This is a genomic window from Campylobacter sp. RM9328 (assembly GCF_012978615.1).
This window is the reverse complement of record NZ_LIWF01000012.1, coordinates 1-53,767: the sequence shown is the minus strand read 5'-3', so window position 1 is coordinate 53,767 and position 53,767 is coordinate 1. Positions and strand designations below refer to the sequence as shown.

At 37.8% G+C, this 53,767-nt stretch carries 73 protein-coding genes, 1 tRNA gene and 1 pseudogene (1 of these 75 cut by a window edge); 56 read left to right on the top strand and 19 right to left on the bottom strand.

Annotated elements, in window-relative coordinates; translation table 11 throughout:
- On the bottom strand, positions 1–476 hold the start of the coding sequence (locus CCAL9328_RS08510) for a phosphoethanolamine transferase (protein ID WP_170000438.1). It extends 1,027 nt beyond the left edge of the window; the window shows 476 of its 1,503 coding nt (coding positions 1–476); the start codon lies at positions 474–476; its stop codon lies beyond the left edge, outside the window.
- A gap of 28 nt (positions 477–504) precedes the next feature.
- Positions 505–720, bottom strand: a complete 216-nt coding sequence (locus CCAL9328_RS08505) for a DUF4492 domain-containing protein (RefSeq protein ID WP_169972389.1) — start codon at positions 718–720, stop codon at positions 505–507.
- A 206-nt stretch (positions 721–926) separates the two neighbouring features.
- Here CCAL9328_RS08505 and pyrG point away from each other — a divergent pair, with 206 nt between their 5' ends.
- From pyrG to CCAL9328_RS08490, 3 genes are read left to right on the top strand one after another with little or no spacing between them, the layout of a single operon-like run.
- Positions 927–2,561: a CTP synthase gene (pyrG, locus tag CCAL9328_RS08500; RefSeq protein WP_169972388.1), complete on the top strand. Its 1,635-nt coding sequence runs from the start codon at positions 927–929 to the stop codon at positions 2,559–2,561.
- Positions 2,551–4,128, top strand: a complete 1,578-nt coding sequence (gene recJ, locus CCAL9328_RS08495; RefSeq protein WP_169972387.1) for a single-stranded-DNA-specific exonuclease RecJ — start codon at positions 2,551–2,553, stop codon at positions 4,126–4,128. Before pyrG ends, recJ begins: the two co-directional genes overlap by 11 nt.
- Positions 4,129–4,143: 15 nt before the next feature.
- Positions 4,144–5,310: a MalY/PatB family protein gene (locus CCAL9328_RS08490; protein WP_169972386.1), complete on the top strand. Its 1,167-nt coding sequence runs from the start codon at positions 4,144–4,146 to the stop codon at positions 5,308–5,310.
- Positions 5,311–5,363: 53 nt separating this feature from the next.
- On the opposite strand, the gene sodB is transcribed toward CCAL9328_RS08490, so the two are convergent.
- Positions 5,364–5,987, bottom strand: a complete 624-nt coding sequence (gene sodB, locus CCAL9328_RS08485) for a superoxide dismutase [Fe] (protein ID WP_169972385.1) — start codon at positions 5,985–5,987, stop codon at positions 5,364–5,366.
- Between the two features lie 231 nt (positions 5,988–6,218).
- Here sodB and CCAL9328_RS08480 point away from each other — a divergent pair, with 231 nt between their 5' ends.
- The 3 genes from CCAL9328_RS08480 to CCAL9328_RS08470 are packed head-to-tail and all read left to right on the top strand — an operon-like array spanning position 6,219 to position 9,053.
- On the top strand, positions 6,219–7,211 hold the full coding sequence (locus tag CCAL9328_RS08480) for a DctP family TRAP transporter solute-binding subunit (protein WP_169938325.1): 993 nt from the start codon (positions 6,219–6,221) through the stop codon (positions 7,209–7,211).
- 4 nt (positions 7,212–7,215) lie between these two features.
- Positions 7,216–7,773, top strand: coding sequence for a TRAP transporter small permease (locus CCAL9328_RS08475; protein WP_169972384.1), 558 nt, complete (start codon positions 7,216–7,218; stop codon positions 7,771–7,773).
- A complete protein-coding gene (locus CCAL9328_RS08470) occupies positions 7,770–9,053 on the top strand; it encodes a TRAP transporter large permease (RefSeq protein WP_170000437.1) in 1,284 nt (427 codons plus the stop codon). Before CCAL9328_RS08475 ends, CCAL9328_RS08470 begins: the two co-directional genes overlap by 4 nt.
- Positions 9,054–9,144: 91 nt before the next feature.
- On the opposite strand, the gene CCAL9328_RS11305 is transcribed toward CCAL9328_RS08470, so the two are convergent.
- From CCAL9328_RS11305 to CCAL9328_RS08445, 5 genes are read right to left on the bottom strand one after another with little or no spacing between them, the layout of a single operon-like run.
- A complete protein-coding gene (locus tag CCAL9328_RS11305; protein WP_170000436.1) occupies positions 9,145–10,242 on the bottom strand; it encodes a diguanylate cyclase in 1,098 nt (365 codons plus the stop codon).
- Positions 10,242–11,303, bottom strand: coding sequence for a GGDEF domain-containing protein (locus tag CCAL9328_RS08460; protein WP_169938317.1), 1,062 nt, complete (start codon positions 11,301–11,303; stop codon positions 10,242–10,244). The genes CCAL9328_RS11305 and CCAL9328_RS08460 overlap by 1 nt, the downstream gene beginning before the upstream one ends.
- Positions 11,304–11,340: 37 nt before the next feature.
- Entirely contained in the window at positions 11,341–11,493 is a 153-nt protein-coding gene (locus tag CCAL9328_RS08455; protein ID WP_169938315.1) for a hypothetical protein, read from the bottom strand.
- Positions 11,490–13,388 carry a mechanosensitive ion channel family protein gene (locus CCAL9328_RS08450; protein WP_169938313.1) on the bottom strand — a complete coding sequence of 633 codons (1,899 nt, stop codon included), beginning with the start codon at positions 13,386–13,388 and terminating at the stop codon, positions 11,490–11,492. Before CCAL9328_RS08450 ends, CCAL9328_RS08455 begins: the two co-directional genes overlap by 4 nt.
- Positions 13,381–14,022 carry a carbonic anhydrase gene (locus CCAL9328_RS08445; RefSeq protein WP_169938311.1) on the bottom strand — a complete coding sequence of 214 codons (642 nt, stop codon included), beginning with the start codon at positions 14,020–14,022 and terminating at the stop codon, positions 13,381–13,383. Before CCAL9328_RS08445 ends, CCAL9328_RS08450 begins: the two co-directional genes overlap by 8 nt.
- Before the next feature lie 147 nt (positions 14,023–14,169).
- On the opposite strand from CCAL9328_RS08445, the gene CCAL9328_RS08440 reads away from it, so the two are divergent.
- The 11 genes from CCAL9328_RS08440 to CCAL9328_RS08390 all read left to right on the top strand — a co-directional run bounded on the left by CCAL9328_RS08440 (position 14,170) and on the right by CCAL9328_RS08390 (position 21,355).
- Entirely contained in the window at positions 14,170–14,874 is a 705-nt protein-coding gene (locus tag CCAL9328_RS08440; RefSeq protein WP_169938309.1) for a Bax inhibitor-1/YccA family protein, read from the top strand.
- On the top strand, positions 14,867–15,250 hold the full coding sequence (locus CCAL9328_RS08435) for a thiamine-phosphate pyrophosphorylase (RefSeq protein WP_169938307.1): 384 nt from the start codon (positions 14,867–14,869) through the stop codon (positions 15,248–15,250). The genes CCAL9328_RS08440 and CCAL9328_RS08435 overlap by 8 nt, the downstream gene beginning before the upstream one ends.
- 63 nt (positions 15,251–15,313) lie before the next feature.
- Positions 15,314–15,652 carry a preprotein translocase subunit SecG gene (secG, locus tag CCAL9328_RS08430; RefSeq protein ID WP_169938306.1) on the top strand — a complete coding sequence of 113 codons (339 nt, stop codon included), beginning with the start codon at positions 15,314–15,316 and terminating at the stop codon, positions 15,650–15,652.
- Between the two features lie 150 nt (positions 15,653–15,802).
- Entirely contained in the window at positions 15,803–16,360 is a 558-nt protein-coding gene (gene frr, locus CCAL9328_RS08425) for a ribosome recycling factor (RefSeq protein ID WP_169938304.1), read from the top strand.
- Between the two features lie 2 nt (positions 16,361–16,362).
- Positions 16,363–16,971 carry an orotate phosphoribosyltransferase gene (pyrE, locus tag CCAL9328_RS08420; RefSeq protein WP_170000435.1) on the top strand — a complete coding sequence of 203 codons (609 nt, stop codon included), beginning with the start codon at positions 16,363–16,365 and terminating at the stop codon, positions 16,969–16,971.
- Entirely contained in the window at positions 16,971–17,393 is a 423-nt protein-coding gene (locus tag CCAL9328_RS08415; RefSeq protein ID WP_170000434.1) for an RDD family protein, read from the top strand. The genes pyrE and CCAL9328_RS08415 overlap by 1 nt, the downstream gene beginning before the upstream one ends.
- Before the next feature lie 66 nt (positions 17,394–17,459).
- Complete coding sequence (locus CCAL9328_RS08410) at positions 17,460–18,560, top strand: PepSY-associated TM helix domain-containing protein (protein WP_169938298.1); 1,101 nt, start codon at positions 17,460–17,462, stop codon at positions 18,558–18,560.
- A gap of 69 nt (positions 18,561–18,629) precedes the next feature.
- Positions 18,630–19,652: a ribonucleotide-diphosphate reductase subunit beta gene (locus tag CCAL9328_RS08405; protein WP_170000433.1), complete on the top strand. Its 1,023-nt coding sequence runs from the start codon at positions 18,630–18,632 to the stop codon at positions 19,650–19,652.
- Positions 19,642–20,415 (top strand): carbon-nitrogen hydrolase family protein, encoded by a 774-nt coding sequence (locus CCAL9328_RS08400; protein ID WP_170000446.1) that lies wholly within the window; start codon positions 19,642–19,644, stop codon positions 20,413–20,415. Before CCAL9328_RS08405 ends, CCAL9328_RS08400 begins: the two co-directional genes overlap by 11 nt.
- Positions 20,416–20,432: 17 nt before the next feature.
- Complete coding sequence (locus tag CCAL9328_RS08395) at positions 20,433–21,065, top strand: protein-L-isoaspartate(D-aspartate) O-methyltransferase (protein WP_169938292.1); 633 nt, start codon at positions 20,433–20,435, stop codon at positions 21,063–21,065.
- Positions 21,066–21,136: 71 nt separating this feature from the next.
- Positions 21,137–21,355: a hypothetical protein gene (locus CCAL9328_RS08390; RefSeq protein WP_169938290.1), complete on the top strand. Its 219-nt coding sequence runs from the start codon at positions 21,137–21,139 to the stop codon at positions 21,353–21,355.
- Between the two features lie 24 nt (positions 21,356–21,379).
- Here CCAL9328_RS08390 and CCAL9328_RS08385 read toward each other — a convergent pair whose 3' ends face one another.
- The 5 genes from CCAL9328_RS08385 to CCAL9328_RS08365 form a co-directional block, all read right to left on the bottom strand.
- Complete coding sequence (locus CCAL9328_RS08385; protein WP_169938288.1) at positions 21,380–22,294, bottom strand: bile acid:sodium symporter family protein; 915 nt, start codon at positions 22,292–22,294, stop codon at positions 21,380–21,382.
- Positions 22,294–25,065, bottom strand: coding sequence for an EAL domain-containing protein (locus CCAL9328_RS08380; RefSeq protein WP_170000432.1), 2,772 nt, complete (start codon positions 25,063–25,065; stop codon positions 22,294–22,296). Before CCAL9328_RS08380 ends, CCAL9328_RS08385 begins: the two co-directional genes overlap by 1 nt.
- An 86-nt stretch (positions 25,066–25,151) precedes the next feature.
- On the bottom strand, positions 25,152–25,718 hold the full coding sequence (gene rnhB / locus CCAL9328_RS08375) for a ribonuclease HII (RefSeq protein WP_169938284.1): 567 nt from the start codon (positions 25,716–25,718) through the stop codon (positions 25,152–25,154).
- Positions 25,711–26,532, bottom strand: a complete 822-nt coding sequence (locus tag CCAL9328_RS08370) for a hypothetical protein (protein WP_169938281.1) — start codon at positions 26,530–26,532, stop codon at positions 25,711–25,713. The genes rnhB and CCAL9328_RS08370 overlap by 8 nt, the downstream gene beginning before the upstream one ends.
- 9 nt (positions 26,533–26,541) lie before the next feature.
- Positions 26,542–27,633: an ATP-binding protein gene (locus tag CCAL9328_RS08365; protein ID WP_169938280.1), complete on the bottom strand. Its 1,092-nt coding sequence runs from the start codon at positions 27,631–27,633 to the stop codon at positions 26,542–26,544.
- A 277-nt stretch (positions 27,634–27,910) separates the two neighbouring features.
- On the opposite strand from CCAL9328_RS08365, the gene rpsJ reads away from it, so the two are divergent.
- The 38 genes from rpsJ to CCAL9328_RS08175 all read left to right on the top strand — a co-directional run bounded on the left by rpsJ (position 27,911) and on the right by CCAL9328_RS08175 (position 49,630).
- Positions 27,911–28,219 carry a 30S ribosomal protein S10 gene (gene rpsJ / locus CCAL9328_RS08360; RefSeq protein WP_169938278.1) on the top strand — a complete coding sequence of 103 codons (309 nt, stop codon included), beginning with the start codon at positions 27,911–27,913 and terminating at the stop codon, positions 28,217–28,219.
- A gap of 20 nt (positions 28,220–28,239) precedes the next feature.
- Positions 28,240–28,818 (top strand): 50S ribosomal protein L3, encoded by a 579-nt coding sequence (rplC, locus tag CCAL9328_RS08355; RefSeq protein WP_169938277.1) that lies wholly within the window; start codon positions 28,240–28,242, stop codon positions 28,816–28,818.
- A complete protein-coding gene (gene rplD, locus CCAL9328_RS08350; protein ID WP_169938275.1) occupies positions 28,815–29,429 on the top strand; it encodes a 50S ribosomal protein L4 in 615 nt (204 codons plus the stop codon). The genes rplC and rplD overlap by 4 nt, the downstream gene beginning before the upstream one ends.
- 1 nt (position 29,430) lies before the next feature.
- Positions 29,431–29,712, top strand: a complete 282-nt coding sequence (locus tag CCAL9328_RS08345; protein ID WP_169972375.1) for a 50S ribosomal protein L23 — start codon at positions 29,431–29,433, stop codon at positions 29,710–29,712.
- 1 nt (position 29,713) lies between these two features.
- Positions 29,714–30,547 carry a 50S ribosomal protein L2 gene (rplB, locus tag CCAL9328_RS08340; protein ID WP_170000431.1) on the top strand — a complete coding sequence of 278 codons (834 nt, stop codon included), beginning with the start codon at positions 29,714–29,716 and terminating at the stop codon, positions 30,545–30,547.
- Between the two features lie 2 nt (positions 30,548–30,549).
- Positions 30,550–30,831, top strand: coding sequence for a 30S ribosomal protein S19 (rpsS, locus tag CCAL9328_RS08335; RefSeq protein ID WP_169938268.1), 282 nt, complete (start codon positions 30,550–30,552; stop codon positions 30,829–30,831).
- Positions 30,832–30,841: 10 nt separating this feature from the next.
- A complete protein-coding gene (rplV, locus tag CCAL9328_RS08330; RefSeq protein WP_169938266.1) occupies positions 30,842–31,174 on the top strand; it encodes a 50S ribosomal protein L22 in 333 nt (110 codons plus the stop codon).
- A gap of 1 nt (position 31,175) precedes the next feature.
- Entirely contained in the window at positions 31,176–31,877 is a 702-nt protein-coding gene (gene rpsC / locus CCAL9328_RS08325) for a 30S ribosomal protein S3 (protein WP_169938264.1), read from the top strand.
- A gap of 2 nt (positions 31,878–31,879) precedes the next feature.
- A complete protein-coding gene (gene rplP / locus CCAL9328_RS08320; protein ID WP_169938262.1) occupies positions 31,880–32,305 on the top strand; it encodes a 50S ribosomal protein L16 in 426 nt (141 codons plus the stop codon).
- Positions 32,292–32,477 carry a 50S ribosomal protein L29 gene (gene rpmC, locus CCAL9328_RS08315; RefSeq protein ID WP_169938260.1) on the top strand — a complete coding sequence of 62 codons (186 nt, stop codon included), beginning with the start codon at positions 32,292–32,294 and terminating at the stop codon, positions 32,475–32,477. Before rplP ends, rpmC begins: the two co-directional genes overlap by 14 nt.
- Positions 32,478–32,487: 10 nt before the next feature.
- Complete coding sequence (gene rpsQ / locus CCAL9328_RS08310; protein WP_169938258.1) at positions 32,488–32,739, top strand: 30S ribosomal protein S17; 252 nt, start codon at positions 32,488–32,490, stop codon at positions 32,737–32,739.
- On the top strand, positions 32,739–33,107 hold the full coding sequence (rplN, locus tag CCAL9328_RS08305) for a 50S ribosomal protein L14 (RefSeq protein WP_169938256.1): 369 nt from the start codon (positions 32,739–32,741) through the stop codon (positions 33,105–33,107). The genes rpsQ and rplN overlap by 1 nt, the downstream gene beginning before the upstream one ends.
- Complete coding sequence (gene rplX / locus CCAL9328_RS08300) at positions 33,107–33,343, top strand: 50S ribosomal protein L24 (RefSeq protein ID WP_169938254.1); 237 nt, start codon at positions 33,107–33,109, stop codon at positions 33,341–33,343. The genes rplN and rplX overlap by 1 nt, the downstream gene beginning before the upstream one ends.
- Positions 33,344–33,347: 4 nt before the next feature.
- Entirely contained in the window at positions 33,348–33,893 is a 546-nt protein-coding gene (gene rplE, locus CCAL9328_RS08295) for a 50S ribosomal protein L5 (protein ID WP_169972374.1), read from the top strand.
- A 1-nt stretch (position 33,894) separates the two neighbouring features.
- Positions 33,895–34,080: a type Z 30S ribosomal protein S14 gene (locus tag CCAL9328_RS08290; RefSeq protein WP_034970020.1), complete on the top strand. Its 186-nt coding sequence runs from the start codon at positions 33,895–33,897 to the stop codon at positions 34,078–34,080.
- Between the two features lie 9 nt (positions 34,081–34,089).
- Positions 34,090–34,485 carry a 30S ribosomal protein S8 gene (rpsH, locus tag CCAL9328_RS08285; RefSeq protein ID WP_169972373.1) on the top strand — a complete coding sequence of 132 codons (396 nt, stop codon included), beginning with the start codon at positions 34,090–34,092 and terminating at the stop codon, positions 34,483–34,485.
- Positions 34,486–34,602: 117 nt separating this feature from the next.
- Entirely contained in the window at positions 34,603–35,139 is a 537-nt protein-coding gene (gene rplF, locus CCAL9328_RS08280; RefSeq protein WP_169972372.1) for a 50S ribosomal protein L6, read from the top strand.
- Between the two features lie 10 nt (positions 35,140–35,149).
- Positions 35,150–35,506 carry a 50S ribosomal protein L18 gene (gene rplR / locus CCAL9328_RS08275; protein WP_169938247.1) on the top strand — a complete coding sequence of 119 codons (357 nt, stop codon included), beginning with the start codon at positions 35,150–35,152 and terminating at the stop codon, positions 35,504–35,506.
- Positions 35,507–35,521: 15 nt separating this feature from the next.
- The gene (rpsE, locus tag CCAL9328_RS08270; RefSeq protein ID WP_169938245.1) at positions 35,522–35,965 is read left to right on the top strand and encodes a 30S ribosomal protein S5; all 444 of its coding nucleotides are present in this window, start codon (positions 35,522–35,524) and stop codon (positions 35,963–35,965) included.
- Positions 35,966–35,980: 15 nt separating this feature from the next.
- The gene (rplO, locus tag CCAL9328_RS08265) at positions 35,981–36,382 is read left to right on the top strand and encodes a 50S ribosomal protein L15 (protein ID WP_169938243.1); all 402 of its coding nucleotides are present in this window, start codon (positions 35,981–35,983) and stop codon (positions 36,380–36,382) included.
- The gene (gene secY / locus CCAL9328_RS08260; protein ID WP_169938241.1) at positions 36,382–37,644 is read left to right on the top strand and encodes a preprotein translocase subunit SecY; all 1,263 of its coding nucleotides are present in this window, start codon (positions 36,382–36,384) and stop codon (positions 37,642–37,644) included. The genes rplO and secY overlap by 1 nt, the downstream gene beginning before the upstream one ends.
- Positions 37,645–37,648: 4 nt before the next feature.
- A complete protein-coding gene (map, locus tag CCAL9328_RS08255) occupies positions 37,649–38,413 on the top strand; it encodes a type I methionyl aminopeptidase (protein ID WP_169938239.1) in 765 nt (254 codons plus the stop codon).
- A gap of 19 nt (positions 38,414–38,432) precedes the next feature.
- Positions 38,433–38,651 carry a translation initiation factor IF-1 gene (gene infA / locus CCAL9328_RS08250; RefSeq protein WP_009649712.1) on the top strand — a complete coding sequence of 73 codons (219 nt, stop codon included), beginning with the start codon at positions 38,433–38,435 and terminating at the stop codon, positions 38,649–38,651.
- Between the two features lie 185 nt (positions 38,652–38,836).
- Positions 38,837–38,950, top strand: coding sequence for a 50S ribosomal protein L36 (gene rpmJ, locus CCAL9328_RS08245; protein WP_169938237.1), 114 nt, complete (start codon positions 38,837–38,839; stop codon positions 38,948–38,950).
- A gap of 3 nt (positions 38,951–38,953) precedes the next feature.
- Positions 38,954–39,322 (top strand): 30S ribosomal protein S13, encoded by a 369-nt coding sequence (rpsM, locus tag CCAL9328_RS08240; RefSeq protein WP_169938235.1) that lies wholly within the window; start codon positions 38,954–38,956, stop codon positions 39,320–39,322.
- A gap of 9 nt (positions 39,323–39,331) precedes the next feature.
- On the top strand, positions 39,332–39,724 hold the full coding sequence (rpsK, locus tag CCAL9328_RS08235) for a 30S ribosomal protein S11 (protein WP_169938233.1): 393 nt from the start codon (positions 39,332–39,334) through the stop codon (positions 39,722–39,724).
- 27 nt (positions 39,725–39,751) lie between these two features.
- Positions 39,752–40,378, top strand: coding sequence for a 30S ribosomal protein S4 (gene rpsD, locus CCAL9328_RS08230; RefSeq protein WP_169938231.1), 627 nt, complete (start codon positions 39,752–39,754; stop codon positions 40,376–40,378).
- Positions 40,379–40,392: 14 nt separating this feature from the next.
- A complete protein-coding gene (locus CCAL9328_RS08225) occupies positions 40,393–41,403 on the top strand; it encodes a DNA-directed RNA polymerase subunit alpha (RefSeq protein WP_170000430.1) in 1,011 nt (336 codons plus the stop codon).
- Between the two features lie 18 nt (positions 41,404–41,421).
- Positions 41,422–41,778: a 50S ribosomal protein L17 gene (gene rplQ / locus CCAL9328_RS08220; protein WP_169938228.1), complete on the top strand. Its 357-nt coding sequence runs from the start codon at positions 41,422–41,424 to the stop codon at positions 41,776–41,778.
- Positions 41,779–42,039: 261 nt separating this feature from the next.
- On the top strand, positions 42,040–42,309 hold the full coding sequence (locus CCAL9328_RS08215; protein WP_169938226.1) for a NifU family protein: 270 nt from the start codon (positions 42,040–42,042) through the stop codon (positions 42,307–42,309).
- On the top strand, positions 42,302–42,856 hold the full coding sequence (locus tag CCAL9328_RS08210; protein ID WP_169938224.1) for a histidine kinase: 555 nt from the start codon (positions 42,302–42,304) through the stop codon (positions 42,854–42,856). The genes CCAL9328_RS08215 and CCAL9328_RS08210 overlap by 8 nt, the downstream gene beginning before the upstream one ends.
- Complete coding sequence (locus CCAL9328_RS08205; protein ID WP_169972368.1) at positions 42,834–44,120, top strand: UDP-N-acetylmuramoyl-L-alanyl-D-glutamate--2,6-diaminopimelate ligase; 1,287 nt, start codon at positions 42,834–42,836, stop codon at positions 44,118–44,120. The genes CCAL9328_RS08210 and CCAL9328_RS08205 overlap by 23 nt, the downstream gene beginning before the upstream one ends.
- Before the next feature lie 14 nt (positions 44,121–44,134).
- Positions 44,135–44,479, top strand: a complete 345-nt coding sequence (gene panD / locus CCAL9328_RS08200) for an aspartate 1-decarboxylase (protein WP_170000429.1) — start codon at positions 44,135–44,137, stop codon at positions 44,477–44,479.
- A 98-nt stretch (positions 44,480–44,577) separates the two neighbouring features.
- Positions 44,578–44,889 carry a YbaB/EbfC family nucleoid-associated protein gene (locus CCAL9328_RS08195; protein ID WP_170000428.1) on the top strand — a complete coding sequence of 104 codons (312 nt, stop codon included), beginning with the start codon at positions 44,578–44,580 and terminating at the stop codon, positions 44,887–44,889.
- A gap of 10 nt (positions 44,890–44,899) precedes the next feature.
- Positions 44,900–45,997: a DUF7488 domain-containing protein gene (locus tag CCAL9328_RS08190; protein WP_170000427.1), complete on the top strand. Its 1,098-nt coding sequence runs from the start codon at positions 44,900–44,902 to the stop codon at positions 45,995–45,997.
- Positions 45,994–46,896 (top strand): polyprenyl synthetase family protein, encoded by a 903-nt coding sequence (locus CCAL9328_RS08185; protein ID WP_169972365.1) that lies wholly within the window; start codon positions 45,994–45,996, stop codon positions 46,894–46,896. The genes CCAL9328_RS08190 and CCAL9328_RS08185 overlap by 4 nt, the downstream gene beginning before the upstream one ends.
- A gap of 3 nt (positions 46,897–46,899) precedes the next feature.
- Positions 46,900–48,813 carry a transketolase gene (gene tkt, locus CCAL9328_RS08180; protein ID WP_169938212.1) on the top strand — a complete coding sequence of 638 codons (1,914 nt, stop codon included), beginning with the start codon at positions 46,900–46,902 and terminating at the stop codon, positions 48,811–48,813.
- 22 nt (positions 48,814–48,835) lie between these two features.
- A complete protein-coding gene (locus CCAL9328_RS08175; RefSeq protein ID WP_169938210.1) occupies positions 48,836–49,630 on the top strand; it encodes an undecaprenyl-diphosphate phosphatase in 795 nt (264 codons plus the stop codon).
- A 37-nt stretch (positions 49,631–49,667) separates the two neighbouring features.
- Here the strand turns inward: CCAL9328_RS08175 and CCAL9328_RS08170 are convergent, their stop codons facing one another.
- The 6 genes and pseudogenes from CCAL9328_RS08170 to CCAL9328_RS11080 all read right to left on the bottom strand — a co-directional run bounded on the left by CCAL9328_RS08170 (position 49,668) and on the right by CCAL9328_RS11080 (position 53,318).
- Positions 49,668–50,588 carry a siderophore ABC transporter substrate-binding protein gene (locus CCAL9328_RS08170; protein ID WP_169938208.1) on the bottom strand — a complete coding sequence of 307 codons (921 nt, stop codon included), beginning with the start codon at positions 50,586–50,588 and terminating at the stop codon, positions 49,668–49,670.
- Between the two features lie 17 nt (positions 50,589–50,605).
- Entirely contained in the window at positions 50,606–51,358 is a 753-nt protein-coding gene (locus tag CCAL9328_RS08165) for an iron ABC transporter ATP-binding protein (RefSeq protein ID WP_169938206.1), read from the bottom strand.
- Positions 51,355–51,969: an iron chelate uptake ABC transporter family permease subunit gene (locus CCAL9328_RS10925; protein ID WP_211436841.1), complete on the bottom strand. Its 615-nt coding sequence runs from the start codon at positions 51,967–51,969 to the stop codon at positions 51,355–51,357. Before CCAL9328_RS10925 ends, CCAL9328_RS08165 begins: the two co-directional genes overlap by 4 nt.
- Positions 51,957–52,316 (bottom strand): iron chelate uptake ABC transporter family permease subunit, encoded by a 360-nt coding sequence (locus tag CCAL9328_RS11200; protein WP_211436840.1) that lies wholly within the window; start codon positions 52,314–52,316, stop codon positions 51,957–51,959. The genes CCAL9328_RS10925 and CCAL9328_RS11200 overlap by 13 nt, the downstream gene beginning before the upstream one ends.
- On the bottom strand, positions 52,313–52,630 hold the full coding sequence (locus CCAL9328_RS11195; RefSeq protein WP_211436839.1) for an iron chelate uptake ABC transporter family permease subunit: 318 nt from the start codon (positions 52,628–52,630) through the stop codon (positions 52,313–52,315). Before CCAL9328_RS11195 ends, CCAL9328_RS11200 begins: the two co-directional genes overlap by 4 nt.
- A pseudogene (locus tag CCAL9328_RS11080) lies at positions 52,548–53,318 on the bottom strand (iron chelate uptake ABC transporter family permease subunit). Before CCAL9328_RS11080 ends, CCAL9328_RS11195 begins: the two are co-directional and overlap by 83 nt.
- A 247-nt stretch (positions 53,319–53,565) precedes the next feature.
- Here CCAL9328_RS11080 and CCAL9328_RS08150 point away from each other — a divergent pair.
- Positions 53,566–53,653, top strand: a tRNA-Ser gene (locus tag CCAL9328_RS08150).
- Positions 53,654–53,767: the final 114 nt, after the last annotated feature.

Genomic DNA, 53,767 nt, shown 5'->3' with positions numbered 1-53,767 from the left:
AAAGAACTAGTAGTTGCTATACCCCAGAGTTTTCCAGTAGCTGTGGCTACGGCAAAAAGTGTAAAAAATATAAAAATTTGCCTTTTTGTTAAAACTGTTTTGTTTGTTTTTCTAAGATAAATTATCAAAGATAAAGAAAAAATCGAAAGCAAAACATACTCTGCAGGCAGAGTTCTTGAAAATTCGCTAGCCTCGCTTAAGTAGGTGCCAAATATCGACATTACAAATGCCTCATTTACCATACCGTTTGTAAGTCCCACCGGTGCATAAAAGCATAAAAATAGCACGAAAGGGAAAAATATCAGCCAAAAAATATAGCGAAATTTCACAAAAAGCCAAACGCTACCATAAAGATATAAGGTATTAAGAAGTAGCTTTAAAAGCTCGTTGTATCCTCCACTGTATGTTAATCTCCCGGTTCCTAGGCACATGTATACGCATACCAGCGCTAATGCCAAATTTATAAAAATTTTCATCTTTTGTATCCAACATAAATATAAATTTTTACTCTTTTGTTAAATTTTCAATGACAAAATTTGCTTTTTCGTCGTCTGATTGAAATTTGGTATTGAGTGTTTCACTGAAGAAAAATATCTTAAGTATACCAAACATAATGAGAAGCTTTATTAAAATAATCGCCCAGAGCCTCTTGCCGAGTTTCATGTTTTTAAAGCCGTCGCTGTATAGTTTAAAGAAATTTATTAGATAGTTTTTACTCATCCGCAAAGTCTATAACAATCAAACTTAAACTAGGTTTAGTTATCAAGTCATTTTGCGTGAAACAATGTCGTTTTTACTCGAATTTTCCTGTTTGCTCTTTATATATTTAAACCGCTTTTGTGGGTGTTTTGTGATTAAAACATGGTGTATTTTAAATTTAAAAAGATATAATTGAGCCATTAAAATATTAAAATAAAGGAAAATTTATGGTTAAAGAGACGAAGTATATTTTTATAACAGGTGGCGTTTTAAGCTCACTTGGTAAAGGTATCGCGGCTGCTAGTATCGCCACACTCTTAAAGAATGTCGGCTTAAAGGTAAGTATGCTAAAGGCAGATCCTTATATAAACGTTGACCCGGGAACTATGAGCCCTCTTGAACATGGTGAGGTTTTTGTTACGGATGACGGTGCGGAGACAGACCTTGACCTTGGACATTATGAGAGATTTTTAGATGAAAGCCTAAGTCAGGATAATAACTTTACGACAGGTCGCGTTTATAGCGCCGTTATAGAAAAAGAGCGAAGAGGGGACTACCTTGGTAAGACGATACAGGTTATACCTCATATCGTTGGTGAGATCGTAGACCGTATCAAAAAAGCAGGAGAGGGTAAAGACGTTTTGATAGTAGAGATCGGCGGAACAGTCGGCGATATCGAAGGTTTGCCGTTTTTAGAAGCTATCCGTGCACTTCGTGTTGAGGTTGGTAAAAAACGCGCTATGAATATCCACCTAACGCTCGTGCCTTATATAAAAGTTGCCGGCGAGTTAAAGACCAAACCTACACAACACAGTGTGGGCGAGCTTCGCCGTATCGGCATAAGCCCCGATATGATAATATGCCGAAGCGAAATGACTCTAAACCGTGAGTTAAAAGATAAGATCGCGTCAAGTTGCGGCGTGGAGAAAAATTGCGTTATAGAAAGCTCGGACAGCGCAAGTATCTATCAAATTCCGCTTGCGTTTTTAAAGCAAGACATACTAACTCCTATAGCTGAAAATTTAGGGCTTGGCGAGCTAAAACCTGATATGTCGCAATGGGATAGTTTGGTAAAACGTATCATCGCGCCAACTGACGAGACGACTATAGCTTTTGTAGGCAAATACGTTGATCTAAAAGAGAGTTATAAGAGTCTAACCGAAAGTATCATCCATGCAGGAGCAAATTTGGACGCAAGAGTAAATTTAAAGTGGATAGATAGCGAGAAGATAGAGCCAACGAATGTCGAAGAGTTGCTTAAAGATGTTGACGGTGTTTTGGTGGCAGGCGGCTTTGGCGAACGCGGTGTTAGCGGAAAGATCGAGGCGATAAAATTTGCCCGTGAAAACAAGATCCCGTATCTTGGAATTTGCCTTGGCATGCAGCTTGCACTTATAGAATTTGCAAGAAATGTCTTAAAACTCGAAGATGCAAATTCGATCGAATTTAATACCGAATGCAAAAATCCGATCATCTATCTAATAGACAGCTTTATAGACGCTAGCGGTCAAAAGCAAATTCGCACACATAAAAGCCCGTTAGGTGGCACTATGAGACTTGGCGCTTATGCATGTGACATAAAAGCAAATTCTTTGTTAAGTGAAATTTACGGCAAGGTAAAAACCGTAAAAGAGCGCCATCGCCATCGCTATGAGGCAAATCCAAAATACAGAGAGAGTTTTGAAAAAGCCGGGCTTATAGTAAGCGGTGAAAGCAACGGCTTGATAGAGGCTATCGAGATCAAAAACCACCCATGGTTTATAGGAGTGCAGTTTCACCCTGAATTTACTTCGCGTTTAACAAAGCCAAACCCAACAATACTGGGCTTTATACGCGCTAGTATAGCAAACCATGCTAAGTAAGGAGGAGATTAGGAATTTATTAGAGCTTAGATTTAGCAAAGACATACACAAGAAGCTTTCTGAAATTCCTACTCCAAGCGTCTTAAAGGATATCTTTAAAGGCGCGACGCGTATCAAAGAGGCGATAGAGCGTGAAGAACATATAGTCATTGTTGGGGATTATGATGTAGACGGCGTCGTCTCTAGTGTGATATTGGCAGAATTTTTTGATGATTTGGGAGTTAGCAACTATCAAGTTCGCATACCAAATCGCTTTAAGGATGGATACGGGTTAAGTCCTGATATGATCGATGAACTCGATGATAACGTATCGCTTATCATCACCGTTGATAACGGCATAAGTGCAAACGAGGCAGCCAAAATTTGTAAAGAAAAGGGCATTGATCTCATCATAACAGATCATCATATGCCCCCGCTTATCTTGCCTGAGGCCTATGCTATCATTAACCCAAAGCAGCCTGACTGCTCCTTTCCAAATATCGAAATTTGCGGTGCAGAAGTTGCGTGGTATTTAGTTGGCGCGATGAAAGAAATTTGCAAACTAAACTATGATATGGCGAAATTTTTAGAGCTCTTAGCTATAGCTATCATAGCTGATATGATGGAATTAAGAGATATGAATAGGATGCTTGTTAAACTGGGAGTTATAAGGTTAAACAGCTCAAAACGTGCCGCATTTACAGCGATAAAAGAATTTTACGGCAAGGATAAATTCGAGTGTGACGACATTAGTTTTCTTATCGCACCTCTTATAAATTCGGCCGGTCGCATGGATGATGCGATGAATTCGTTTTATTTTTTACGCTCTAAAAACATAAACGAAGCCTATGAATACCTTGACATGATCATAGAATTTAATAACTCTCGTAAAGAAGAGGAGAGGACGCTCTTTGAGTGCTCGTTAAAGGATGTTTCTGAAAATGACGAGATTATCGTAACTTGGGGTGAGCAGTGGCATGAGGGGGTTATCGGCATAGTTGCAAGCCGTTTAGCAAAGCATTTTGGTAAGCCGGCTATAGTTTTTAGCGTAGATAAAGGAAGAGCCAAAGGCAGTGCCAGAAGTGTTGGTAAGCTTGATATACTTTCGCTTATCGCACAACATGACGAACTTTTAAATAGTTACGGCGGACACAAGGGTGCGGCAGGGCTTGTTTGCGATCCGGAAAATTTAGAGAAATTTAAAAAGGCGATAAATCAAAGCTGCTTTTTAATGGATGACCTGCAAACATTTCTTCATTCAGATGAGTTGCTTGGTGATATAGATGCGAACGAAATCGACTTTGAGTTGCTTGAAATTTTAGAGTCTTTCGAGCCTTACGGGCAGAAAAATCCACGCCCTGTGTTTAAGATACGAGATATTTTAGTGAAAAATGAACGCCTCATAGGCAGGGACCAAAACCACTTAAAGCTTATATTGCAAAAAGATGATAAGACGCTTGAGGCGCTGTTTTTTAACTTTAATCATCATGCAAGAGCGGGTGATGTCATAGACATAGTATTTTCGGTTTCAAAAAATTCATTTCGCGGACTCATCACTCCGCAACTTTTGATCAGGGAAATAAGCTAAATTTAAAGGAAGAGCATGAAATACGACTTTGATACCTTGGTTGACAGAAGTGCCACCAATTCATCAAAATGGCGCACCAATGGCGATGAACTGCCTATGTGGGTGGCAGATATGGACTTTAAGGCTGCACCAGAAATCTTATCTGCTATACAAAAAAGACTTGATAATGGCGTATTTGGCTACTCGTATATCCCAAATGAGTGGAATGAGGCGATTTGCTCTTGGTGGCAACGCAGACATGGAGTAAAATTTGAGCCAAATTCCATGATGTTTTGCACGGGTATAGTTCCTGCTATGAGCTCTGCCGTGCGCAAATTTACAAGCGTTGGAGACAAGGTAGTAGTCCAAGCCCCGGTTTATCATCTGTTTTTTAACTGCATAACAAACAACGGCAGACAAGTCCTATCAAACGACCTTGTTTATGAAAATGGTGAGTATTGTATCGACTTTGATGATCTTGAAGAAAAGCTTTCAGATCCGCTCACGACTATGATGTTGCTTTGCAACCCTCAAAATCCAGCAGGTAAAATTTGGAGCAAAACCGATCTTGCTCGCATCGGTGAGCTTTGCTATAAATACGGCGTTTTAGTGCTTAGTGATGAGATACATTGCGACTTGACCGATCCCGGGAAAAGTTACGTGCCATTTGCTAGTATAAATGAAATTTGTGCGCAAAACTCTATCACTTGCGTTTCTGCCACAAAGGCATTTAACATCGCAGGACTTCAGACTTCAGCCGTTATCGTTCCAAACAAAACTCTAAGAGTCAGGATGAACAGAGCTTTAAATACAGACGAGGTTGCCGAAGCAAACGCCTTTGCTATAACGGCAACTATAGCCGCATTTAACGAGGGTGAGGCATGGCTTGATGAGCTAAATCGTTATGTATATGAAAATAAACTCTTGGTTAAGGAATTTATCGAGCGAGAAAATTTACCTATCCGTCTAGTTCCTTCGGACGCCACTTATTTGTTATGGCTAGACTGCTCTAAAATTTGTGAGAATTCAAGCGAATTTACTAAATTTTTAAGAGAAAAAGCAGGACTTTGGCTAAATGACGGCAATGCATATCGTGGTGGAAAGTGTTTTGTTAGAATGAATATTGCAACCCAAAAAGAGCGAGTTTTGGAAGGGCTTAGGCGATTAAAAGCCGGAGTTTTGGCTTATCAAAACGCAAAATGATAAATTTGTCTTAGGTGTAGTTCACCTAAGACTTATGTTACAAATGGTAACTGTTATTTATTTCCGTGAAGTTCGTCGATATAAAATTTAACGGAATTCAAACCCTCTTTCTTTGCCCACTCATAAGCAGATGAGACAAATTCCCAGTTTATGTTTTCATAAAATGTTTCGAGGTATTTTGGGCGAGCATTGAAGTTATCAATATAATACGCGTGTTCCCAAACATCTACAACAAGAAGTGGAATTTTACCTTCGGTTACCGGAGTTACGGCATTTGAAGTTTGAACGATCTCTAATTTTTGGCTTGACGGGTTATAAACAAGCCATGCCCAGCCTGAACCAAAAAGTGTTGTAGCGGCTTTAATGAACTCGTCTTTAAAGTTACCAAATTCATTTGATAGCGCCGCTTGTAGCTCTTGGCTCATCTGGCTTTTTTTAGCTATACAATCCCAGTAAAAGTCGTGGTTATAAACTTGAGCCGCATTGTTATATAGTCCGCCTTTAGCGCTTACTAGCAGCTCATAAAGTCCTGCATTTGCAAATTCGCTATCTTTTATTAGGTTATTTAAATTTGCGACATAAGTTGCGTGGTGTTTGCCGTGGTGGTAATTACAGGTTTGCTCGCTTACTACAGCATTTGTTTTAGCGTCAAACGGAAGTTGTCTTAGTGTAAACATTTTGGTTCCTTATATATTGAATTTTACAAGTCACATTATATTACAAATTTGTAACTAAATTATTAATTGAGTATTTTTATCGTTTATAGGATATTTTTACCACTTTTAAAATATTAAATGAGTAAAAAAGTAACATTTGTAATGAAATAAAAGTAACTAAATGTAACAAACTATACAAAATCAAAAATTTAAATATTATAATGGGCTTAAAACCAAACAAAGGAGAAGCTCATGAAAGTTTTAATTTCAACAATACTAAGCTGCGCAGTTGCAGTAAGTGCATTTGCAGCTGAAAAAACATATACAATAAAATTCGCGCACGTTGTTGCGGCAAGTACACCAAAAGGAAAAGCGGCTGATTTCTTCGCAAAACGCGTTGAGGAGATAAGCGGCGGTAAGATAAAAGTTCAAGTTTTCCCTTCGGCTCAACTTGTTGATGATGATCGTGTATTTGGTGCTTTAAAGCTAAACAACGTTCAAATGGCAGCGCCTAGTTTTTCAAAATTTACGCCTATCGTTCCACAGTTTCAGCTTTTTGATCTACCGTTTATATTTGCAGATGAAAATCACCTGCATAAAGTTCAAGACGGCGAAGTTGGTCAGGCTTTAAAAGACCTAGTTACTAAAAAAGGTTTTGTTGCGCTTGATTATTGGGATGCGGGCTTTAAACACTTTAGCTCAAGCACAAAACCTATCGTAAATCCCGAAGATGCTAAAGGACAAAAATTTAGAATTCAAAGCTCAAAAGTTTTAGAAGAACAAATGAAAGCAGTCGGAGGCAACCCTCAAGTTCTTCCGTTCTCGGAGGTTTACTCTGCGCTTCAACAACGCGTTGTAGATGCGACTGAAAACCCGCTTTCAAATTTCTATAACACAAAATTCCATGAAGTTCAAAGTTCGCTTACGCTTTCAAGCCACGGATATCTTGGCTATCTTGTAGTAGTTAGCGATAAATTCTGGAAGAGTTTGCCTGAAGATATGAAAAAGTATGTTACTCAAGCACTTAGTGAGGCTACTGATTATGAGCGTGAAGAGACCGCTAAAGAGGACGCACACGTTATAGCAGAGCTTGAAAAATACGCAGCAGAGACTAAGAAGCTTGAAATTTTCAAACTTGATGATACTCAAAGAGCTAAATGGTCTGAGGCTATGCAACCTATCTATCCTAAATTTTACGATATCATAGGTAAAGATCTAGTAGAAAAAACTATAAATGCAAAGTAATACTATGCAAAGATTTTTTCAGATTTTAGATGTCGGCATCGCTAGTGTAAACAAGACGATCGCCGTCGTAGGTATAGCAGCCGGGACGCTGCTAGCCTTTATCAATGTCGTTATGCGCTACTGTTTTAACAGTGGCTGGGCATGGGCAGGTGAAACGGTAAACTACCTTTTCATCTGGTCTGCATTTTTCGCTGCCGCTTATGGTTTTAAAAAGGGCATTCATATAAGCGTAACCATACTAATAGAAAAATTTCCTCCACAGATCGCTAAAATCTATATGATATTTTCAAGTATCCTAACAACGGTATTTTTGTTATTTATCGTAGTTTACGGTGTTCAATACCTCATGATACTTCACGAGATGGAATTTATGAGCGTTGACCTTGGAATTCCTCAATGGATACCAATGCTTGTTCTTCCGATAGCATTTTTGGGTGCAAGTTATAGGGCCGGAGAGAAAATTTTCGAGATAGCCAAAACACCTGCCGACAAAGTTATCGTAAATGCAGAAGCCGAAACCATCAGAGATGCTGTTTCTGTTGTTAAAAAGGAGCAAAAATGACCATAGCGTTTTTATTTATCGCTCTTTTTGGGCTTATGCTTATAGGTGTGCCTGTAGCCATTTCACTTGGCGCAAGCACTGTGCTTACTATGATACTTTTTACAGACTTGGAGCTAGCGGGAATTCCTCAACTTATATTTGACGGTATAAACAAATTTTCGCTTATGGCGATACCTATGTTTATCTTGGCGGGAAATTTACTAAGCAAAGGTGGTTCTGCTAAGCGTATTATAGAATTTGCAAAGTCTATGGTAGGACATTTGCCTGGTGGTCTTCCGATGAGTGCGATATTTGCTTGTATAATATTTGCGGCAGTTTCTGGAAGTTCTCCTGCAACGGTTGTTGCGATCGGCTCTATCATGTTTGTAGCTATAAAAGAGGCGGGCTATCCCGCAACTTACGCCGTAGGAGGAATTTCGACTGCGGGTTCACTTGGAATTTTGATACCGCCTTCTGTTGTTATGATCGTTTATGGTGTAACGGCTGAGGTTAGTATAGGTAAGCTATTTATGGCGGGCGTTATACCGGGTGTTATGCTTGGTGCTATGATGATAGCTCAAACTTATATCGGAGCAAGAAAACTAGGCTTTAAGGCAACTACTCCTGAGCCGATGAGTGAGCGTATTAAGAAATTCGGTAAGGCGTTTTGGGCGCTTTTGATCATTGTTGTCGTTATAGGCGGAATTTACGGCGGAATTTTTACTCCGACCGAGGCTGCTGCGGCTAGTGCCGTTTATGCGCTTGTTATATCGCTTTTTGTGTATAAGGATATAAAAGTTAAGGACATCTGGGCGATATGTCTTGACTCGGCGATGACTACCGCGATGATATTTTTCATCATTACAAACGCGGTTGTGTTTGCATATCTACTTACAAGTGAGCAGATACCTCAAGCTATCGCGGATGCTATGCTAAGTGCAAATATTGGCAAGATAACATTCTTGATCATCGTAAATATATTGCTATTTATCATGGGTCAGTTTATGGAGCCGTCATCTGTTGTTATGATCATGGTGCCGCTGCTTTTACCTATAGCTACTATGCTAGGTATCGATCCGATACATTTTGGTATAGTTCTTATCGTGAATATGGAGATAGGCATGATCACGCCACCTGTGGGGCTTAACCTGTTTGTTACTAGCGGACTAACGGGCATGAGCTTAAAAGATGTTATCATGTCGTGCTTACCATGGACATTAACGCTGTTTGTGGGGCTTATACTTGTAACTTATATACCTGAAATTTCACTTTGGTTGCCAAATTTAATGTATGGCAATTAAAACTTCTTTATGATTATGGCGGATAACCTCCGTCATAATCTTTAAATTTTATCTACTTTAAATTTGGATTTGATATAAAGAGGGCTTTGTGTTATTTAGGGGTGCTCCCCCCCCATAGCGCGTGGTTGTATTTTTCATTTACAATGATATCTTTACCTCGTTTTTTACCTTGATAAAGTAGTGTGTCGGCTTGTCTTATCATGTCTTTTATATTAAATGGCTCTTTTCCATCGTGCGATACCATACCAAATGTCATCGTTGCTTTTATGACGGTGTTTTGATATGTGGTTGTTGACTGACTTATCAGCTCTTTTACTTGTTGCATACTTTTTAGAGCTTCGCCAGATGTCGCGTTGTAAATTATGATAAGAAATTCTTCTCCGCCCCAGCGAGCAACATAGTCGTTTTCTTTAAATGTTTTGTGTAAAATTCCTGCAAAATCAACCAAAAGCGCGTCTCCTGCGCTATGTCCGTAAGTATCGTTGATGATTTTAAAGTTGTCTATATCGCACATTACGATGGAGAAATTTACATCTTCAAAAAGGCTCTTCTTGTCTATGACGCTATTCATAGAAGTTCGGTTTAAAAGCCCTGTTAATGGGTCGTGGTTAACTATCATGCGAATTTTCTCTTTTTGTTTTAAGACGCTTGCGTAGATTAGCTTGTTAGACACTTCAAGCAGATAGGCTATAGCTATAGCAAAAAAGGTCATTGCGCTAAGGTTTATCACCATGAAAATATCACGCCACGCGTCATATGGTCTATTTGGTTCTCCCGCAAGAAACAGCAAGCATATAATGGCGGCTATGGTTTGTATCGTTATGATAGTGTGGTTGACTTTTCTGTAAGCAAATGCGGGCAAGAGCATGGTAAACGTTGAGGTTAAAAACAATAAACCAAAGCCGTATCCCCAGCCAAGCACCATAGTGCAGATAAATACATATACAAATGTTTCTATTTGAAATATAAAAAACGATAGTTTTGCGTTTGTTTTGTTGTCTATTAAAATTTTAATCGAAAATATATAGCTTATTATCGAAAATATATTAACTACGGCTAGGCTCTCTTCTTTTGCGATGAGAAATAAAACAAAATACACAATGTGAGTTATCAATGACAGGGTTAAAACTATCTGTAAAAATAGCTCCGGATTTATGTTTCTTTTTATATTTTTAACAAAGATACTCACTAGTCAAATTTCCATTCTATGCGATTTTTACCGTTTCTTTTACCTTGGTAAAGCAGGGCGTCTGCCTTGCCTATAAGCTCGTCCATCGTGATGATCGTTTTATTTGTGCAAACAACCATACCAAATGTCATACTCACAGCTGATTTATCGGGTAGTTTGATAGAATTTATGCTTCGAGTAAGCCTTGCGGTGATCTTGTATAAGAAGTCGGTTTTTGTATTCGGAAGTATTATGAGAAATTCTTCCCCGCCCCATCGGCAGATATAGTCATCTTTTCTGAAGATACTTACAAGCATATCGGCGACATCTTTTAAAACCGCATCTCCTCGCTCGTGTCCGAATGTATCATTTATCGTTTTAAAGTTATCTATATCGCCAAGCATAACGACTAAATTTGAGTTTGGATTTTCATTCTCTTTTAACGCGCTTAGCTCGTATCTTAGGATATTTTTTATAGAGCGCCTATTTAAAAGACCGGTGAGAAAGTCTCTTTTTGAAAGTTTTTCAAACTCATCCGTTTCGTTTTTAAGTCGCTGATAGTCAGCTGCCGTTATAATGTCGGCGTATGTTGAAAGTTTTATCCTTGTATAAAATATCAAGATAATGTTCGCCGTGTTTGTTATAAGTAAAATTTCTTTCGAAAGCCCGATGTTGATATCTTTTGTAAAAAAGTAAAGTGCTATTAATATAAGCAGCTCCATGATAACGATCGCGTATGTGATACGTTTTGAGTCAAAAGCCAAAAAGTAATTTACAAGTATGGTGCATGCAAGCATGATCCACATACCTGAAGCCCAGCCCAATACCATAGAACCCAAGGTAGCGCCGATAATCGTATTTGCATGAAACAGCACGGATATTAGCATGCTGTGTTTGATGTTAAAATTTAACCTCATTAATACAAATACAATCACCGACATGGCGTAAAATATAGCGATATTTGCATTTATAAAGTAGAACAAAAGCACACAGGTTAAATTTATTATGATTAAAATGTATAAAAGCGTTTTGTAGATATTTTCTACGGCTTTATAACTAGCATGTCCTACTTCTTTGCTCATGAAAGTGCAACTTCCTTTATGTAAATTTTAATAGCATTTAATAAGATTCGTAGCTATCTTCTTCCTCGTCACCATCATCGTAGTCATAGTCGTTTTCGTCATAATTATAACTATACGTGTTAGATGAGTCGTAGTCATCATCTCCTATACTCTCTTCGTAGTCGAAGTCGTCTTCAAATTCCGTGCTCATAAATTCTCCTTTTGTAAAATTTCATCTTGTGGTAAATTTGTATTTTCTATATAAAGACTTTGGCTTGGGAATGCAAACGAAAGGTTGTTTTCGCTTACGATTTGCATGATCTTAAATATAATATCTTGCTTTACAAGGACGTATTCAGCGCCTACGGTTGTTTTGGCAAAGCAGTTTACAACAATATCCACCGAGCTGTCGTTTAGGTTATCAAGCGCTACGGTTAAGTTGCTCTTATAACCTGCTAGATCATCGATACTTACGATATTTTGTTTAAATCTAGACCTGCTATCTTTTGCCATAAACTGACCACCGTTATCAGGCTTTGATATACTTGGATGATCAAGAAGCATGTTTCTTATGTCGTCTATACATTTTTGAAGCTGCTTAATGGTTGAGTTATAAGTAAGTCCGATGGTAAGCTTGATATTGCGTCCGATTTTACGTCTTGTCCAGTTTCGTATAGGGTCGCTTACCAACTTTGAGTTAGGCACAAATATAAGTGCGTTATCAAAGCTTCTAACCGTTGTTTTTCTAAGTCCTATCTCGACAACCGTTCCCTCTATATCACCACAAACTATCCAGTCGCCTTGTGAAAAGGAGTTATCAAAAAGAAGCATAACCGAGGCAAAGAAATTTGCGATGATGTCTTTTGCCGCAAAAGCAACAGCCAAACCGCCGATGCCAAGGGAGGCGATAAGTGCCGATATATCAAATCCAAGGCGGCTTAAAACAAGCAAGATTGCTATCGTAAGAACGATAAAATATATAATTTTAAGGATTAAATTTACAACCTCTTTTCGTCCGCTTTTTTGAGCGATCTTGCCGATTAGTATAAGTCCGTATCCATCAAGCATGGTTAAAAGTAGCCAGGCAAATGCCAAGATATAAATTATCGAAAAGGTATTTGCGATATTTATAGGCATAGGCACAGGATAGTAGCCGATCCTTATGCAGATATTTAGTGCATAGATTATAAGTATCGAACTTATCGGTCGTTTGACGATGTCAAGAATTTGATCTTTTATGTCCTCGCTACCTTCAAATTTTGCAAATAGCGAGATAAACCAGTAGGTAAATTTTGCTAAAAGTCTTGTTAGTGATATAAAAAATAAAAATATAAAAATTATAATGGCCGTCTTGCCGAGATTAAATTTATTTGTATTGACGGGAACTTTTTCATTTATAAGATCGATCGCATTTTTTAAATTTAACTCAGAGAGTATGAAGCTTGAGCTTAAAAGTGCGGCGTTGTTTTTTATATATGTTAAAATTTCTTCAGATGTTTGTTTTTGCAGTTCAAGCAGGGCGATCTCGTTGCTATATGTCGCCACATCATCGCCTAAAAATTCCTTTAGATCTTTAATGTTTAGGTATAAATTTGTCTGTAAATTTAAAAGCTCGGCTACGATGAGATCTTTTATCTGACTGTCTTTTGCACCCTTTTTAAACAACTCTTCAAGCTTTATGAGTGCAGTATAGTAGGCTTCGCTTATCCTTAGCTGTTCAAGCTCGATGGCATTTTGTGCAAAGAGCTTTTTATTGCCTGACTTTTCATATCTTGCGACCTTGTTTTCTGCAGAATTTTTTCGTGCTTTAAATTTATCTATATCGCTTTGTTTGACGTCTATTTGCATGATAAGAAATGGAATTTTGTCTAAAAGCTTCTCTTTTCTCTTTTCAAGAGTAGATAAATTTGAAGCGCTTGTATTTGAGGCGTTTGAGTCTTGTTGCTGTAGTTTTAAAATTTGTATCTGCCCGTTTAGGGTTTGAATTTGAGCGGTGGCTTCTACTATATTTTTTGGCTCAAGCGAAGCGGTTTGGTTGTTTTCGCCTTTTTCACCCGCAAAAGCAAGGTTAAAGCATAGTAAAAACGCAAGTAAAATTTTACTCATGAGTATCCTGTCTGATAGCTAAAAGTTTAAAGGTTTTACTCTCTAAATCATAGCTAAAAATTTCTCCCGTTTCAATTATATAATGCCAGCCGTAAATAGCTAAATTCCCATCTAAATAATCACGCTCGACATTTGGATACGTAAGGATATTTTCGATCGAATTTATGACATTTAAGCGCTCTGTTAGCCAAGCCATTTTTGCAGGATCGTCGCTTGTAAATTTTAAGACCTCGTATTTTATAGGCTCTATCAGCTTTATCCAGTTCTTAACATTTGGCGTGTTTATAAATTTAGACTCGTCCTGATATAGCGCCCCGCATCCTCCGCAGTTTGAGTGACCGCAGATTATGATATTTTTGATATTTAATACCTCAAGCGCATACTCTATAGCCGATGTAGTAGCTAAAAATTCGCTACTTACACGGTAAGGAGGGACGATATTTGCGATATTTCTTACCATAAAAAGTTCGCCAGGAAGGCAGTTTGTGATGAGGTTTGGCACAACACGAGAATCAACACAAGAGACAAAAAGGGTGTGTGGATCTTGAGCGTGTTGTAAGCTTTCAAAAAGCTCTTTATGCTCCAAAAAGCCGTCTTCCATAAATTTAACGGCACCTTCAAGTAGTGATTGCATCAGATCTCCAAAAACGTTAATTGTGTTTAATTATATCAAATTTTATTTAATACGAACATGTTTGTGATTTTTTCGTAATTAAGTAAAATTTTAATTATTATTTACCTATTTTTGGCTAAATTTAGGGAAAAAATTTAAGGAGTTAATATGAGTTTGTATAACAGAAACTACGCTGATCAAAGCTCTCAAAGAGAAGAGGTTGCGTATTCTCAAAGTTCGTTAAGTTCGTTTATTAAGCAAACTTATCAGCTTTTTGCCGCATCTTTACTTTCAGCTACTGCGGGTGCTTATGTGGGCATTAGCATGGCGCATGTTTTTGCGGGCAACAAAATGCTATTTTGGGGACTTGTAATAGTCGAATTTGTTTTGCTTTTCGGTCTTATGGCGGCTAAGCGCAAAGAGGGGCTAAATATGGTCTTATTATTTGCCTTTACATTTGTTAGCGGTCTTACGCTTACCCCGCTTTTATCTGCCATCTTAAGTATGCCAAGTGGCGCTAGTATCGTAGCTCAAGCTTTTGCCCTTACGACTGTTGCATTTGGTGCTCTTAGCGTATTTGCTATGAATACAAAGCGCGATTTTACTACAATGGGCAAGATGCTTTTTATCGCCCTTGTTGTTATCGTCGTGGCAAGCTTGATAAATATTTTCTTTGCAAGTCCTTTGGTTCAACTAGCGATAGCTAGTATAGGCGCTATCTTGTTTAGTGCTTACATACTTTATGATACGCAAAATATTATCCGCGGTAACTATGAAACACCTATCGAGGGTGCTGTTGCCTTGTATCTTGATTTTGTGAATTTATTTACTTCGCTTCTTCAAATTTTAGGAATTTTTGGAAGAGATGAGTGAAAATGAACGCATTTATCGCGTGATAGATGCAAATTTAAATCGCTTAAGAGAGGGTTTGCGCGTAGTTGAGGATATAATGCGTTATGTCTTTGACGAGGCAAACCTCGCATATAAGATAAAAAACCTCCGCCACAAGGCAAAAATTTCTTCAAAAGAGTATATTAAATTTAGAGATGCCGCAAACGATGTGCTAAAACCAAGCACAAAGGCCGAGCAAGCTAGAACAAATTTAAGCGATTTAACTGTGGCAAATTTAAAAAGAGCTCAAGAGAGCGCACGTGTGCTTGAAGAGTGCTTTAAACTTATTGATTTGCAATACTCCGAATTATTCAAATCCATACGCTATGAGCTTTACGAGATAGAAAAGCAAATTTAATCAAAATTCAAAACTTTTTTTGTATAATGGCCATCAATATTTTTCAAATTTAAAGGAATTTCAGTGAGTGTATTGTTTTTAATTTTACAATTCGTCTTGGCTGTAGTTATCACTATCGCGGTTTTATTGCAGAAAAGTTCGTCTATAGGTCTTGGCGCATATAGCGGTAGCAACGAAAGCTTGTTTGGAGCAAAGGGACCGGCGGGATTTTTAGCTAAATTTACTTTTATCGTAGGTTTACTTTTTATACTAAACACACTGGTTCTTGGATATTTTTACAACAAAGACATGAAGCGCTCGTTGGTAGATAGTGTAGACGTAAAATCGCTTGTAATACCACAAAGTCCAGCTGCACCGGCAGTGCCGGAAGCTCCTAGCGCACCTGTTCCGGCAGCAAAATAATCATCGCATAATCGCTTTTGGCGGTTTGCGGTTTTATAAATTTTAGACTTAAGGTTTTGCAGCTACGGCTTCTTAATTAAACGATCTTTGAAGCCGCAAGACTTGCACCGGCTTAGGTTAAAAGCATAAAAATTTTAATAAAGGAAAAAAATGTTAAATGAAATTTATTCAGCCCAAAAAGAGAGTTGCGAAAAAGCTATAGCCGCCCTTAAGCGAGATTTTACAACACTAAGAACAGGTAAAGTAAATATCAACATCCTTGATAATGTCACGGTTGATTACTACGGTTCTATGACCGCTTTAAATCAAGTCGCTACCGTTCTTGCTAGTGATGCTTCAACTATCACGATAACTCCTTGGGAAAAAAGCATGATAAAGGCTATATCATCTGCTATACAAGCCGCAAATATCGGTGTTAATCCAAATTCCGATGGTGAATGCGTTAAGCTGTTTTTCCCACCTATGACTATCGAGCAACGCCAAGAAAACGTAAAACGCTCTAAAGCAATGGGCGAAAAGGCAAAAGTTGCCGTAAGAAACATCAGAAAAGACGCAAATGATGATGTTAAAAAGCTAGAAAAAGATAAAGCGGTTTCCGAGGATGAGAGCAAAAAAGGACAAGAGGAAGTTCAAAAGATAACTGACGCTTACAATGCAAAAATAGACACTCTTGTTAAAGACAAAGAGGCTGAACTTTTAAAGGTTTGATAATGAATTTAGAGCAAATTTATCGCGAAGCCGGAGCGTATTTGGAGGGTCATTTTTTATTAAGTAGTGGCAACCACTCGCAGTTTTATTTACAAAGTGCAAAGGTTCTTGAAAACCCTGAACTAGCCGGAAAATTATCTGACGAGCTAGCAAGCGTAATAGTTAAAAGCGGTGTTGAATTTGATAGCGTTTGTTCTCCTGCTTTAGGCGGAGTTTTGGCGGGTTACGAACTAGCGCGTGCTGCTAAAAAAAGATTTATATTTACCGAGCGCGTAAATAAGATTATGAGTCTAAGACGCGGTTTTGAGGTTAAAAAGGGCGAGAGATTTATAATCTGTGAAGATATCATTACTACTGGAGGCTCGGCTCTTGAAAGCGCTAGGATAATCGAAGAGCTTGGCGGTGTTGTAGTTGGTTTTGCCGCACTTGCCAATCGTGGTTTTTGCTCACTTGCAAACATTAACAGCGATAGAAAACCTGAGTGTAAGCTGCCATTTAATAAGCCGCTTTTTGCGCTTGGAAATTTCAAATTTGAAATTTATGAGCCAAGCGACTGTCCACTCTGCAAAAACGGAAGCGAAGCGATAAAGCCCGGAAGTAGGGGTAATTAATGCCAAAAACAAAGGCTACGATAGCGCCTGTGTATCTGCGCTTTAAAGCCTTTGTTATCGATATGTTTATAATCTTCATGCCGATCCTTTATATAACGACCTATCTTATAATGGATGGCAAAAACGACTTTCAAAATTCGCAAATTGCCATACTTATGTGCAACATCGCTTTTTGCCTGCTTTTATCGCTATTTTTTGCAATAAGTGCCCAAAGTCCAGGTTATAGGGCGCAAGGAATTTACCTTATAAATTTAGCTACTGGGCGCAAGGTTGGTTTTATTCACGCCATCTTGCGATATATTTGTTTTGCTATCGCCGGTTTTAGTGTGGTTGGGTTATTGCTTTGTTTTTTTAGGAAGGATAGATTAAATTTACATGATATCCTTACTAAAAGTGCTCCTGTTTGTAAAAAAAATATTTAAAATAATTTTTTATTATTGTATAATACTCCTTTTTGATATAAAATATCTTTTTCAAAAAGGAGTATAATGCTTTTTAGGCGCAATAAATTTGTCTTTAATCTTCACCTACTTTTGTCATTTCTTGCTACATTACCCTTGTTGATTATCACGCTTAGTGCAGTATTTGTCCAGTATCAAAATGAGATAATTGGCGTCGTAAATAGCTCAAATTTAAAGGTCGAGCCACTGGATGAAAAAAGGCTAAAGCCAAGTGAGATTTTAGAAAACATTATCAAAAAATATGAAAAAATAGGCTTTGCCAGCATGCAAATCTCAAGCCTTAAAGATGACGCATTAATAGCAAGAATTCAAACCACAAATTCCCTTCAAACACTTTTTATCAACCCCTATACGGGCGATATCAAAGAGGATAAGACTAGGCAAGTCGCGCAGTTTATGCTTATGCTTCATAGAAATTTAGCCCTTTCTTTTATGCAAAATGACACAGCAAGAATTGCCGGTAAACATATAGTTGCCATTAGCACGGTAAGCCTTGTGCTGTTGATATTAAGTGGAATTTGGCTTTATATGCCGCTGCTAAGACGCGGTATCAAAAATGCAATGAGCATAAGCTTTAAAAGTCGCGGATATGCGTTTTTATACAAGATACATGGTGTGCTTGGTGTGTGGTGTGCACTTTTTTTGCTCATAATGGCTTTAACAGGGCTTTACTGGTCTTACGGATTTATCAAAAATGGCGTAAACAAAGCATTTGGACTACAAACCGCAAGCATGAGCCACAAGCATCATAAAAGAGCTTTTAATCCGCTAGATAGCGAAAAATTTAAATATATCGATGAAATTTATGACGACTCAAATTTACGCGATACTACACTGGTTGTGCAAGGCGGTATTTATAGTGTGCGACATGATAAGGGTGATGAGAGATTTTTCAAGGTGGCTAAGAACGGAAAGCTGATGGAATTTAGTTCGGAGATAAAAGTCGAGCCAAACAAAAACGATAGCAAATTTAAAACTCCAAGAGATGTAAGTCGATTTGTGCTTAGCATTCATCAAGGAGATGTTTTTGGCGAGGTTGGAAGAGCTATATTTTCGCTTGTTTGTATTTTATTTTGTATTTTGACGATTAGTGGGTTTATGCTTACTTTTAAACGTATAAATAGATAACTTGGTGTGTGTCACAAACTTTATTTAACCTTATTTTGGGTAAAATCACCTAAAAACTAAAGGTAAAACATGAATAGAAAACGAATTTATAATCCAAGTTCAAATGAAACCTTGACAGATCGTCGCGTATTTAACGGCAATCCGCACGGGATCTTAAATTTCACCAAGGCAAAGTATCAATGGGCGTTAAAGCTTTGGGACTTAATGGAGGCAAACACCTGGTTTCCAAAAGAAGTAGATACTACTGATGACGTGCGCGACTACGCCTACAACCTAACTCAGGCAGAAAAGCGCATGTATGACCTTGTTTGGAGCCAACTAATCTCCATGGATAGTTTCCAAACAAATAACCTTGCCGACAATATAAACCCATACATCACTGCTCCTGAGATTAACGCATGTCTAGCTCGCCAAGCATACGAAGAGGCAAACCACTCTAAGTCTTATGCTGTTATGGTTGAGGCGATATGTGATAATACCGACCTTATCTATGAGATGGAAAAGCACGACGAGGTTTTAAGAGAGAAAAATGACTATATCTCAAGCGTTTATGAGGAGTTAGCTGGCGAGGTAACGGATGAAAAGCTATTGCTTGCAATGGTGGCAAACCAAATTTTAGAGGGAATTTATTTTTACAGCGGATTTACGGCGATATATGCGCTTGCACGTGCCGGTAAAATGCTAGGCTCAGCCCAAATGATACGCTTTATCCAAAGAGATGAGATAACTCACTTACTACTTTTTCAAAACATGATAAACAGTGTTCGCACCGAGCGCCCAGACCTCTTTACGGCTGAAGTTGAAGCAAAAATTTATGACATGTTTGAAAAAGCCGGAAATTTAGAGATAAAATGGGGTAGATATATCACTCAAAATCAAATCATGGGTCTTACCGACGATATCATCGAAGAATACATCCATTATCTTGTAGATCAACGCTTGATTGCTATTGGTTTAAAGCGCAAATACAATGCCAAACATCCGATAAAATGGGTTGATGACTTTGCTAAATTTAACGATCAAAAGTCAAATTTCTTTGAAAGCAAGGTCACAAACTACTCAAAGGGCAGCTTAAGTTTTGATGACTTCTGATCAAAATTTAACGGAGTTAAATTTATATCCGGTAACGCTTAGTGCATCAAATGTTCAATTACGAAAGCTTGAGTTGATGGATAAAATCTCACAAGCCCCCAGAAATTCGCTAATGCTTGCAAGCGAGCTTTGTGTTAGCGGATATGATTTTGACGGATTTTTTGCAGGAGCAAATAGCGCCATGCTACCACAGATGTTAGGTAGCTTTGACTCTATCTTGATGGAGGAGTTGCAAGACGCTTTAAGCGAAGATAAATTTTTAGCCTTTACCCATCTAAAGAGCATACAAAAGACTGATACCACTAAAGAGCATGAAAAAGTATCTGCAAGGATATTTAATGAATTTGTTATCCTAAATGATACGCAAGTTTTTCACGCTCAATCCAAAACAAAACTCTTTCGTCCAAATTTGGAGCATGAAAAATTTAGTGTTGCCGATGAGAGCGAGGTAAAAATTTTTGAATTTAAAGGTATTAAGGTCGGAGTTTTGATCTGCTTTGAGCTTAGATTTATAGATCTTTGGCAAAGGCTTAAGAGTGCTGAGATCATCTTAGTCCCGGCTATGTGGGGCAAAGAGAGGAAAGAAGCTTTTGTGTTACTTTGCAAGGCATTAGCTATGGTAAATATTTGCTATGTTGTAGTTGCAAGTTCGCTTGATCTTGAGTTTAGTGGTGTTTTTTTACCGGATGGAGAATTCAAAAAAAGCATAAAATTTGACAGAAATTTAATCACCCAACTAAAACAAAATTTAGAAATTATGTAAAAGTTAGGAAGAGAAAATTGAACGCATTAGAAGAGATAAAATGTAAAAATTTAGCCGATGATATAGCTGATGAGATAATGCTTACACCAAAGCTTTATAGGGCTATTTGTAACACCCCAAGGGAGATATTTTCTCCTGTTGGCGCACATGCGTATTCACTTAATGCCCAACCTATCGCAGGTAATCAATGGATAAGCTCACCGCTAACCGTGGCAAAGATGACAAGCGCACTTGAGTGTGAAAATATCGATAATGTGCTTGAGATAGGCTGTGGAAGCGGTTATCAAGCTGCTATACTTTCAAACCTTGCTCACCGCGTCTTTAGTGTAGAGCGTATCGAAAAACTAGCCATGCAGGCAAAAAAACGTTTTGAAACGCTAAAGATCAGAAATGTTCATGTAAGATATGACGACGGTAATAACGGCTGGAAAAGCTATGCTCCATATGATAGAATTCTTCTTTCTGCAGCAACCGACGAAGTGCCTCAAACCCTCTTTAACCAGCTTAAAAGCGGTGGAATTTTAGTGGCTCCTATAAAAAAAGCCGATAAACAATACATAGTCCAGTATAAAAAGGACTCTGATGCAAATATAAGTGAGCATATCTTTGACGAGTGTCTTTTTGTGCCTTTGCTAACAGGCAGAGAGTAGCTTGATTTAAATTTATCCATACATTAACCAAAAAGGCGTATACTTTTAAAATATCTTTACAAGGAGTTAAAATGGCAAAAGACGCAGAGTTGGTAAATTTTTCAGAGGATTATGAGTTAAACAACATACTTGCTAAAAATGGCAAATCACAAAGCGAGGCAAATCGTAAAATTTTATGCGAGCTTGGTAAAGAATGTAAGGCTTTACTTGGGGACAAAAGAGTTCTCACGCAAGATGAATTCGGCTCGTTTTTGGCAGGACACCTAGCCAAACTAGAAGACAAAAAGTAAAACTACAAAAGGGTAGCTTTAATGCTACTCTTTTGTGCTAGGGCTAGTTTTGCTAGCCCAAAAGCTAGCCAGTAGAGCGCCCGAGATATTATGCCATATGCTAAATATAGCTCCTGGCAATGCGCTAAGCCCTGAAAAGTATTTTATGGCAAGGGCTACGCTAAGCCCTGAGTTTTGCATACCTACTTCAATAGCGATCGTTCTTGCTATCTTTTCGCTAAAACCACAAATTTTTGCTCCAAAGTAGCCAAACAAAAGCCCAGAGCAGTTATGTATCATGACCGCTAAAACTACTAAAAGTCCTACTTTTTGGATATTTGCATTATTTGCCGCAACAATTATCGCGATGATGAGTATGATCGCGCCCATTGAAATAGTAGGCATTACTTTTTGAATTTTTTGTATAAATTTGTGGGCAAATGTGTTTAAACAAATTCCTATCGTTAGTGGAACAAGTGTTATTTTAATAAGATCTATTAACATATCTATGGCAGGAACAGGAACTTTTTGCCCGATATAAAGCCAGGTTAAAAACGGCATCAAAACGATAGAGAGCAGAGTAGAGCAAAGTGTCATGCTTACGGATAGGGCTAGGTCTCCTTTTGCGATATAGGTTATAACATTTGAGGCTGTGCCTCCTGCGCTAGTGCCAACTAGCATCATCCCAACCATAAGCTCGTTTTCTAGTCCAAACATCATGGAGACGCCAAGTGCGACAATAGGCATTACGACAAACTGAAGGGTTATACCGATGCCTAGGGCAGACTTTTTATAAAATATATCTCTAAAGTCATTAAACGTGAGTGTCATACCCATGCCAAGCATGATAATAACTAAAAGAGTGATAATGTGACCTTTGTAGCCTACAAAAATTTCAGGCATAAAACAGGCAAGTGCTGATGAAATAATAGCTAGTATGGGGAAAATTAACGTTTTCATTATGCTCCAAGTGGTTTTGGCATGTCAAAGTAAAAACCTTGAGAGGCATCTACACCGATAGAATTTACCATTTTGCTTACATCGCTTGAGTGCACGTATTTGGCAACCGTTTGTATACCAAGTGTTTTAGCAAGCTCTATCATTAGCTTGACGATTTTTCTTGCGTGCTCGTCGTGGTCGATATTTTTTATGATAGAACCATCGATCTTGATAAAGTCTGTTTTGATCTTTAGAAGATATTCGAAATTTGTATATCCTGTACCGAAGTTATCTATCGCGACTTTACAACCAAATTTGCGAACCTCGTCGATAAATAAATTTATCTTATCAAAGTCGTTTATCTCTTTATTTTTTGTAAGCTCTATAGTTAAACGCTCACCTATGCCGGGATGTTTTCTAAATTGATCTTTGATCTGCGATAGGCATTCACCATCCATCACGTCATCTATCGTTAGGTTGATACCGAAATTTTCGTTATTTTTTGCAAAATACGCAAATGCCTTTTCGATGACGATCTTTGTTACCTCTTTGTATAAATTTGACTTTTTGGCAGCGGCAAGGAAGTCTATCGGAAGAACAACGTTATTTGTGTCGTCTACCATCCTAACAAGACATTCGTATTTTGATACGGTATTTGTGCTATTATCGATCACTGCTTGTTTATATAGCACTATTTTGTCTTCTTCTATGGCTTTTTGTATGGCTCTAGTTAGGACGACATTGTGCGCTAGCTCGTCCTTTTTATCCTCAAATACTACTATCTGTTGGTTCATATCTTTAGCTTGTTCTTTTGCGATAGCTGATGTCATGATCTGCATATCCGAAGATATACCAAAGGCTAGATCGATATAAAATTTATTGTTTTCTACGATGACGGAATTTGTCTTAAAATACTCTATGGCTTTTTCGCAGAATTTGTAAAAGTCATCGTTTTCCCAGTGCTTTTTATCTCCTACTATGGCGAAGTTGTCACTTTCTAGTTTATAAAGCTCTAAATTTTGATCTTTTGTTAGGTTTCTAACTATATTTGCGACCTCACTTAAAACCATATCTCCTATGTCAAGACCGTAGTATTCGTTTATCTGTCTAAATTTTAATATATCAAAATTTGCTACAAACAACTGACCTTGCTGCTTTGATAGTTTGTTAATAAGCATTTGCCTTGTAGGCAGTTTTGTTAGCGGGTCTTGTAGCTCAGTTCGCATAAGTTCTTGATGCTCCATGAACGTCGTAAGATCTTGGCAGATGCATAAAAAGTTAAGCTTGCTTTTTGCGTCTGTAGTTTCTATCGGCACTACATTTGCTTTGATATGGCATATCTCGCCGTTTTTCTTTTGTGCTTTTAGGACGCCTTCCCACTCACTCTTTCTTAAGACGGCTTCGTTTACCTCTTTTATCTTGCTGTTGTTTCTCTCTTTTATAAAGATACTTCTAATCGGTTTGCCGATGAGTTCATTTTTTGCGTAACCGATCAAGTCACAAAATGCGCTGTTTGCAAATGTTATGAGGTTTTTCTCGTTAAATTTAAAGACGATATTTGATGTCTCGAGTGAATTTTTGTATTTATTTAAGGCAAGTTGTATTTGGTTTTTCGTATCAAGCAACTCATCTTTTTCATCTAAAATTTTATTGATATTGCTTGCTATGTCTTTTAGTTCTTGAAATTTTATCTTGTCCGTTTCAAGGCGTTTTAAGTCGGTTTGGTTGTTAAAAAAGTCTGCAAAAGTGGTAAATGACGTTACTACCCTCTTTTTTGCGCTAACTGCTAGCATATAAAGCACGGCAACAACGACCAAAAGATAAAAGGTAAACAGTATAAGTTTTGAGCCAAAGTCGCTATAAAAGATATTTTTTTGTTTATCTAAGTAGTTATGCATATCGTCCAGGTATATCCCTGTGCCGATCGACCAGTCTAGTAAATTTATATCTTTGATGAAAGATATTTTTTCAGTTATTGTTTTGTCCTGCTTTAGCCATTCGTAGGTTATAAATGCCTCGTTACCGCCTCTTGTAGCGCTGCCTATTTTGTATAGGGTCTGTCTGCGTTTTTCGTCAAATAAGCTAAAGCTACTATCTTGTATCTCTTCTGAGTCGCCGCTAACTATTTTGTTGTTTTTCCTATCGATGATGAAGATATAGCTATCTCCGTTTGATAACGAACGGATGTAGTCTCTTGTTTTATTTGTGAAATTTTCATTAAATTCATCCAAATTTTTCGCATATCCTATGACGACGCCTGCCGGCTCATAGACGATAGCGTGGCTTATGAAGTTACGTCCTTTTTTTGTGGTTGTGGTTATATCGATATGGTTATAGACGATATTTGAAACGACCGTGCTGACGTTTTTTGTCGAATGAAATTCGCTTTGTATGAAAGGCGTTGCACTAAGGTCATATACAAAATACCCTTCGTCTTCGCTGGTCACATCCTCTCTCATTTTTTTTATAAATTCGTCTCTGCTTGATGAAATTTTATGAAATTCTCTAGCTGCATTTAGCGCGTTTAGGGTTTTATGTTTGATCGCGTCTATAAAATTTTTATACTGCCTGTCGTAGTCGCTTTGTATTTTACTTGTTGTTTCATATACCTCTTTGCGGATTGATTCTTTCTCTTGTAGTATAAAAAATTCTTTTAAATTTGATATATTATTTTGATAATTTGAATAAATATGAGCCAGGTTAAAACATTCAAGCATCGCCATAATGACAAATGCGGTGATGATTATCGAGGAAAAGGCAAATTTCCCCATTGAAGATACATTTCTTAACAAGGTGTTCCTTAAATTTTAATCTGATATGCTAGCATAACTTTATGATTAAAGAGCTTAATTAAATAGGCACCTTATAAAATTTTGTTTCAATAAAGGCTGGTATCTTCAAATAGCGAATTTTCGACCTTTTTAAGTGTAAAACTTTTTCGCAAAAGTTCGTTTTCTCCTAAATTTTGTATCGCATTAATGTGCGCTTTTGTTCCATATCCTTTATGTAGAGCGTATCCGTATGAGGGGTAAATTTTATCCCAAGCTCTCATTAGTCTATCCCTGCTAACTTTTGCCAAGATACTTGCTGCACTTACTTCTGGGATTTTACCGTCGGCTTTTATCATCGTTTTTATGCCGGTGCCGTAGTTTGCGTTGCCGTCGTATAAAATTTCATACTCGCTAAAATGTAGTTTAAATAAATTTAAAGCACGGCGCAAACACTCACTAAGACCCAAAGTGTCGATCTGTTTGTTTGAAAAGTAGGTGATTAAGAAATTTGAATTTGCCACGATTTGCTCAAATAACTCTTCACGTTTTTTCTCGGTTAGTTGTTTTGAATCATTTAGTCCTTTTATCTCGCATTTTAGCACGCAAGCGGCAACCGCCATACATCCTGCAAGCGCTCCCCGTCCCGCTTCGTCAATCCCGCAAATTTTATTCATCTAAAAGTCCGAAATTTTCTTTAAGATAGGGTTTTATCTCTTCTATGGATATAGTTTTTTCTTCATCACAAAATGAGATTCCAAGTGGAGAAATCATGAAATTTTCACTTGTTAAATTCTGATCATTACTTTTAAAAACATCCTTTAGCTTTAGCTTTTTTTGATCTTTTATCTTCACGGTAGAGCAAAATTTACTATCGTTTTTTAGCGTGACCGAGCTTCTGATTTTGTCGTTTTGATACTCTAAATTTACAGAAGATATTGCGTTTTTGTTTTGTGATCTTAGTTCGTCGAGCCTTGATGAGAGTGTGTTTTTGTATTTTTGTTTAAATTTAGAACCAAAATAATCACTTGATAAAACCTCCGTTCTTGTTTTATTTGAATCTATGGTTTGTGACGCTAGCACCAAGGTTTCATATGTAAAAACTTTCTTTGCCGTAGCTTTCATCGCCTTGCCTTTTATGGCTAGCTTGCCTTCAAATTTATCACCTTGCTCTCTTTTTATGCTTAAATTTAGCCACTCTGAAAGTGCGTTTATTTGGAGTATTTTGCCGTTATCATATACTATCTCGCCTTTGCTAAATTCAAATTTAGAGCCCTTAAAAAATAGATGACCTTGCATTTTTGGAGGAATTTTTAGAGCATCTTTGGAGTTAAAATTCTCAAATTCGGCGCTAAGATTTGTTATGTAAAATTCAAACTTTTCTCCATTTGCATCACCTGTAAATTTGTAAATTTTACCCTCGTTTTCATGTCTTATTTCATAAGAAAATAGTGCGCAAACACACAACAAAACCATAAAAATCGCTCTCATAAATTCTCCTTATATACCCAAAGCCCAGCGTGAAAACGGCAAAATTTCGCATTTTATACCCTCTATGGTTATTTCACCGGCGTTTGCTACGCTGATAACTTGCAGTCTAGTTATATTCATGCGTTTTAGCGTCACATGAAGTTTTTTAAATTTTAAAAACACTATTTCGCTATCCGTAAATGGAACGCATATTATAGCGAGTTTCCTTCTAGTAAGGAAAAAATCAAACTCATTCGTATAAAAAATTTCATCTTTAAATTTTGAAAGCTCACAAAAGACAATATTTGAGAAATTTGCATTAAAGTCTTTTTTTAAATTTAGAGCATTTCTTACGGAAAAATCGTTAAAAAATAGCTTTTTTGCCGCATTTGGCTCGTTAAATTTGCTCAAAAATTTTATAAAGCCGTTATTTTCAAGCTCGATAAGTCCGGCATAAACGCTGTCTTTTGAGATCTTTATCCGTTCTTTTAAAATTTTATAAATTTCATGTGCGCTTATGGTTTCGGCACATTTTTTCGCACATTCTTTTATGATCTGTAAATTTGTTTGACTAAGCTCCGCTCTTAGTTTGTTTTGTGTGATTTGCGCTGTTTCGCTCGGCTCTACCATGGTGTTTGCCACAGATGTTCCATGAGCTAAAAAATGGCTAAAAAAAGCCTCTGGTGAAATGTTTTTTCTAAAAAACAGCATAAATTCTTCGTAGTCGAGATACTCAAGGTGAAGAACTCTAAAATTTGGTATGGTTAGAGTTTTGTTGTTTGTTGATATTATGATCTTTTCAAGTTCTGAAATTTGAGATAATTTTTGCATTTGATCTTGCGTTGTCGCATTGTCGATCGCAAGTATTTTTATGGATTGGTTTTCTTTTAAAAATTCTATCAAATTTGCAAGGATTGTATCGGCATTAATGCGTAAATCCTTTAAATTTATGTAAAGCTTTTCCTCTTGTTTATACTCATCTAGTGCGTCAAGTATAAGGCTTGTTTTGCCGCTTCCGGGATATCCTAAAATAAGTGTTTTCGCACTGGAGATAAACTCCTTTCTGGCGATGAATTTTATGCTTTTTAACGGCAAATGATAAAAAAAATCCAAATCTTTCAAATTTTATCCTTTTGCAAATTATATACTTTCCTTTTTAAAAGGAAATAAATTTACTAAATTTAACTCAAATTTACCCATTTACTTGCAAATTTAGATTTTTTTTAGTAAAATCGCGATCTCTTTACGAAAGACTTAGGTCTGCTTGTATGATTAAAGCCATTGAAATTTCAATGCTTCTTGAAAAGTTACGAGAGTAGCAAAGTAGAAAATCCTATGCAAGTTTTGATTATGTAAAGAGGTCGCGAGTTTGCGACAAGTTCTTTTTAAAGGAAAAAACATGGAAAGAATCAGGCTTAAGCTAAAAGCTTATGACCATAGAGTTCTAGACCGCACAGTTGCAGCAATTGTAGAAGCTGTCAAAAGAACCGGTGCCGATGTTCGTGGTCCGGTGCCAATGCCTACGAAGATCAAACGCTACACAGTTTTACGCTCTCCACACGTAAATAAAGACTCACGTGAGCAGTTTGAAATGAGAATACACGCTAGAATGCTTGACATTGTAGCAGCTACTCCAGAGACCGTAGATAGCCTAACCAAACTCGACCTTGCTCCAGAAGTAAATGTCGAAGTTCGTGCTATGAAGTAAGCGGATAAAAGGAAAAGAGTATGGAATATATCGTAGAAAAAATAGGCATGAGTAGAACGGTATCTGCTCAAAGCACACCGGTTACACTACTAAGACTTGTTGAAGCTAAGGTATGCGAAGTTGATGCTAATAAACGTGCTATCGTTGCTTATGCAGACACTAAAGCAGCTAATAAAGCCATAGCTGGTCAGCAAAAAAAATACAATCTAACTGCCGAATTTAACAAATTTGCAACTTTGACTGTAGCAAATACAGAGGCTGGAAATCTTGATGTTACACCTTTAACAGAAGCTAAAGTTTTAAAAGTTAGCTTTAACTCAAAAGGTAGAGGATATCAAGGCGTTGTTAAAAGACACGGATTCGCAGGCGGTCCTAAATCTCACGGCTCACGCTTCCATAGACGTCACGGTTCTATCGGTAACTGCGAATGGCCTGGACGTGTTCAACCTGGTATGAAAATGGCTGGACACATGGGAAATGAGAAAGTAACCGTTAAAAATGAATTAGTAAGTTTTGACGCAGACAACGGTATCGTTGTTGTAAAAGGTTGCGTTCCGGGACATAACGGTGCAATGGGTAGAATAAGGATTGTAAAATGAGTAAAGTTTTAGTATTAAACGAGAAATTTGAAAAGTCAGGCGAACTTGCGCTTCCTGCAGAATTTGCAGAAGTAAATCCGCACAATCTTTATCTTTATGTAAAATCTTACCTAGCTAGCATGAGAGCAAACACGGCTCACACTAAAAGTCGTGCATTTGTAAGCGGTGGCGGCAAGAAGCCATGGAGACAAAAAGGTCGTGGTGGTGCACGTGCCGGTTCAACTAGAACAAACGTATGGGTTGGCGGCGCAGTAGCTTTTGGTCCTACAAATAATAAAAACTATTTCCAAAAAGTAAACAAGAAGCAAAAAAGACTTGCTCTTGAATTTGCTCTAAATGAAAAAGCAGCAGCTAATAAGCTTTTTGCTGTTGATAGCATCGCTATCGAAAGCGGAAAAACTAAAGATGCTGCAAAAGTTATCAAAGCTCTAAACGTAAGAGATGTTTTAGTAGTTAAAGATCTACTTGACGATAAAACACTTTTAGCTTTTAGAAACCTAGCAAATTGCTATGTTGTTGATGCAAGTGAAGTAAATGCTTATTTGGTAGCAACATATAGTGCAGTTATTATCGAAAAAGCAGCACTACAAACTATAACAAAAGAGGGCTAAAATGGCAGATATAACTGATATCAAAACAATTATTTATACAGAAAAAACTCTTGGCCTTCAAGAACAAGGCGTTGTAGTTATCCAAACTTCACCAAAGGTTACTAAAAACGGCTTAAAAGAGGTTTTAAAAGAGTATTTCGGTGTAACGCCACTTCGCATAAATTCACTTAGAATGGATGGCAAAGTTAAGCGTTTTAGAGGTAGAGTTGGCGTAAGAGATGATTTCAAGAAATTTTATGTCAAATTACCGGAAGGCGTAAGCCTAGAAAATACGGAGGCATAAAATGGCTATAAAATCATATAAACCATATACTCCAAGCCGTAGATATATCACTGGACTAAGTTCAGAAGACATTACGGCTAAACCAAGTGTTAGAAGTCTTCTTATCAAACTTCCTGCAACTGGTGGTAGAAATAATAATGGTCGTATAACATCTCGCCATAAAGAGGCAGGTGCTAAGAAATTATATCGTATCATCGACTTCAAACGCCGCAAATTCGGTATCGAAGGTAAAGTTGAAGCGATCGAATACGATCCAAACAGAAACTGCCGTATTGCACTTATATCATACAAAGACGGCGAGAAGAGATATATCATCAGACCTAGCGGCTTAAACGTAGGCGATGTTGTAGCTTCGATCGACGAAGGATCACTTGATATAAAACCGGGTAACGCTATGAAATTACGCTTTATCCCTGTTGGTACTATCGTTCACAATATCGAGTTAAAACCTGGCAAAGGTGCTCAAATCGCTCGTTCAGCTGGTGGTTATGCACAACTTATGGGTAAAGAAGAAAAATACGTTATCCTAAGAATGCCAAGCGGTGAAATGAGACAAGTTCTTGCTGAGTGTATGGCTACTGTAGGTATTGTCGGCAACGAAGATTGGGCAAATGTTACTATAGGTAAAGCAGGACGTAATCGCCACCGCGGTATCCGCCCACAAACTCGTGGTTCTGCGATGAACCCGGTAGATCACCCACACGGTGGTGGTGAAGGTAAGAAAAACTCTGGTCGTCATCCGGTTACTCCATGGGGTAAACCGACTAAGGGTGCTAAAACTCGCCGCAAAAAAGCAAGCGATAAGCTTATAATTTCAAGAAGGAAAGGAAAATAGAGATGGCAAGATCACTCAAAAAAGGTCCTTTCGTAGATGAGCATGTAATGAAAAAAGTCGTTGCGGCTAAGTCTGCAAATGACAATAAACCAATCAAAACATGGTCAAGACGTAGCACGATCGTACCTGAAATGATTGGATTAACATTTAACGTTCATAACGGCAAAAGCTTTATCCCTGTGTATGTTACTGAAAACCACATTGGATATAAACTTGGTGAATTCGCTCCAACACGCACATTTAAGGGTCATAAAGGCTCTGTGCAAAAGAAAATCGGCAAGTAAGGGGTAGAGTATGAGTAAAGCTATTATAAAATTTGTAAGACTCTCTCCTACAAAAGCTAGACTAATTGCACGTGAAGTTCAAGGCATGAATGCCGAATTAGCCCTTGCAAGTTTGCAATTTATGCCAAATCGCGGTGCTAAATTTATAGCAAACGCTATCAGCTCAGCTGTTGCAAACGGCGGTTTTGAGCCTGAGGAGGTTGTAGTTAGCAGTTGTCGCGTGGATGCTGGTCCTGTGTTAAAGAGATTTAGACCAAGAGCAAGAGGAACTGCGAGTAGAATTCGCAAACCAACTTCTCATGTAATGGTAGAAGTATCTAAACCTGAAAAGAAGGAAGCATAATATGGGACAAAAAGTAAATCCGATAGGTCTTAGACTAGGTATAAACCGCAACTGGGAATCACGCTGGTTTCCTTCTAAAGATAGCCTTGCACAAAACATCGGCGAGGACTATAAAATTCGTGCATTTTTAAAGAAAAAACTTTATTATGCGGGAATAAGCCAAATTTTAATCGAAAGAACAGCTAAAAAACTACGTGTAACAGTAGTTGCAGCTCGCCCTGGTATTATCATCGGCAAAAAAGGTCAAGATGTTGAAGTTCTTAAAAACGATGTTGCAAAACTAATCGGCAAAGATGTGAACATTAACATTAAAGAGGAAAGAAAAGCTCAAGCTTCTGCTCAACTTGCAGCCGAAAACGTTGCTATGCAACTAGAAAAACGTGTTGCTTTCCGCCGCGCGATGAAAAAAGTTATCCAAGGTGCTCAAAAGTCAGGTGCAAAAGGTATTAAAATTTCAGTTGCAGGACGTCTTGGTGGTGCCGAGATGGCAAGAACTGAATGGTATCTTGAGGGACGTGTTCCACTCCATACACTTAGAGCGAAGATTGATTACGGTGTTGCAGAAGCACACACAACTTATGGTAACATAGGTATTAAAGTGTGGATATTTAAAGGTGAAGTTCTTCAAAAAGGCGTTCAAGCAGAGCGTAACGAAGAAGAAAAAGCTGATAGAAAACCACGCAGAGCAAGAAGAGGTAAATAATTATGTTGATGCCTAAAAGAACGAAATTTCGTAAGCAAATGAAAGGTCGCAATCGCGGCTATGCAACTCGCGGTGCATCTTTATCAACAGGCGAATTTGCTATTAAAGCAGTTGAAGCTGGACGTGTAAATTCACGCCAAATAGAAGCTGCTCGTCAAGCTCTAACTCGTCATGTTAAAAGACAGGCTAAAATTTGGATTAGAGTTTTCCCTGATAAACCGCTAACTAAAAAGCCTCTACAAACTCGTATGGGTAAAGGTAAGGCAGGTGTTGAAGAGTGGGTTATGAATATCAAACCTGGTCGTATCATCTATGAAATGGCAGGTGTTAGTGAAGAGCTTGCACGTGAAGCATTAACTCTAGCTATGCACAAGTTGCCGTTTAAGACAAAATTTGTAACGCGAGAGAGTGAAAATGAAATATACTGAGATTAAAGACAAAAGCGTTGCAGAACTAAACGCATTGTTAAAAGAGAAAAAGGTGCTTTTATTTACACTAAAACAAAAGTTAAAAACTATGCAGTTAAGCAACCCTAATGAGATTAGTGCTGTTAAAAAAGAGATAGCACAGATCAACACTGCAATTAGTGCTACAAAGTAAGGGGTGAAATATGGCATTAAAAAGAGAAATTCAAGGCGTAGTTTTACAAAAAGCCGGTGATAAAACAGCTACTATCTTGGTAGAAAGACGCGTTATGCACCCAAGATATCATAAATTTGTAAAACGTTTTAAGAAATATTTGGTTCATGATGAGAAAAATGAACTAAACGCAGGAGATACGGTTATCGCAGTTGAGTGCAGACCGCTTTCTGCACGTAAAAGCTTTCGCTTAAAAGCTGTTTTAGCAAAGGGAGTTGAGTAATGATTCAAAGTTTTACAAGACTAGCAGTTGCTGATAATAGCGGCGCAAAAGAATTAATGTGTATTAAGGTTTTAGGCGGCAGCAAAAGAAGATACGCAACACTTGGCGATATCATTATTTGTTCTGTTAAAAAGGCTCTTCCAAACGGTAAGATCAAAAAAGGTCAAGTTGTAAAAGCTGTAGTTGTTAGAACTAAAAAAGAAGTTCAAAGAGACAATGGTTCGTTGATTCGTTTTGACGAGAACGCAGCCGTTATCCTTGATAACAAAAGAGAGCCAGTAGGAACACGTATCTTTGGACCAGTTGGTCGTGAAGTTAGATATGCTAACTTTATGAAGATCGTTTCACTAGCACCGGAGGTTCTATAATGGCAAACGTTAAATTTAAGATCAAAAAAGGTGATACCGTAAAGATAATCACCGGAGATGACAAAGGTAAAACTGGTAAAGTTTTATCTGTTCTTGCAAAAAAAGGTCAAGTTATAGTTGAAGGCTGCAAAGTAGCTAAGAAGGCTATAAAACCAAGCGAGAAGACTCCAAACGGCGGTCATATTAACAAAGAAATGCCGATAGACATCTCAAATGTTGCGAAAGTTGAGGAGTAAGAGCATGAGTAGATTAAAAGATAAATTTAACGAGAGCATTAAACCTGCTTTAGTTAAAGAATTTGATATTAAAAACCCGATGCTTATTCCGGCACTTGAAAAGATTGTTATTAGCGTTGGAGCAAATGATTCTGCAAAGGATCAAAAAGTTCTTCAAAACATGGCAGACACTATTTCGCTAATCGCTGGTCAAAAAGCAATTATAACAAATGCTAAAAAATCAGTTGCAGGCTTTAAAGTGCGTGAAGGTTTCCCTGTCGGTATAAAAGTTACTTTAAGAAAAGAGCAAATGTATGCGTTCTTAGATAAACTTATAAGTGTTGCGCTTCCAAGAGTTAAAGACTTCCGTGGTTTACCAAGAAATGGCTTTGACGGACGCGGTAATTACAACTTTGGTTTAACTGAGCAGCTAATGTTCCCAGAGGTTGAGTATGATAAAATTTTACGTACTCACGGTATGAACATAACTATCGCTACAACGGCTAACAATGACAAAGAGGCATTCAAATTGCTAGAGCTATTTGGTTTGCCGTTTGCAAAAGGAAAGTAATATGGCTAAAAAATCAATGATAGCAAAAGCTGCACGCAAACCTAAATTTGCGGTTCGCGGCTATACAAGATGCCAAATTTGCGGACGTCCGCACTCTGTGTATCAAGACTTTGGAATTTGCCGTGTCTGCCTAAGAAAAATGGCTAACGAAGGACTAATCCCTGGTCTTAAAAAAGCAAGTTGGTAAGGAAAAGATATGTTAAATGACTTAATATCAGACGGACTAACCCGTATCAGAAATGCAAGCATGAGAAAGCTTGAGACAACAAAGCTTCTACATTCAAATGTTGTTGAGGCTACTCTTTCTATCCTTGCTGCAAAAGGCTACATAGAGAGCTTTAATGTTGTAGAAGAGAATAACAAAAAATTCATTAATGTTGTTCTTAAATACGACGAGCGCGGACAAAGCGTTATAAACGAACTAAAAAGAGTTTCAAAACCAGGTCGCCGTGTTTACCAAGGTAAAGACGACATCAAGCGTTTCAAAAACGGTTACGGAACGATTATCGTTAGCACAAGCAAAGGCGTTTTAAGCAACGAAGACGCACACAAAGCTGGTGTTGGCGGTGAAATTCTTTGTACAGTTTGGTAATTTTTAAGGCTTAATGCCTTAAAAATTTAGGTTAGTTTTTGCGAAAGCATTAAAATTTACGGCATTGTGGTGCTGATTCAAGATTGTAAAAGCACCCTAGACAAGTAAAGGAAATAAATGTCACGTATTGGAAAACAACCGATAGCTATACCTGCTGGTGTAGAAGTCAGTGTTGATAATAATGTCCTAAAATTTAAAAAGGGCAACTTAACAAAAGAGCTTGACACAAAAGGCAATGTTGATGTCAAAATCGAAAATGGTTCAATAGTTTTTGCTGCAAAAGGCGAAGATCGCCAAAGCAGAGCATTCTGGGGTACATATAGAGCTTTAGCTAACAATATAGTTATAGGTCTTACTGCAGGTTTTACTCGCCAATTAGAAATCAACGGTGTTGGTTATAAAGCGGCTGTTAAAGGTAAAATTTTAGAGTTAACTTTAGGCTTTTCACACCTAATTAACTATGAGCTTCCAGAAGGCATCGAGGCTACGGTTGAGAGAAACGTAATTACCCTAAAAGGTAGCGATAAACAAGTTATCGGTCAAGTTGCTGCTCAAGTTAGAGGATTTAGACCGCCAGAGCCATACAAAGGTAAAGGTGTTAAATACGTTGAAGAGCGCATAATCCGCAAAGCGGGCAAGACATCTAAGAAGTAAGGGATAGGTTATGACAGCAAAAGTATTAAAAAGAAAACTAGCTCTTAGATTAAAGAGAAAAAAAAGAGTTAGAGGTAAAATTTCAGGTGTTGCCAGCTGCCCTAGAGTATCTATTTTTAAATCAAATAGAACTATTTACGCTCAAGCTATCGACGATGTTACGGCTACAACATTAGCTGCTGCAGATGGACGCAAATTGGGTATAAAAGCAAATAAAGACGGTGCTGCTGTTTTAGCTAAAGAATTTGCGGCTTCTTTAAAAGCTAAAGGTATTGAAGTAGCGGTATTTGATAGAAATGGCTACCTGTACCACGGTGTAGTTGCTGCATTTGCCGATGCTCTACGCGAAAATGGCATCAAACTATAACCCAAAGGAAAATCGATGGAAAAGTATAATAGAGAAGAATTTGAAGAAGTAATGGTCGATATCGGCAGGGTTACAAAGGTTGTTAAAGGTGGTCGTAGATTTAGGTTTACAGCTCTTGTTGTAGTTGGAAACAGAAAAGGTCTTGTCGGCTTTGGTTACGGTAAGGCTAAGGAAGTTCCTGATGCGATGAGAAAAGCTGTTGACGATGCGTTTAAAAATATCATCGAAGTTAAAATTAAAGGTACAACTATACCTCACGATATCGAAGTTAAGTATAATGCAAGTCGTGTTTTACTTCGCCCAGCTAGCGAAGGTACAGGTGTTATCGCCGGTGGTAGTGCACGCCCTATTATAGAGCTTGCAGGTATTAAGGATATCCTTACAAAATCACTTGGTTCAAACAACTCGGCAAACGTCGTTCGTGCTACTATAAAAGCACTTAGTATGCTAAAAAGCTAAGAGAAAGGAAAGTAAATGGCACTAGAAAATTTAACTCCGGCTCCTGGCTCAACGCACTCTACAAAGAGAATAGGTCGCGGTCAAGGTAGCGGTAACGGTAAAACTGCAGGAAAAGGTAATAAAGGTCAAAGAGCAAGAAAAGGCTACAATGAGAAGCGTGGTTTTGAGGGTGGACAACAACCGCTTCAAAGACGTCTACCAAAAGTAGGTTTTGCTTCTAAATTTGAAAAACCTTATGTTATTAACGTAGAAAAGATCGTTGCGGTAAAAGAGCTTAACGAAATAACTATAGCATCAATCGCAACAGTTCATAAAATTTCAAAGAGCGTAACAAAAATAAAACTTATCGGATCAAGCGCTAAAGAACTTGTGTCAAAGATAAAAGATAGTAACGTTAGCGTAACTGGACAAAAATAATGAATAAAACACTCGTCAACAAGATATTAATCACGTTGGCATTTTTGTTCGCATACAGGATACTGGCATATGTGCCGGTTCCTGGCGTTAATGTCGATGTTATTAAGGAATTTTTTAGCTCGAACAACAACAACGCTTTAGGTTTATTCAATATGTTTAGCGGTAACGCCGCTGAGCGTCTTAGTATTATCTCTCTTGGTATTATGCCTTACATTACTGCTTCTATCATCATGGAGCTTTTAGCTGCTACATTCCCAAATTTGGGTAAGATGAAAAAAGAACGCGACGGCATGCAAAAATACATGCAAATCATCCGCTACGCTACGATAATTATCACTTTGATCCAATCAATCGGTGTTAGTATAGGACTTCAAAGTCTTACTGGACGTGGCGGTGAGCAGGCTATTATGATAGATATGAATTTATTTATAGCGATTTCTGCTGTTTCTATGCTAACAGGAACGATGCTACTTATGTGGATCGGTGAACAGATTACTCAGCGCGGTATCGGTAACGGCATCAGTCTTATCATTTTCGCAGGTATTGTTTCAGGTATCCCGAGTGCGATTAGCGGTACGATAAATCTAGTAAATACAAGCGAGATGAACTTCCTTGTTGTTATAGGAATTTTACTTGTGATACTTGCTACTATCGGAGCGATCATCTTTGTAGAAATGGGCGAAAGACGTATTCCGATTTCGTATTCTCGTAAGGTTGTTATGCAAAATCAAAATAAACGTATAATGAATTATATTCCGATTAAAGTAAATTTAAGCGGCGTTATACCTCCGATTTTTGCCTCTGCGATACTTATGTTTCCAAGTACTATACTACAGGCAAGCACAAACCCATACATACAAGCTATTAATGATTTTTTAAATCCAAATGGTTATATGTTTAACTTTTTAACGTTTTTATTTGTTATCTTTTTTGCATATTTTTATGCCTCTATCGTATTTAATACAAAAGATATAAGTGAAAATTTAAAAAGACAAGGTGGTTTTATACCAGGTGTTAGACCCGGTGAAAATACGGCTAACTATCTAAACGAAGTTGCTGGAAGACTAACGTTTAGCGGCGCTATATATCTTGGTCTGATCTCAACTCTACCTTGGGTTTTGGTTAAAACCATGGGTGTTCCATTTTATTTTGGTGGTACTTCTGTACTTATCGTTGTTTCGGTCGCTCTTGATACAATGAGAAGAATAGAAGCGCAAATTTATATGAACAAGTATCAAACGCTAAGTGCGGTCGGGCTATAACAAAATGGCTATTTCGTTAAAAAGACCGGCTGAGATTGAAAATATGAGAGCGGCGAATATGATCGTCGCTCGAACGCTTGATTATATTTCTACTATCATAAAACCAGGAATTTCTCTACTTGAGATAGATAAAATCTGTGAAGACATGATAAGAAGTGCGGGGGCAAAACCTGCTTTTAAAGGACTTTATGGATTTCCAAATGCTGCTTGCATAAGTGTAAATGAAGTTGTTATACACGGAATCCCAAACGAATACGTTTTAAAAAAGGGCGATATCGTAAGTGTTGATATTGGTTCGAATTTAAACGGATATTTTGGCGATAGTGCTAGAACATTTGGCGTGGGGGAAATTTCAAAACAAGATAAGGCGCTTATAGATTGCAGTAAAGACTCTCTTTATTTTGCTATTGATTTCATTGAAGCCGGTATGCATTTTAAAGAAGTTTGCTATGAGATAGAAAAATTTATTCTTGCACGTGGCTTTGTTCCTCTTAGAGGATTTTGTGGACACGGCATAGGCAAACGTCCTCATGAAGAGCCTGAAGTTCCTAATTACCTTGAAGGAAATAATCCAAAAGCCGGACCAAAGATAAAAAACGGAATGACGTTTTGCATTGAGCCTATGATTTGTCAAAAAGACGGCACCCCGATAATAGGTGCTGACAAATGGAAGGTAACAAGCAAAGATGGCCTTAGAACGAGTCACTACGAGCATTGTGTAGCTATCGTAAACGGCAAAGCTGAAATTTTAAGTAAGTCAGAAATTTGAAAATTTAATGGAGGTATGAGTGGCAAAAGATGATGTTATAGAAATCGACGGTAACGTAGTCGAAGCTTTACCTAATGCTACATTTAAGGTTGAGCTTGATAATAAGCATGTGATTTTATGTCATATCGCTGGAAAAATGAGAATGCATTACATAAAAATAATGCCAGGAGATCGTGTAAAAGTCGAGCTTACACCATATAGCCTAGATAAAGGTCGCATAACATATAGATACAAATAAAACTTGTTTTTATATTAGTGCTAAGTGAAATTAAAGCTTGATTTGGATAAAATCTAAGCTTTGCAATAAGCTGTATGAAGAATTATTTTCAAAGTCCCCACTTATTTTGAAAATAGTTGGTTTAAAATTTTCTTTAAACCTGATGCAGCCCCTAAAAAAGTGGAATAAATTTTTAGGAGACTAAGATGAAAGTTCGTCCTTCTGTAAAGAAGATGTGTGACAAATGCAAAATTGTCAAACGTAGCGGAATCGTACGCGTTATCTGCGAAAATCCAAAACATAAACAAAGACAAGGATAAAAGATGGCACGTATAGCAGGTGTAGATTTACCAAATAAAAAAAGAATAGAGTATGGCTTAACATACATCTATGGCATAGGTCTTTACAAGTCACGTCAAATTCTTGACGCAGTAAACATTTCTTACGACAAGAGAGTTCATGAGCTAAGTGAAGATGAGGCTGCAGCTATCCGTAAAGAGATTCAAGAGCACCATATCGTTGAGGGTGATCTTAGAAAACAAGTTGCTATGGATATAAAAGCACTTATGGATCTTGGAAGCTATCGTGGTCTTCGCCACAGAAAAGGTCTTCCGGTTCGTGGTCAAAAAACTAAGACAAATGCACGCACCAGAAAAGGTAAGCGTAAAACTGTCGGCGCAGCGACTAAGTAAGGATAGACAATGGCAAAAAGAAAAATCGTTAAGAAAAAAATCGTTAGAAAAAGTATAGCCAAAGGTATCGTTTATATTAGCGCTACTTTTAACAATACAATGGTTACCGTAACCGATGAGATGGGAAATGCTATCGCATGGAGTAGTGCCGGTGGTTTAGGTTTTAAAGGAAGCAAAAAATCAACTCCTTATGCAGCACAACAAGCTGTTGAAGACGCACTAAGCAAAGCAAAAGAACACGGTATAAAAGAGGTTGGCATAAAGGTTCAAGGTCCTGGTAGCGGTCGTGAAACTGCTGTTAAGAGCGTAGGAGCGGTTGAGGGTATTAAAGTAACATTCTTAAAAGACATAACCCCACTTGCACACAATGGTTGCAGACCACCAAAACGCCGCCGCGTCTAATGATATAGAGAATTAGGAGAAATTATTATGGCTAGATATAGAGGACCAGTTGAAAAATTAGAAAGACGTCTAGGTGTTTCTCTTGCTCTTAAAGGCGAGAGGAGACTTGCCGGTAAAAGCGCGCTTGATAAGCGTCCATTTGCACCGGGACAGCATGGACAAAGAAGAGCAAAAATAAGCGAATATGGTTTACAACTCCGTGAAAAACAAAAAGCTAAATTTATGTATGGTGTTAGCGAAAAACAATTCCACCGTCTATTTAGCGAAGCTGCTCGCAGAGAAGGCAACACAGGTGCACTTCTTGTTCAATTATTAGAGCAAAGACTTGATAACGTAGTTTACAGAATGGGCTTCGCGACAACTCGTCGTTTTGCTCGTCAGCTTGTAACCCATGGTCACATTCTTGTTAATGGCAAGAGAGTTGATATCCCGTCTTACAGAGTTGAACCGGGTGCAAAAGTAGAGATCGCTGAAAAATCTAAAAACAACCCACAAATCGTTCGTGCGATTGACCTTACAGCTCAAACTGGTATAGTTGGTTGGGTTGATGTTGAAAAAGATAAAAAATTTGGAATTTTTACAAGAAACCCTGAAAGAGAAGAGGTTATCATTCCAATCGAGGAAAGATTCATAGTAGAGCTTTACTCAAAATAATAAAGGATATAATGATGAGAAAAATTACTACATCAGCTTATATGCCTACTGAGATAAAAGTTGAAAGTGTAAGTGAAAATGTGGCTAAGATTACCGCATATCCGTTTGAGGCGGGTTATGCAGTAACTCTTGCTCATCCGCTTCGTCGTCTTCTTTATACAAGCACCGTAGGTTTTGCGCCTACAGGTGTTAAAATAAAGGGCGTAAGTCATGAATTTGATAGCATGCGCGGTATGCTTGAGGATGTTGCCTTTTTTATTATAAATTTAAAAAAGATACGCTTTAAGCTTAAAAATGACTCTGATAGAGAAGTTATCGAGTATAGCTTTAAGGGGCCAAAAGAGATAACTGGAGCCGATCTTAACAATGATATAATTGAGATAGTTAATCCAGATGCTTATCTTGCAACCATAAACGAAGATGCTGAATTAAATTTCAGTGTTATTATTCAAAAGGGTATAGGATATGTTCCTAGCGAAGAAATTCGCGACGAGATGGAAGAAGACTATATAGCGCTTGATGCGTTTTTTACTCCTGTTAAAAAGGCTGTATACGACATCGAGAGCGTTTTGGTTGAAGATAATCCTGATTTTGAAAAGATTGTTTTTACAATCACTACAGATGGACAAGTTGGGCCTATTGAGGCATTTAAACACTGCTTAGAGGCTATGTATCAGCAAATGTCTGTATTTAAGGGTGTTTTAGATATTGATGTAAATATGCCTGTTTCTAACTCAAGTGTAGGCGGTGAGCACGGTAAATTGCTTTCAAATGTTGAAGAGCTAAATTTAAGTGCTAGAAGTTTTAACTGCCTAGATAAAGCTGAAATTAGATACATTGGCGAACTTGCCTTGATGGATGAAAACGAACTTAAAGAGCTAAAAAACCTCGGCAAAAAATCTCTTGAAGAGATAAAAGCCGTTATGGAAGAGATCGGTTATCCTGTTGGAACTGATATCTTAAAAGATAGCAAAGAGCAGCTCAAAAAGAAAATTGCTGAGCTAAAATCGCAAATGAGCGTATAAAAAAACAAGGATAGATAAATGAGACACAAACACGGATATAGAAAATTGGGTCGTACTTCATCTCATCGCGCTGCATTGCTTAAAAATCTAGCAATTGCAATCATAAAAAGCGGTAAGATAGAAACAACTCTACCAAAAGCAAAAGAGCTTAGAAGTTATATTGAAAAGCTTATCACAAGAGCAAGAAAAGGTGATTTTAATGCTCATAGAGCTGTCTTTGCAAGCTTGCAAGATAAAGAAACTACAAATAAATTAGTTGTAGAAATAGCTCCAAAATACGTTGGTAGAAACGGTGGCTATACAAGAATAATTAAAACTCGTGTTAGACGTGGCGATGCTGCCGAAATGGCTTATATAGAGCTAGTTAGCGAGTAATATCTAGAGGGCTCGTCCCTCTTCTTTCATATCCTTTACAAAACATCTTTTAATATCCAAAAAACAACTTTCAATTTATAAATTTATAGTTTAATTTTTATATAATTCATCATCTAAATTTCTTGTAGTAATAAATATAAAACCCATGTTTGATATATCAAATTTAAGTGATAATTTGCTCTTAAATACCCACAAAATCAACTCTTTTAAAATTTATTTTTCATATTTTGTGTATAATATATAAAAAATAGAAGGATTAAAATGATACCATTTACAGACGAAGAATTATTAAAACCAGTTGGCATAAGTTTGCAAAAAGTTTTGCCTATGCTTGAAGCCGATGGCGGTGGTATGGAGCTTTTAGGTATAAAAAATGGCAAAGTTTATGTAAGACTAACCGGACACTGCCATGGTTGTGCCGCGAGCGGAACTACTTTAAAATACGGTGTAGAACGCCAACTTCGCATAGATATTCATCCTGAACTCGAGGTTGTCAATATGCCTATTGGGGAAGAGGTAAAATTTGATTGATTATAAAAAGTTAGGGATTAAAAATTTTAAGAAGTCAAAATTTGAAGACGCGATGATTTATTTTTCGCTTGGATATGCGCAAACTAAAGATGAAAGCTTGTTATATCTTATCCAGCTTTGCTCACTTGCGAGCGAACGCCCTGATGAGGCAAAAATGCTTTTTGAATATTTCATGGGTAAGGATATCTTAGGTAAGACAAATGAAAATTTTGACGAGATATTGGAAGTTTTAGAGTCTAAGATAGAGCCAGATTTTGATATTGAAGAGCAAGATGCCATAAGCTATGAGGATTTTATGGAAGCGGTTTGGCGTGAAGGAAATTTTAAAAAAGTTTTTGAAAATATAATGTTTTCAACCAAGGTTATGATATCAAACAAAGATGATTTTTTGGATTTTTTAGAAAATTTGATAAAAAATAATTTTCTTGAGATGAGTATGAACTACCTTGAGAGTGCCGCAGTGATGTTTGGCGGAGATGAGCGCATAGGTGCACTTTTAAAAGAGATACAAAAGAGACAAGATAATGAAAATTTCTCTAGCAAATAGCTATGTAACCGATAATTCAAACGAGTGCGAGAGTGGCTGTTTTTTTGTGCTTACAAAATCAAATGCTAAATTTAAAGAGAGCGCTCAAAGTAACGGCGCAAAGATTATTAGCGTAGATGAGTGTAAAAAGCTTTTAGGTATCGATGAAAATATAAAAATAATAGGCATAACCGGCACGAATGGTAAAACTACGACCGCATGGGCCATCTATGAAACACTTATGCAACTTGGATACAAGTCCGCGCTTTCGGGCACTTGCGGTGCATTTTTGCATTCAAAGCGTATAGATGCAAAGTCATTAACAACAAGTCCGGTCTTGCAAACGCTTGAGTATTTAAAGCAAGCCAATGAGTTTGGTTGTAAGTATTTTGTAATGGAAGTGAGCTCTCACGCTATCGATCAAGATCGCGTCGAGGGGTTAAAGTTTGCTATTAAAATTTTTACAAATTTAACTCAAGACCATCTTGACTATCATAAAAGCATGCAAGAATACGCCAAAGTTAAGAGTAAATTTTTAAGTGACGATAGTTTAAAGCTAATAAACATCGATGATGAGGGCGGTATAGAGTTTAACCCTATAAATTCATACACATACTCTCTTAAAAAAGACTCGGATTTTGCCTCATTAAAATACGATCTTAAAGACGGCATAAAAGCTCTTATGAAAACTCCAAAAGGCGAATTTGAGCTAGCTTCGTCACTCCAAGGAGAGTTTAACCTCTATAACTTAACGGCGGCTATCGGAGCTATTTTGCTACTTGAGGATGTAAAAATACCATCCCTTAAAGAAGCTATTTATAAATTTAAAGGCGTTGCAGGTCGCATGGAAGTTGTTAGCCAAAAGCCGCTTGTTATTGTTGATTTTGCGCATACGCCAGACGGCATGCAAAAGGTTTTAAATGCGCTTAGACATTTAAATTTGATTGTAATTTTTGGTGCTGGAGGCGATAGGGATAGGACAAAACGACCTAAAATGGGGAAAATAGCGCAACAATACGCTAAAATTTCTATCGTAACAAGTGATAATCCGCGTAGCGAAGAACCTGAGACGATCATAGATGAAATTTGTGCAGGAATGAACATGAACAACACTGTCATTCTTGAAAGCGATCGCAAAAAAGCCATCAAGCTCGGGCTTGACCTTCTTGACAAAGATGATACGTTAGTTATACTTGGTAAAGGCGATGAGGACTATCAGGAGATAAACGGCGTAAAACATCATTTTAGTGATAAAGAGACGGTTTTAGAGCTGCTTAAAATTTAAACAAGGAATTAAAATTGAGAATAGAAGTAATGTCTAGTAAAATACACCGCGCTACTGTTACCGACGCAAATTTAAATTATGTCGGTTCGATAACTATAGATGATAAGCTTATAGAGGCTGCAAATTTGTGTGAGTTCCAAAAGGTTGAAATTTTAAACGTAAATAACGGCGAGCGCTTTAGCACATATGTGATAGCAGGCGGCAAGGATGGAGAGATATGCCTAAATGGTGCAGCAGCCCGCAAAGTTTGTGTTGGGGATACTGTTATCATCGTAGCTTACGCTAGCATAAAGGCTAAAAAGGCTAAGGATTTTAAACCAACCATTGTTCATGTCAATGCTAAAAACGAGATAGTTTAGGAGTTTAAATTTTTACATTTTATTGCTGTTATAAACTTAAAAATAAATTTATATAAGCTCAAATTTGATATAATCGGGCAAAATTAAAAGGAAAATTTATGTTTGAGGGTCTTGATTTTTCAAAAATGGGTGCGATGCTTGAAGAAGTTCAGAAAAAGGCAAAAGAATTTGAAGACGAGAGCAGCGCACGTGAATTTGGAGCAAAGAGTGGCGGTGGGCTTGTAAGTGTAAAAGCAAACGGTAAAGGCGAAATTTTAGATATTAGTATTGATGATAGTTTGCTTGAGGATAAAGAGAGCTTGCAAATTTTACTCATAAGTGCCATAAACGACGTCATAAAAATGACAGAAGACGATAAAAAGGCGATGGCTGGCAGGATGCTTGGCGGTCTAGGCGGACTTAAGCTATAAGGTAAAAAATTTGAAAACATTTATTTTATTTTTTGTATTATCTATCGTAGCCTTTGCCGATCCTCGTCCTACTCAAGAGGACTTTAACGCTTGTTATGAAAAAAACAAAGACTCGATAGTCTCTGTGAATAAACACTTTGGTGTAGCTATCACGAAAGATCTTATCGCTGTTCCTAAAAATGGCGAGGCTCCGATAAACAACTATGTGAAATTTGACCCTTATTTACAGCTTTATCTTGTTCGCTCGGACAAGACTTTATCTCCTGCGAGTATGGCTGATGAAACAAATGATGAGCGCGTTAAGAAAAGCACATGGATAGGAGTTTTAAGCGATAACAACAACAGCAAAATGGGACACATCAAGGCTCTTGGTGTAAATTTGGGAGATTTTGATACGATGAGTTTTGAGCATAATGCCACAGGTGAGCTAAATACTGCTTGCTGCAAGATGCTTGGTATAACGGTTGGTGCCGACAAATTTATACCAAACAGGTATTTAAAGCATTTCGCTGCATATGATGATGTATATTATGGTGATATCGGGGCGACTTTTGAGCCAAGAGATGGTAAATTTTACGTGCAAAAGGTTGATCCTATCGGTCGCGCAAAGGCACTCATGGTAAATGATGAGCTCGTGAGCATAAACGGAGTTAGTCCCAAAAGTCTAAGAGAAGTAAATGAAATGATACTTTTTGCGCCAAAAGGCTCAAAACTAAATATCGTAGTAAAACGCGAAGGCGCTCAGTATCTTTTTGAAGTTCCTGTTTCTGGTAATTTAAAATTTAGTCAAAGTTTAGAGGCTCTTATCCCAGATAGTCAAAAATTAAAAAATTTAAACGCCATGCCTGAAAATATAGAGCTTTATGGTGATGATAAAATTTTAACCGACTATGGCATAAGGGTTAATGCAAATTTGGTTGTAACACACGTTACTCCAGACTCAAACGCCCAAATTTTTGGTATAAAAGTAAAAGATAGAATTCTTCAAGTAGATAAAAATATGGTGAAAAATAGGGGCGAATTACTACAAAAAATAGGAGAAAAACAGAACTTTCTTCTGCTTTTTACAAGAGATGACTTTGAATTTTTTGCGAGAGTGCCAAAGTGAGTTTGCTTGATGATTTTATAAATTTTTTAAATGAAAATTTGCCAAAAGCTCCTAGCTTTCATCCTTATTATGAAGAGGCTTTAGCGCAGATGCTAAAGGCTGGCGGTAAGCATTTTAGGGCACAGCTGCTTTTGGGCACGGTTAATGCTTTGCGTCCGGAGCTAACACAAGAGGCTATGAGGGTTGCTTTAGGGCTTGAGATGATGCATACGTATTCGCTCATACACGACGATCTGCCGTCTATGGACAATGCCGCTTTAAGACGCGGAAAACCTACCCTTCACATAATGTATGACGAAGTTACGGCGATACTTGCCGGAGATGCGTTAAATACGCACGCTTTCTATGAAATTTCACGTTCAAATTTAAGTCCCGAAGTTAGGATAAAATGTGTTGAAATTTTAAGTCAAAATGCCGGAGCTAACGGCATGGTGCTTGGTCAGGCGTTGGATTGTTTTTATGAAAATACCGGCAAGAAGGACATAGTAGCTGCAAAACAAAGACTAGGCCCAACGGATAAAAAACTAAGTCTTGACGAACTAAAATTTCTTCACATACACAAGACCGCAAAGCTTATTGCCGCTAGCTTAAAAATGGGCGCAGTTATAGCAGAGCTAAGTGAGACTGAATGCGAAAAAATTTATAATATCGGGCTTGATTTGGGACTTGCGTTTCAGATACAAGATGACATCATAGATGTGATAAGCGATGAGAATGAAGCAGGAAAGCCTGTAAACAATGATACGGATAAAAATTCATTTACAAATTTGCTCGGTGTCAAGGGCGCTATAGAGAGTAAAAATGAGCTAATACGGCGGGTTGAAGAGGACTTGCGGTCACTTAAAGCAGGCATAAAAGACGTGATAGAAAATTTGATAAACAAGCATTTGAAAGGTTAAAATATGTTACAAAAACAAGCTGATACGATAAGATTTTTATGTGCCGATATGGTTCAAGCGGCAAACAGCGGACACCCAGGCGCGCCTATGGGGCTTGCTGATATTATGAGCGTGCTTTCAAAACATCTAAAGCACAACCCAAAAGATCCAACTTGGCTAAACCGCGATAGATTGGTCTTTAGCGGCGGGCATGCAAGCAGTTTGGTTTATAGCTTTTTATATCTTAGCGGATATGATGTTAGCCTAGAAGATCTTAAGAATTTCCGCCAATTGGGCTCACAAACGGCAGGACACCCTGAAATTCATACTCCGGGTGTTGAAGTGGCAACAGGTCCTCTTGGTCAAGGTGTGGCAAATGCCGTAGGTTTTGCAATGGCTGCTAAATACGCTGCAAACGTGTTAAATACGCCCCAAAATGAGATAATCAACCATAAAGTCTACTGTCTTTGCGGGGATGGCGACTTAGAAGAAGGTATAAGCTATGAGGCATGTGCGCTAGCCGGCAGACTTTGTCTTGATAACCTAGTAATAATATATGACTCAAATTCAATAACTATCGAAGGCGATACCGCTATAGCATGGAACGAGGATGTAAAAGTTCGTTTTGAAGCACAAGGCTTTGAAGTAGCGCGTATTAACGGGCATGATTACGACGAGATCGAATTTGCGCTTAGTGAAGCTCAAAACAAAGACAAGCCGTATCTTATCATCGCAAATACTCGCATAGCAAAAGGAGCCGGTGAACTCGAAGGAAGCCACCATAGCCACGGCGCTCCACTTGGCGAAGAGATAATCAAATCCGCAAAAATTGCCGCAGGATTTAATCCTGAACTTAAATTTCACGTTGATGAAGATGTACTTTTGAGATTTAGAGGGGCTGTTGAAAAGGGCGATTTAGCGCAAGCTGAGTGGAACAAGCAGCTTTTAAGCCTCGATGACGATAAGGCTAAAATTTTAAATGAACTTTTAAAGCCTGATTTTAGTACTATTAATTACCCTGATTTTAGTGGTAAAAAAATGGCGACAAGAGATAGTAACGGTCAAATTTTAAATGCTATTGCAAATTCCATTGCGGGGTTTATTGGTGGTAGCGCCGACCTTGCTCCGTCAAACAAAACTGAATTAAAAGGCATGGGGGATTTCCCATACGGTAAAAATATCCATTTTGGTATCCGTGAGCACTCGATGGCGGCGATAAATAACGCATTTGCAAGATATGGTCTTTTCTTGCCTTTTAGTGCGACATTTTTTATATTTAGCGACTACCTAAAGCCGAGCGCAAGACTTGCTGCACTTATGAGTCTAAAGCATTATTTTGTATTTACGCATGACAGTATCGGCGTTGGTGAAGATGGACCTACACATCAGCCTATAGAACAGCTTAGCCAGTTTAGAGCTATGCCGAATTTTTATACATTTCGTCCTGCCGACGGCGTTGAAAACGTGGCTTGCTGGAAAACAGCTTTAAATTTAAATGCCCCAAGTGCATTTGTCTTATCTCGTCAAGCTCTTGTGGCGCTTGAAAAAAGTGTGTATGGCGAAGTAAAAAATGGCGCTTACCTACTTAAGAGCTCACAAGACCCAAAGATCACGTTTATTGCAAGCGGTAGTGAGGTAGGACTTTGTTTAAAAGCTGCCGAAGATTTATGTGCGCAAGGCATCGGGGTAAATGTTGTTTCAGCTCCTTGTTTTGACCTGCTTTGCGAACAACCTCGCGAATACATAAATAAAATTTTAGATCAAAATACAACCGTTATAGCAGTTGAAGCTTCAAGCGGTCTTGAGTGGTATAAATTTGCCGATCATGTTTACGGCATGAAGAGCTTTGGCGCTTCAGGTAAGGCAGAAGCCTTGTTTGAGCATTTTGGATTTACACCGGAGAAGCTTACTGACTTTGTAAAAGATGTGTTGAATTAATGCTTAAACTAAAAGGCGTTTCATGGACATTGTTCAGATCGTAATCCTTTCGCTTGTGCAGGGCATAAGCGAATTTTTGCCTATATCAAGCTCCGCTCATCTTGTGCTTGTGCCAAAACTATTTGGCTGGCAAGATCAGGGCTTGGCTTTTGACGTTGCGGTGCATGTAGGCACGCTTGTGGCTATACTTTTTTATTTTAAAGATAGAATTTTTAAGCTTTTGAGCGACTTTTTATCATCTATAAGACAGCGCAAAATGGTTGGCGAAAGCATGCTTGTGTATGCGGTAGGTTTTGCGACCATACCTGCTGGAATTTTTGGTCTTGCATGTGGGGACTTGATAGAGCAATACGCAAGAAGCGGTTTTGTTATAGCCACTACGACTATTATTTTTGGTATCATGCTCTATCTTGCCGATAAATCGCCCGGGCTTAAAAGCGAAGCAAATATCACGATAAAAATCGCGCTTATCATAGGTGTAGCTCAAGCTTTAGCTTTAATCCCGGGTGTTTCTCGCTCGGGTATTACCATAACGGCTGCTTTGTTTTTAGGTTTTAATAGAATCACAAGTGCAAATTTTTCGTTTTTGATGTCAATTCCTATCATACTTCTTGCGGGAGGACTTGAAACGATAAAACTTATTAAATCAAATACAACTTACGAGTGGACAGATCTTGGCCTGGCCTTTGTTTTAAGTGCCGTTAGTGCGTATATCTGCGTGAAGTTATTTATGGGGCTTATCTCTCGTGCAAGCATGGTGCCGTTTGTGGTGTATCGCTTGATGTTGGGTGTGTTTTTGTTTTATGTTTTTATATAAGTGAGCCGGCAGGAGATACTTTGCCGGCTTAAATTTATTATTTTAATGCTTTTTCGATATCGCTTAGCATGATATCAGTGGCTCTTATGCCGCCCTCGCTAAGATACCAAGGTGCAGGCGAAAGATAGAAAATTTTACCGTTGTTAAATGCCTTTGTTTTTCTTACAAGTTCATTATCCATAACCTCTTGAGCGACTTTTGCGCCCGGTTTTGATATGGCACTATCTCTATCGAGCACGAAAAGATATTGCGGGTTAAGCTTTACTAAAAGCTCAAAAGAGGACTCGTTGCCGTGAGTTGAACTAATATCATTTGCCAAATTTGTAAATCCTCCATCCGTTGTGATAAGTGAGCAACGTTTCGAGTTGCCTAAGGTATGAAAGCTTGAGCTTGTAACCAGCCCGATAATGGCATTTTTGCCGTTTGCAAGCTCTTTGATCTTATTTAGTCTAGCTTCGTATTCTAAAATTTTCTCTTTTGCTTTTTCATCTGCATCAAAAATTTTAGCTATCGTAGAAATGTTGTTTTTTATGCTCTCAAAGCTACCTTTTTCGTAATTTATCTCCAAAAATACCACCGGTGCGATCTTAGAAAGCTCGTCAAATTTTGGCTGTAGTCTGCCACCTATAAATATAATATCTGGCTGTGCGGACATCAGCTTTTCCATATTTATCTCTTTTGCTGTGCCGATGTTTATGATATTTTTATCGTTTGTGTATCGCGATAGATAATCTATCTTTTGTGCTTTTGGCATTGCAACGACATTTTTGCCAAAACCGAGCGCATCGATCGTATCAAGCGCAGCAAGATCAATTACTGCTACGCGTTTTGGTTTTAACGAAACTTTTATGTTTATGCTTTGCTTTTTTGCATTTAGTGTATTTATCTCCACCAAATCCGCACTAAAAAGTGCTGTTATAGCGCCGATAATGGCGAAACTAAGTAAAAATTTTCTCATACATGCTCCTTAAAAAATTAAAAATAAATCGATAACGGTTTGCCGTGGATATCTAAAATTTCAAAGTCCATGTTATAAATTTCAGCCAAATTCTCTTTTGTGATGATCTCCTTTGTCGGCGCGTGCTTTACCAGCTTGCCGTCTTTAAAAGCGCAGATATAATCCGAATAAAACGCCGCTAAATTTAGCTCATGAAGCACGATGATCACTGTTTTGCCTAAATTTGTAGATAAAAATTTGATATTTTTCATCATCTGGATCGAGTGATAGATGTCAAGGTTGTTTGTCGGCTCGTCAAGCAAGACAAATTCTGTATCTTGTGCAATTATCATAGCTATAAAGGCTCGTTGGCGCTGTCCTCCGGAAAGTTCGTCTAAAAACCTATCTTCAAATTCCATTAATTGCATTTTTAAAAGTGCGTCATCTACGATATCTATATCTTGTTTGGTTAGTTTTGAGCCACTATATGGAAATCTCCCGAAGCTCACAAGCTCTCTAACTGTAAGTTTCATCGCTAAATTGTTGCTTTGCGTTAATATCGCCAAGCGTTTAGCCAGCTCTTTGCTTTTATAGTGACTTAAATTTTTGCCGTCAAGTAAAATTTCTCCTCCGTCGCTTGGTATAAGACGTGAGATCATGTGCATTATGGTTGATTTACCGGCACCATTTGGACCTATAAAAGATGTTATCTTGCCGCGATGTATATCAAGGCTAACATCGTCTACGACGCTCGTATCGCCGTATTTTTTGATTAAATTTCTGATTTTCATTGATTTCCTTTGTTTGCCAGTAAAAGATATAAGAAATAAATTCCTCCCGCGATATTTACAAATACCGAGATCGGTATCGCAAGGTCAAAAATTCGCTCAACTATCAACTGCCCACAAACCAAAACTATCATGCCCACAAGCGCCGCAGCTAGAGTTAGATAGGAGTGTTTATATGTTTTTAAAATTTGTCTTGCTAAATTTGCGATTATAAGACCTAAGAATGATATAGGTCCGACAAGAGCAGTAGCTATAGCTATAAAGAGCGTAACGCCAAGTAGTAATTTTGATATGACGCGGTCGTAGTCAACGCCTAAATTTATGGCTTGCTCTTTGCCTAGAGCTATCACGTCAAGTACCTCAAGCTCTTTTTTGTAAAAAAGCGTTAGAAAAACAACCAAAATAAAAGCAATGCCTAAAATGTCGGCATTTACGTGGCTAAAACTAGCAACCAAGGTCGCCAAAAGCGTTTCGTATTCGTTTGGATCCATTATGCGAACCATCGTGCTTTGAAGCGATAGAAAAAAGGTCGCCATAACGGTTCCTGCAAGTAAAACGTATAAAACATTAAATTTAGTTACGCGAAACAAATAGCTATAAATTATCGTAGCCATAGTGCCCATAAGCACAAGGTCGCAAAAAAGCTTATGTATTTGTTACTTGCAAAGACGCTTGTCGAACCAAGAAAAAACACAATCGCGGTATGGATGACAAGATAAAGCGAGTTCATCCCAAGTAGACAAGGTGTTACTATCGTGTTGTTGATGATAGTTTGAAAAACAAGAGTTGCTGCGCCTATGCAAAATGCAGTAATTAGGATAGAACCCAATTTTGGCAGTCGTATACTCATATAGTATTCAAAAAATTTAAAATTTATATCATAAAATAAATAAAATGCGCAAAAGATCATCGTAGCTAGGACAAGAATTAAAATGCGTTTTTTATGAGCTAGAGCTTTCATTTTTGGCAACTTTCTTGTGTTTTGCCTGCAGCTAGTCTTACACGCTTTCTTGGAGTTTTTAGTTTAAAGATCAAAAGTCCGATAAATATCGCACTTCCTACAATCCTGGCAATAAGCTCTATGGGAAGTTCGTAGGGTGAGATAAGTGCGCGTCCGATGAGATCGCAAATAAGCACAAAGACAGCTCCAAAAAGAGCAGTATCAAGCAGAGTTCCTTGAAGTTTATCGCCCTTAAACATCGTTACTAAATTTGGCACAATTAAACCAATATATGAGATAGTGCCCACAACCACCACGATACAAGCGGTAAGCATCGAAGCTATGCTTAGTCCAAAAAAACAGCACAACATTATAAGGAACGCCTAAATTTTTAGAGAAATCCCTTCTCATGCCGACGATATTAAAGTGGTTTGCAAATAAAAACGCCACAAAGACAAGCGGAACTACCATGTAAACTATCTCGTACCTGCCTCTAAGTATGAGGGAAAAACTACCCGTAAGCCAGGTAGAAAGCGCTTGCACCATATCGTATTTAAAGGCGATAAAATTTGTGATACCACCTATTACGTAGCTAAACATTATTCCCACAAGTGCCACCATAACGGTATCTTTAAATTTGATAGTTTGTATAAAAGCCACATATATCCATGTTCCTATCATTGCGGTTAAAAATGCAAAAAATGCTCTTGAGTAAAGCGTGGAGTCCGGCATAAAGATAAGTGCTATCAATATCCCAAGTTGTGCCGAGGCGATCGTGCCGCCAGTGGTCGGAGAGACGAATTTATTCATGCAAAGTTACTGCATGATAAGACCTGCTACACTCAAACCAACTCCGGTGCAAACTATGGCTAAAAGATGTGGTAGGCGTGATGCTAACAGAGTATGTATCTGCTGCGTATCACCTTTTAAAATACCTTCTATTTGCACATCAAGCACGCCGACAAATGATGAAAAAATATCAAGTATAATAAGTAAAAGAGCAAGAATAATAGTAGAACGCAAATTTTTCCCTAAATATTTTTGAAAGTGATTATAACATTTATTTAATTAAAAAATATTTTTATTTACAAACTTATTACTTTATTTTCATATTAAATACCGATCTTGTTGAAATATTTATAATTAATATATTATTGATATATCTAGTTTAAACAAAAATTAGTTTCATTTTAAATATAAAAATATATGAAATCGATTTTAAGACAACATTTTGCTTATAAAATTTGATATAATACATCTCTTCAAATAAGGGTAGATGTCCGAGCGGTTTAAGGAGCACGCCTGGAACGCGTGTGTGGGGCAACTCACCGAGAGTTCGAATCTCTCTCTATCCGCCAGTGATTTATTCTTTTCTTATATTTCTTTCTCAATATTTATTGTTGGTTTGTGTTAAGAGTTAATGTTTTTGAGGTTTAAACGTCAATTATTTGACGATTTATGATTATTATGTT

What these genes read in the sequence shown, in the direction of transcription:
- CCAL9328_RS08505 (WP_169972389.1), bottom strand. Translation starts at nt 720, where the DNA reads ATGAGTAAAAACTATCTAATAAATTTCTTTAAACTATACAGCGACGGC.
- pyrG (WP_169972388.1), top strand. Translation starts at nt 927, where the DNA reads ATGGTTAAAGAGACGAAGTATATTTTTATAACAGGTGGCGTTTTAAGC.
- recJ (WP_169972387.1), top strand. Translation starts at nt 2,551, where the DNA reads ATGCTAAGTAAGGAGGAGATTAGGAATTTATTAGAGCTTAGATTTAGC.
- CCAL9328_RS08490 (WP_169972386.1), top strand. Translation starts at nt 4,144, where the DNA reads ATGAAATACGACTTTGATACCTTGGTTGACAGAAGTGCCACCAATTCA.
- sodB (WP_169972385.1), bottom strand. Translation starts at nt 5,987, where the DNA reads ATGTTTACACTAAGACAACTTCCGTTTGACGCTAAAACAAATGCTGTA.
- CCAL9328_RS08480 (WP_169938325.1), top strand. Translation starts at nt 6,219, where the DNA reads ATGAAAGTTTTAATTTCAACAATACTAAGCTGCGCAGTTGCAGTAAGT.
- CCAL9328_RS08475 (WP_169972384.1), top strand. Translation starts at nt 7,216, where the DNA reads ATGCAAAGATTTTTTCAGATTTTAGATGTCGGCATCGCTAGTGTAAAC.
- CCAL9328_RS08470 (WP_170000437.1), top strand. Translation starts at nt 7,770, where the DNA reads ATGACCATAGCGTTTTTATTTATCGCTCTTTTTGGGCTTATGCTTATA.
- CCAL9328_RS08460 (WP_169938317.1), bottom strand. Translation starts at nt 11,303, where the DNA reads ATGAGCAAAGAAGTAGGACATGCTAGTTATAAAGCCGTAGAAAATATC.
- CCAL9328_RS08455 (WP_169938315.1), bottom strand. Translation starts at nt 11,493, where the DNA reads ATGAGCACGGAATTTGAAGACGACTTCGACTACGAAGAGAGTATAGGA.
- CCAL9328_RS08450 (WP_169938313.1), bottom strand. Translation starts at nt 13,388, where the DNA reads ATGAGTAAAATTTTACTTGCGTTTTTACTATGCTTTAACCTTGCTTTT.
- CCAL9328_RS08445 (WP_169938311.1), bottom strand. Translation starts at nt 14,022, where the DNA reads ATGCAATCACTACTTGAAGGTGCCGTTAAATTTATGGAAGACGGCTTT.
- CCAL9328_RS08440 (WP_169938309.1), top strand. Translation starts at nt 14,170, where the DNA reads ATGAGTTTGTATAACAGAAACTACGCTGATCAAAGCTCTCAAAGAGAA.
- CCAL9328_RS08435 (WP_169938307.1), top strand. Translation starts at nt 14,867, where the DNA reads ATGAGTGAAAATGAACGCATTTATCGCGTGATAGATGCAAATTTAAAT.
- frr (WP_169938304.1), top strand. Translation starts at nt 15,803, where the DNA reads ATGTTAAATGAAATTTATTCAGCCCAAAAAGAGAGTTGCGAAAAAGCT.
- pyrE (WP_170000435.1), top strand. Translation starts at nt 16,363, where the DNA reads ATGAATTTAGAGCAAATTTATCGCGAAGCCGGAGCGTATTTGGAGGGT.
- CCAL9328_RS08415 (WP_170000434.1), top strand. Translation starts at nt 16,971, where the DNA reads ATGCCAAAAACAAAGGCTACGATAGCGCCTGTGTATCTGCGCTTTAAA.
- CCAL9328_RS08410 (WP_169938298.1), top strand. Translation starts at nt 17,460, where the DNA reads ATGCTTTTTAGGCGCAATAAATTTGTCTTTAATCTTCACCTACTTTTG.
- CCAL9328_RS08405 (WP_170000433.1), top strand. Translation starts at nt 18,630, where the DNA reads ATGAATAGAAAACGAATTTATAATCCAAGTTCAAATGAAACCTTGACA.
- CCAL9328_RS08400 (WP_170000446.1), top strand. Translation starts at nt 19,642, where the DNA reads ATGACTTCTGATCAAAATTTAACGGAGTTAAATTTATATCCGGTAACG.
- CCAL9328_RS08390 (WP_169938290.1), top strand. Translation starts at nt 21,137, where the DNA reads ATGGCAAAAGACGCAGAGTTGGTAAATTTTTCAGAGGATTATGAGTTA.
- CCAL9328_RS08385 (WP_169938288.1), bottom strand. Translation starts at nt 22,294, where the DNA reads ATGAAAACGTTAATTTTCCCCATACTAGCTATTATTTCATCAGCACTT.
- rnhB (WP_169938284.1), bottom strand. Translation starts at nt 25,718, where the DNA reads ATGAATAAAATTTGCGGGATTGACGAAGCGGGACGGGGAGCGCTTGCA.
- CCAL9328_RS08370 (WP_169938281.1), bottom strand. Translation starts at nt 26,532, where the DNA reads ATGAGAGCGATTTTTATGGTTTTGTTGTGTGTTTGCGCACTATTTTCT.
- rpsJ (WP_169938278.1), top strand. Translation starts at nt 27,911, where the DNA reads ATGGAAAGAATCAGGCTTAAGCTAAAAGCTTATGACCATAGAGTTCTA.
- rplC (WP_169938277.1), top strand. Translation starts at nt 28,240, where the DNA reads ATGGAATATATCGTAGAAAAAATAGGCATGAGTAGAACGGTATCTGCT.
- rplD (WP_169938275.1), top strand. Translation starts at nt 28,815, where the DNA reads ATGAGTAAAGTTTTAGTATTAAACGAGAAATTTGAAAAGTCAGGCGAA.
- CCAL9328_RS08345 (WP_169972375.1), top strand. Translation starts at nt 29,431, where the DNA reads ATGGCAGATATAACTGATATCAAAACAATTATTTATACAGAAAAAACT.
- rplB (WP_170000431.1), top strand. Translation starts at nt 29,714, where the DNA reads ATGGCTATAAAATCATATAAACCATATACTCCAAGCCGTAGATATATC.
- rpsS (WP_169938268.1), top strand. Translation starts at nt 30,550, where the DNA reads ATGGCAAGATCACTCAAAAAAGGTCCTTTCGTAGATGAGCATGTAATG.
- rplV (WP_169938266.1), top strand. Translation starts at nt 30,842, where the DNA reads ATGAGTAAAGCTATTATAAAATTTGTAAGACTCTCTCCTACAAAAGCT.
- rpsC (WP_169938264.1), top strand. Translation starts at nt 31,176, where the DNA reads ATGGGACAAAAAGTAAATCCGATAGGTCTTAGACTAGGTATAAACCGC.
- rplP (WP_169938262.1), top strand. Translation starts at nt 31,880, where the DNA reads ATGTTGATGCCTAAAAGAACGAAATTTCGTAAGCAAATGAAAGGTCGC.
- rpmC (WP_169938260.1), top strand. Translation starts at nt 32,292, where the DNA reads ATGAAATATACTGAGATTAAAGACAAAAGCGTTGCAGAACTAAACGCA.
- rpsQ (WP_169938258.1), top strand. Translation starts at nt 32,488, where the DNA reads ATGGCATTAAAAAGAGAAATTCAAGGCGTAGTTTTACAAAAAGCCGGT.
- rplN (WP_169938256.1), top strand. Translation starts at nt 32,739, where the DNA reads ATGATTCAAAGTTTTACAAGACTAGCAGTTGCTGATAATAGCGGCGCA.
- rplX (WP_169938254.1), top strand. Translation starts at nt 33,107, where the DNA reads ATGGCAAACGTTAAATTTAAGATCAAAAAAGGTGATACCGTAAAGATA.
- rplE (WP_169972374.1), top strand. Translation starts at nt 33,348, where the DNA reads ATGAGTAGATTAAAAGATAAATTTAACGAGAGCATTAAACCTGCTTTA.
- CCAL9328_RS08290 (WP_034970020.1), top strand. Translation starts at nt 33,895, where the DNA reads ATGGCTAAAAAATCAATGATAGCAAAAGCTGCACGCAAACCTAAATTT.
- rpsH (WP_169972373.1), top strand. Translation starts at nt 34,090, where the DNA reads ATGTTAAATGACTTAATATCAGACGGACTAACCCGTATCAGAAATGCA.
- rplF (WP_169972372.1), top strand. Translation starts at nt 34,603, where the DNA reads ATGTCACGTATTGGAAAACAACCGATAGCTATACCTGCTGGTGTAGAA.
- rplR (WP_169938247.1), top strand. Translation starts at nt 35,150, where the DNA reads ATGACAGCAAAAGTATTAAAAAGAAAACTAGCTCTTAGATTAAAGAGA.
- rpsE (WP_169938245.1), top strand. Translation starts at nt 35,522, where the DNA reads ATGGAAAAGTATAATAGAGAAGAATTTGAAGAAGTAATGGTCGATATC.
- rplO (WP_169938243.1), top strand. Translation starts at nt 35,981, where the DNA reads ATGGCACTAGAAAATTTAACTCCGGCTCCTGGCTCAACGCACTCTACA.
- secY (WP_169938241.1), top strand. Translation starts at nt 36,382, where the DNA reads ATGAATAAAACACTCGTCAACAAGATATTAATCACGTTGGCATTTTTG.
- map (WP_169938239.1), top strand. Translation starts at nt 37,649, where the DNA reads ATGGCTATTTCGTTAAAAAGACCGGCTGAGATTGAAAATATGAGAGCG.
- rpmJ (WP_169938237.1), top strand. Translation starts at nt 38,837, where the DNA reads ATGAAAGTTCGTCCTTCTGTAAAGAAGATGTGTGACAAATGCAAAATT.
- rpsM (WP_169938235.1), top strand. Translation starts at nt 38,954, where the DNA reads ATGGCACGTATAGCAGGTGTAGATTTACCAAATAAAAAAAGAATAGAG.
- rpsK (WP_169938233.1), top strand. Translation starts at nt 39,332, where the DNA reads ATGGCAAAAAGAAAAATCGTTAAGAAAAAAATCGTTAGAAAAAGTATA.
- rpsD (WP_169938231.1), top strand. Translation starts at nt 39,752, where the DNA reads ATGGCTAGATATAGAGGACCAGTTGAAAAATTAGAAAGACGTCTAGGT.
- CCAL9328_RS08225 (WP_170000430.1), top strand. Translation starts at nt 40,393, where the DNA reads ATGAGAAAAATTACTACATCAGCTTATATGCCTACTGAGATAAAAGTT.
- rplQ (WP_169938228.1), top strand. Translation starts at nt 41,422, where the DNA reads ATGAGACACAAACACGGATATAGAAAATTGGGTCGTACTTCATCTCAT.
- CCAL9328_RS08215 (WP_169938226.1), top strand. Translation starts at nt 42,040, where the DNA reads ATGATACCATTTACAGACGAAGAATTATTAAAACCAGTTGGCATAAGT.
- CCAL9328_RS08205 (WP_169972368.1), top strand. Translation starts at nt 42,834, where the DNA reads ATGAAAATTTCTCTAGCAAATAGCTATGTAACCGATAATTCAAACGAG.
- CCAL9328_RS08195 (WP_170000428.1), top strand. Translation starts at nt 44,578, where the DNA reads ATGTTTGAGGGTCTTGATTTTTCAAAAATGGGTGCGATGCTTGAAGAA.
- tkt (WP_169938212.1), top strand. Translation starts at nt 46,900, where the DNA reads ATGTTACAAAAACAAGCTGATACGATAAGATTTTTATGTGCCGATATG.
- CCAL9328_RS08175 (WP_169938210.1), top strand. Translation starts at nt 48,836, where the DNA reads ATGGACATTGTTCAGATCGTAATCCTTTCGCTTGTGCAGGGCATAAGC.
- CCAL9328_RS08170 (WP_169938208.1), bottom strand. Translation starts at nt 50,588, where the DNA reads ATGAGAAAATTTTTACTTAGTTTCGCCATTATCGGCGCTATAACAGCA.
- CCAL9328_RS08165 (WP_169938206.1), bottom strand. Translation starts at nt 51,358, where the DNA reads ATGAAAATCAGAAATTTAATCAAAAAATACGGCGATACGAGCGTCGTA.
- CCAL9328_RS10925 (WP_211436841.1), bottom strand. Translation starts at nt 51,969, where the DNA reads ATGGCTACGATAATTTATAGCTATTTGTTTCGCGTAACTAAATTTAAT.
- CCAL9328_RS11200 (WP_211436840.1), bottom strand. Translation starts at nt 52,316, where the DNA reads ATGAAAGCTCTAGCTCATAAAAAACGCATTTTAATTCTTGTCCTAGCT.
- CCAL9328_RS11195 (WP_211436839.1), bottom strand. Translation starts at nt 52,630, where the DNA reads ATGCTTACCGCTTGTATCGTGGTGGTTGTGGGCACTATCTCATATATT.